The organism is Flavobacterium sp. IMCC34518 (genome assembly GCF_027111095.2).
GTDB classification, from domain to species: Bacteria; Bacteroidota; Bacteroidia; order Flavobacteriales; family Flavobacteriaceae; genus Flavobacterium; species Flavobacterium praedii.
Genome location: NZ_CP114284.2, coordinates 2,616,446 through 2,674,116, shown reverse-complemented (window position 1 = coordinate 2,674,116; position 57,671 = coordinate 2,616,446). Strand labels below are relative to the sequence as shown.

Here is a 57,671-nt window from a genome sequence, read left to right as displayed (position 1 = left end):
GAATAATATGATAGACATAGGAAACCTTATCGTTCAGCAATCTATCGACCGAAATGGTAATTGCGGTGGATTTGTAAAATTCACTTCAAAGGATATTAAATAAAAAGCTTAAAACTAAATATATAAATGTCTCTCAACCAATTATTGAGAGGCATTTTTTTTGTTTAAAATTTAGGTTCTTAAGGAAATGTCTCATTTTATAATTATAATTATATAATTATAAAAATCGCATGCCCAAACCTTAGTTCGCGTTTTTGAATTAATTTTAACGATGTTATTTTCTAAGCAAACATAAAACCTCTCGCTTGCAATAAATACTCTTAACATTGCGTGAGGGATAGAAATAAGCTACCAAAGTAGCATGGATAGCCCGACCGCAGATAGGAAAAAGGGCAATGACGACAACGAAACTAGCCCTTTTTTCTAGCTGTGGTCACGCCCAAAAGATGTCTCCAAAACATTTTATACCATTACTGCTTTATTATTGTTGTTTTTTATTACCTGTCGGTAAATAATACAACCATGAAAATCCTATTAGGAATAAGATTAATGAAGCGATAAAAGCAGGTATTAAAATTTCTCTGTTGTTTTCCAAAGCGTTGTTCAATGAGGCATACAACAACCAAATCTGGATGGTGACATTCAATATTAAAATAAATATCAAAGTCGAAAGAATGTTATTCAACTTATTGGGATTCGCTTGATTTTGACTGGTTCTAAAGGTACTCATAACTTATTTTTGTTGTGGGTTGTGAATTTGAGTGATCAGAATAAAACTTAAAGAAATGTTCCTACTATTAACTGACGAATTAAACGGTTTGATCTTTGTGTTGAGAAGCTTTGACGTAAATATCATTTTCCTTAAAAAACACTTCTAGACTTGGCAAGGCTCTTGGCGGTGGCCCAGCTAAAACATCTCCCGTTTTTGCATCAAATGATCCTTCGTGACAGGGACAATGAATGATTCCGGTACCCGGTTTGTAAAAAACGGAACAGGAGAGGTGCGTACATTTTTGCTCATACGCCTTGAAATCGCCGCTTTCGAGGTGAATTAAGATATAAGGTATTGTACTACCCTCGATCACAAAAGCACGGGTTCCACCAACGGGAACTTCATCTTTTTTACACACGAAATGCTCTCCTTCAACTTCCTCTTTTGGAAGTAAATACGCTTTGGCAGCCACAAGACCACTTCCTACCATTAATCCGCCCGAAACGAGCGTAAGGAATTTAGCAAAATCACGACGACTTACATTAGTGGCTTGCTGCTTGAGGATTGGAAAGTCTTTCTTCCAATTTTTATTTAAATTATCTTCTTTTGACATTTCTTTATGTTGTAAAAAAGTTTAAGGTTTAAGGTTTAAAGTGGTACTAAATCAATAAATAATCAACTCCGTACTGCCTTTTGGCATCATGATATTGACTTTGGTATTTACAATTTCTTTGCCAAATATAAAGGTATTGACTGGTGTGCTATTTGGACGCATTTCTTCGATTTCAGTTCTTGTTCCAAAAAACAAAGCGCCACTAGGACATACTGTAGCACACATGGGTTTCTTGCCAATACTGGTTCTATCGTAACACATGGTACATTTCATCATCAAATCATACGATTCTTCTTTTTTGGGCACACCAAATGGACAAGCCATCACGCAATTCGAACAACCAATACATCTTTCTGTATTGGCGGTATGCACAATTCCGTTTTCATCTTTGGATATCGCATCGGCGGGACATACATTAGCACAAACAGGATCGTCACAATGCATACACACCTGAACCGTTGTTTGTATTGTAGAAGCCCGATCGACATAATTCACGTGAATTAAAGTTTCCTGACCATTGGTTTCACATTCGGCACAAGCCATTTCGCAGGCTTTACAGCCAATGCAGCGTTGCATATCTACAAAAAATTCCTCGTTTTTATTGAAACTGGTATAATTCATCTTTATATTTTATAGATTAAACACTCGCATAAGCTGTTGATTCTTTGGAAGGCGCTGCAATCTCTTTGAGTGGTTCCAAGTGGCAAGCACATACTTTGAACTCGGGTATTTTTGAAATAGGATCTAACGTCCCGGGTGTTAATTGATTGGCTGATTTTTTTCCAGACCAGTGGTATGGAATAAAAACTGTATCCTCCCGAATGGTTTCAACAATATTTGCTGGAAAAATTCCTTCTCCCCGACGTGTCGACACCTTGATTAATTCTCTCTGTTGAATTCCGTATTGCTTGGCCAAAGTAGGATGAATTTCTAATAATGGCTCTGGAAACTGATCAACCAACTTCCCTATTCTACGGGTTTGCGTTCCACTCAAATATTGAGATACCACACGTCCCGTCGTTAATATCACAGGAAATTCGGCATCGGTAACCTCTCCCGGAAGTTTGTAAGGTGCTGGATTAAAATGGGCTTTCCCGTCAGGTGTTTTAAACTTTTTATCTTCCCACAATCTTGGTGTTCCTGGATGATCTTCCGTTGGACATGGCCAAAAGACTCCCATATTATCTTCAATCTTTTTATAAGTGATTCCGTTATAATCGGCTGTCCCTCCTTTTGAAGCCACTCGTAATTCATTAAAAATGGCTTCACTATTTTCATAGGTAAACTTATCTTCAACACCCAATCTTTTGGCTAATTCAAGAATGATCGAAGTATCCGTTCTCGCATCGCCCGGAGGCGTTACTGCCTGACGAATTCGGATTACTCTTCCCTCTGCCGATGTGGTTGTTCCTTCTTCTTCTTCCTGCAAAGAACCCGCCAAAACGATATCGGCGTGACGCGCTGTTTCATTCAAGAAAAAGTCAATGCAAACGTAATATTCCAGTTTCTCCAACGCTTCTCGAACATAATTGCTATTTGGCAAAGACACCAATGGATTGAAACAAATAGAAATTAATCCTTTTATTTCTCCACGATGAATTGCTTCTATAATTTCATAAGCCGATAGTCCTTTTCCAGGCATATCTTTCTCATTAATCCCCCAAACTTCCGAAATATACTTGCGGTGCTCCGGATTTTCAATATCTCTATTTCCTGGCAATTGATCGCATTTATGACCATGTTCTCTACCTCCTTGTCCGTTTCCTTGTCCTGTAATGGTTCCATAACCACAATAGGGTCTACCAATTCTTCCAGTTGCCAAAACCAAATTGATGCAACCCAAAACATTATCTACCCCTTTTGAGTGGTGTTCTATTCCACGGGCATGTAGTAAGAAACTCGTTTTGGCTTTGCCCCACAATTCCGCGGCTTCCCTTATTTTATTTTTATCAATTCCCGTAACTTCCTCTGCCCATTCTAGGGTATAGTCTTTTACGGCATCTATCGTTTCTTGAAAACCAGAAGTATAATTATCTATAAAATCATGATCCAGCATATCGTGATCCACCAAATATTTTAGCATTGCACCATATAAGGCCGAGTCAGTTCCAGGACGAACATCCAAATGAATGTCGGCAGTTCTAGCAAGTGGAATCATCCTTGGGTCAACTACTATAATTTTGGCTCCTCGGTCACGGGCTTTCCAAATCCAGTGTGTCAACGTTGGAAATGTTTCACTGATATTGGCACCAGCCACAATAATCACTTCGGCATATTCGAGATCCGAATAATTATTCGAAGCCCTGTCTAGTCCAAATGCTTTTTTGTTACCAGCTCCTGCACTCACCATACACAAACGACCGTTGTAATCTAAGTTTTTGGTTTTAAGCGCCACACGAGCAAATTTTCCAACGAGGTAACTTTTCTCATTGGTTAACGAAACTCCGGATAGCATCGACATAGCGTCATTCCCATACTTCTCTTGAATTCTTTTTATTTCCGAAACCGTTTTGCTCATCGCCTCATCCCATGATGTAGGTACAAAACCTTGCCCTTCTACTCTTTTCAAAGGAGTCATCAAACGATCTGGATGATTATTTTGCAAGTAGCGTTGCACCCCTTTCGGACACAATCTTCCTTCATTAAAGGGAAACTCCATCCAAGGCTCAAAACCTACCACTTTATTTTCTTTCACTAACAATTGGATTCCGCATTGCATTCCACAAAAACAACAATGTGTTTTTATAGCTTCATCCGGTTCATCCCTACCTACATAACCGTCTTTTGGCGCATAGTTCAGCGTGGGTCCAAAATGTTTCACGATATTTTTTTCTGATACTGGTAATTTTGCCATTTTTTTATTTTTTTTTACCGCTAAGACGCAAAGTCGCAATTATTTTTCATTGCAATAATGCTAATTTACGGCTTTTATTATTTTTAATCGATGTATACCTTTTTTCTCTGCGACATAACGTCTTTGCGGTTTATTTTTATCCGAATAAATTTCCGCCTTCAAGTCTGGCTTTTAAATGCGCTTGTGCCAGTCGAGATCTTTTACCCTCAGGGCTCAAATCCAAGTGTGATGTTCCATCATCGTGCGTAAAATTAAAACCCAATTGTTCCGTCACCGTTTTCAAATCATTTATATGCAACTTGGTAGCAAAAGCTTCTCCTGTATGAGGACAAACCGCCATTCCTTGCTTCATCCCTTCCTTTTTGTAAATATGTGCTCCAATTTGTGCCGGACGCTGAATAATATGAAAAAACTTCCCGAAAGGAATCCAAATCAAAAATAAGATTACCGTCACAGCGTGCAAAACTGCCAAGAAATCAAAAGCAAATCCTTTCATAAATTGATACGAATAGGTAAGTCCCAATCCTGTTACTGAAATGGCAATCAATAAAATAAGTGGCAACAAATCTCCTTCAAAAGACTGAGTGGCAATTAAACCGGGATTTGTCAAACGTCTTCTCAAATAATAAAGTGATCCAAAAATAACCAAATACGACGACCAGTTTAAAGCATGAAAAGTCAAAAATGCAACTATAGAATCCAATTTAAAGTCCATGACTTTATATCCAAAAAAGTAAGCTTCATAGACCGAAATGGTATTGGGTGCCATTGCAAAATGAATCCAACCAAAAGTAAGAGGGATTGTAACCAAAAAAGCCGAAGTACATCCCACTGCTATCATAAAATGCGCCACCCATCGGTACTTACCTCTAGGATAAATAAATTTCTGAAAAACAATATTCGCTATAGTTTCTTTTGTGGCAAACCAAAAATGAGAAAACACTTTTCCAGTTACCAAATACGTAATACCCCGTTTGAAATAGATCCATGTGGGTGGTCTTTGCAGCCAAACCGAATAGCGATAGACTATTCCGAAGAAAGCAAACACTGTTCCAAATAAATAGGTTACCAATGCCGCATCAAAATTCTGGAGATTTCTTGAACCAAAAAACACTAACCCAATCATAAAAATGGAAAGACCAGTTGCAATCAGTAATGCTTTCGTATTATATGTTTTGTTTTTCATATTATGTGTATTACTTTCAAATCGTTACAATTCTAATTTTTTGCTCTATTAAGTTACCAAAAGATCTAGAAGAGCTATTGGAATAACCGTTATATAAACTCCCAATTCAGATATTGATACTAACTTGGTTTCTCACATCCTTTGCGGTTGTAAAACCACCAATTAATAACTGTAGCTAAGATAGTGAAAACAATTAAACCATAAAAGAACTGATTTACAGTACCATTAGCTGTAATATTATTTCCAATAAATTTAGAAAAAATAAAAGGTCCAAAAGCGGCAATTGCAGCGGTCCAACCAATTACTCCTGCAGCCTGACGTTGATTATCAGCAAAAATGATCGGATATTGTCTGAAGGTACCTGCATTTCCGACACCCGTAAAGAAGAACATTGCTAAAATCACTCCCACAAACATCGGAAATTGATCCATGCTCGTTGGTGCAACCAAACCTTGCGTCACTAAAAGTATCGCTCCAGTTAAAATCCCTAAACCTGTAATAGTGGTCAAAATTGCACCTCCCACTTTATCCGCCACAAAACCAAAAGCAATTCTACTAGCTGAACCAATCAGTGGTCCATAAAAAGCATATACTAATGGATCTGGAGCATTTGGAAAATCACCATATAAAAATTTAATCATCAAAGGGAATGCAGCCGACATACCTGCGAAAGTTCCAAAAGTCATTACGTAAGTAATCGTACAATACCAAGTATGCTTGTTTTTAAAAATATCCATTTGCTCTTTTATGGAAGCTTGCATTGGAATACTTTTTAAATAAAACCAACTGATAACAGCCAGAATCAAAAGAAAAGGGATGTACCAAAAAGCAGCAGATTGAATGTATACCTCTTTATTTTTCACAGCGGTATTATCTGGACTAATTTTATTTAATATTTTTTCAGCCAACTTTGGGTTCGCATTTGCAATGGCTTTTGATTTTGCTTTTAAAGGCAAAGCTGCAAAAATAACTGCATTATCGGTTGATTGAGTCGCTGTCATAACCGAATCCAATACTGGTTTCTTTACATTTTCCAATATTTTGGTTTGCACATCGGCATCCAATACTCCAAATACTTCTTTTTGCTTTTCTAAACTAGCATTCTGAAAAACAGCAAGCGTTTCTTTTGGATCAATGCTTGTAAATACTGAAGCGGCTCCGTAAATACTCACACTCAAAATAAGTGGGGTAATAAACTGTGCTAGTGAAACCCCAAAATTCCCAATTCCTGCTTGAATTCCCAAAGCGGTCCCTTTGAGCCTTTTTGGAAAAAACAAACTCGTACTTGGCATGTAGGAAGAGAAATCACCCCCACCAAAACCACAGGTAAAAGCCAAAATAGCAAAAACCCAAAACGGTGTATTGGTATCCATCACGGCAAAACCTATTCCAACAACTGGAATTAATTTTATTAAAGTAGCGAAAGCCACAACATGTCGCGTGCCAAAAATGGGTAATATAAAAGTATGAATGATTCGTAAAAAACCAGCGGCTAAACCAGGTATAGCCACCAACCAAAAAAGTTGGTCTTTAGAAAACGAAAATCCAAGTCCCGGAAGTTTGACTGCAATTACGCTCATCATAAACCAGGAGGCAAAAGATAAAATTAGTGATAAAGTGGTAATTGTTAAAGTTTTCCAAGCAATCTTACTCCCTGTTTTTTCCCAGAATTCTTCATTTTCCGGTTCCCATTTGTCTAGCCATGTTTTCATATTGTGTCTGTATTTGAATTATTTTTATATTGATTTGATCAAGTTATTGCAAATTATATTGTCTTACTTATTGTCTTCAATCTCTTTTGTAAAATTTGGTGATTTCACCCGAAGTATTTTGATAATGGTACGGTGCATCCAAAGCAAACAGCCCAATGATATCAGGAAAATAAAGATCCAAGAACTGGTCCAAAGTCCGGTAGAATTCAGTAAATACCCAAAGATAATTGGCCCTACAAAGCCACCTAACCCTCCTATAAGTCCTACCATCCCTCCTACTACCCCAACTTCATTAGGGAAATACTCCGGAATGTGTTTGAAAACAGCGGCTTTACCGATTCCCCAAGAAATTCCGATTAGAATCACCAATACTGCATAAACCCACATATTGGCTTCAAACTTAATTTGGGTGATACCTTTAGCCAAAAGTTCTTTCTTTTTCACCTCTTGATTTTGTTGAACAACAACTTCTTGCCATGATTTTTTTACGGGAAGAATCGATTTCACCTCTTTTTCGGTCACCTCTTTTGTATTTATAGTTTGTGGTTCACCGTCAATTTTTATGGTTGATGCAGATATTTCAGTTACTACACCCGATTTTGCAGCCAAAACACCGGAACCGGCAGTGAGGATTTCCATTTTTGGGAACATCAATAAAAAACTAATCACTATAGAGGATCCCAACACCCAATACATCACTTTTCGAGCACCATATTTATCGGATAAATACCCTCCAAAAGCTCTAATTACTCCCGATGGTAAACTGAACATGGTTGCAAACATTCCTCCCATAACGAGTGTGGTTTGATACACATTCATAAAATTGGGCAATAACCATTGTGAATACGCCACAAAACATCCAAACACCAAAAAGTAATAGGCTCCAAATCGCCAAACTCGAACTGATTTTAATGGTTTTAATAGAGTACTAATATCTTTAGAATCGCCTTGTGGTTTTTTATTTTTGGCAAATACAATAAAAAGTATTCCCATAATTACCAAAACAATTGCATAGGTAATGGGCAGCATTTTCCATCCATTTTCGGGATCATTTTGGGAAAAATCATTTAATAAAGTAGGAGCAATAACCGTTGTTAATGCTGCTCCTGCATTTCCCATACCAAAAATCCCCAAAGCTCTACCTTGCCAATTTTGAGGATACCAAACTGAGGTATATCCAATTCCGACAGCAAAACTGGTTCCTACCAATCCGAAAAGAAAACTCAATACTGCAAAACTCCAAAATGAATTGGCAAATGGTAACAAAAACAACGGAATCGAACAAAGTAACAATAAGGAGGCAAAAATAATTTTCCCACCAAATTTATCCGTTAAAATACCTATTGGCAATCTAAAAATAGAACCTGATAAAATAGGAATCCCAAGAAGCCAACCTACTTCTACTACAGTCCAATTAAAAATGCCTTGGTCAACCAAATAAGTAACTAAAACACCATTTAATGTCCAACAGGCAAAACAGACCGAAAAAGCTAAGGTATTTAAAAATAATATTTTGTGGGATTGATATAAATTACTCATATATAAAATTATTCTGTTTTAAGATCCAATATTTATATTATTTCACATGTAATAAAATAAGGACAAAAAAGTCTTTTATTTGTTTTAGCAAAATTAACATCCTTATAAAAAATAAAATATGATAATTATCAGTAGAAAAATAAATCCAATAAAATTAAAATTTAAAAATACTAAAAAATTTTCATTATTACGAAAATTTATTCTGCAAACTACTCACAAATAACATTTTATATAAATTAAAAGAAAACAAAAATATAAATTATCAAAAAACATACTAAAGAGTTAGAATTGATAATATAGCGCACACCTAAAGCGATGACAATCCTTAAATTTTCCTCTTGTTTGCAATAAATACTCTTAGCATTGCGTGAGGACAATGTCATTATGTTAAGGGTTTCTCACTACGCTTTTTCAAAATATAACTCTCGCAAAGACGCGAAGACGCAAAAAAATGGCTCTTAACTTGGCGTCTTGGCGAGAAAAAACAAAGCTTAACTTAATGACATTGTGCGTGAGGGATAGAAATAAGCTACCGAAGTAGCATGAATAGCCCGACCGCAGATAGGAAAAAGGGCAATGACGACAACGAAACTAGCCCTTTTTTCTAGCTGCGGTCACGCCCAAATTTATATTTTGATGGCAAATGCTATTTTGGGTCAAAAAAAAATTGATTATTTATTTAAAACCAGCAAAAAAAGCATTAATCTAAAATATTTACACCCCCTTTTAATATTTATTGCTTTTTTTAGGTCAAGAAAAAGCGAATCGCTATTTTTGAATCCCTTCTAAACTTACCCAAATATGAAAAAAAATTTTTATGTTGTGTTGTTCTTACTTCTAACAACTTTTTCGGCTTTTGCTCAATTAAAAAGCCCTTCAGAATTCATTCCCAGTTATGGTAAACAAATTACGTATTACCATCAGGTGGAGGATTATTTCAACTATTTAGTTGGAGAATCAAAACTCATCAAAAAGCAAAAATACGGAGTTACAAATGAACAACGAGATTTGAATTTATTTTACATTTCTACTCCCGAAAATTTAGCCAAACTAGAACAAATAAGAAACAACAATCTTGCTGCAATTGGCATGTCTAACACTAAAACTTCGGCCGTTGAAGATAAAGTCATTGTTTGGATCAGTTTTAATGTACATGGAAATGAATTTGCTGGAACCGAAAGTGCCTTAACGGTTGTCTATGAATTACTAAATCCGACAAATGAAGCTACCAAAACATGGTTAAAAAATGCGATTGTCATTCTGGATCCATGTATCAATCCTGATGGGTATTCTAGATATGGAAATTGGTTAAGAGAAATTTCGGGAAAGAAAACACATCCTGGATTGTATGACAGAGAACATATGGAAGTTTGGCCAGGAGGACGATACAACCATTATATTTTTGATTTGAATAGAGATTGGGCTTGGCAAACACAAACCGAAACGCAACAACGAATCGCTATGTACTATCAATGGATGCCTCAAGTACATGCCGATGTACATGAAATGAGTTATGAATCTCCTTACTTTTTTCCGCCATCTGCTGAGCCCTTGCATGAGTTTATAGAGCAATATCAAAAAGATTTTCATCTACTTTTAGGTAAAAACATTTCGGCCAAATTTGACAAACAGAATTGGACGTACAATACCCGTGAGCGCTTTGATTTGTTTTACCCAAGTTATGGCGATACATACCCAACCTACAACGGTGCCGTTGGAATGACATTGGAACAAGGCGGAATTGGCGCTGGAAGAGAAATTACAATGGAAAACGGAGTCAACTTAACCATAAAAGACCGTTTGACACACCACGCCACAGCCGTACTTACAATTATAGAAAGCGCTTCAGAACAAAAAGAGGCTTTACTAAAAGGCTTTAGAGACTTTAACATCAATGCTCGAAAAAAAGTTAAAGGAACTTACAAAACCTACGTCATGAAAAACAATCCAAAATTGGATCAAATGGCCGTTTTATTAAAGAAAAATAATATCGATTTTGCTTATGCTGATGCGTCTGCAAACGAATCAGGTTTTCATTATCAAACCAAAAAGAATGAAAGTTTTAAGATAGAACCCAATGATTTAATTATAAAAGTAGATCAACCCAGAGCGGTCTTAACCCAAGTGCTTTTTGAACCCAATCAAAAACTAAATGATAGTTTATCGTATGACATTACAGCTTGGGCAATACCACTTGCGTATGGCGTCGAAGGTTATGCAGTAAAAAACAGCTTAAATATCAAAACAAAAACAACCATTGAAGTTCTCGAAAAAAAGATCCCAAATTCGGTTTATGCTTTTCATATACCTTGGAATAATAGAACTTCAGCACAAGTAGTTTCTCAATTACATCAAGCGGGTATCAAAGTGAGATCGGCCATGAAAAAAGCCATTTTTGGAGATGTTATAATTGAACCAGGCGGGTTAATTGTAAGCAAAGCTGATAACCCGAAAGTGGTTGATTTTGAAAAAACAGTAAGTGATATTATCAAAATTAAATCGGATTATAATTATATCGCAACGGGATATTCTACCAATTCAAAGGATTTGGGTGGTGAAAATTTCATCCTGCTTAAAGCCCCGAAAGTACTATTGTTATCCGGAAAAGGAGTAAGTTCAACCGAATTTGGTGCTACGTGGTTTTATATGGATGAAACTATTAGTTATCCTGTGAGTATTGTAGAAACTGCCAACTTTAGCAGAGTTAAATTATACAATTACAACACTTTGATTTTGGCTGATGGGTATTATAATTTATCGGATGAGCAAAAAACACAAATTGATGTTTGGATAAAAAATGGCGGAAAAGTAATTGCCATGAATGCAGCAAATTCTTTGTTTGAAGACAGAGAAGGATACGCTTTAAGTCCATTTGCTAGTGCAGAAGACAAAGAAAAATCGGAGAAAGATGAAAAAGAATTGGAATTGAAGAAACGTTTCCTTGATTTTGAAGGATCTGAACGAAGAGCCATTTCGGGTTCTATTCCTGGTGCTATTATGGAAAATAAAATAGACCAAACCTATCCAATGGCTTTTGGGCTTGGCAAGACCTATTACAGTCTAAAAACCAATGAAAAATGTTATCCTTTGCTGAAAAAAGCGATTAATGTGGCTTACATTCCGAAAGATTATCACAGTTATGGTTTTGTTGGGAACGACATGAAGAAAAAACTAACTGAAACCGTAAGCTTTGCCGTTGACAAAAAAGGAGATGGATCTGTAATTTATATGATTGACAATCCTTTGTTTAGAGGTTTTTGGGAAAACGGAATTCTATTGTTTAGCAATGCTTTGTTTTTAGTGAATTAAAGTCTAAAAATAGAAAAGAAAGGGAGTATGATCGTTTTATCATACTCCCTTTTTGTTATTTAAATATGCCCTTTGCGGGCGCAAGCAAGTATACATGCTTACGAACAGGTTTCAAATCTGTTACCGTTTACGAAATAAAATTAATGCCGCTTTAGATCTCAATCAATTACTTTAAATTGTTTCATCTCTTGCAATGGCTCGATAGAATTGTAATCTTTCCATATCTTGGGATCATAAGATTTAATGGTTATAAATTTAAAATCCTCTTCCTTTATTTTTTCAATTGCTGCAGCTGATGTTTCAGAACGAGACATATTTAGGAATTCGGTTTTGTTGAGAATATTGGCTTCCATTTTAAAATCAAATGCCAATATATCTTTTTCGCTACTGGTCAATTCTATAAGTTTTAAAGGTCGATTTAGATAAAAGTAATTTCCGCTTTCTATTGCAGCATACTGCATGTAATAACTATCGTCTTCGACTCTTTTTTTGTAAATTATTGTCCCTTTACTAACATTTTCGGACACTTTAATTCCTAAAAGAAGCTTCATATTAAAATTATGCACCTTTTCACCTTCGTCTAGAATATATTCGGTTTTCAAGACGGCATAATCGTTTACAGAAATATATAATTTGCCTACATACATGGCTTTGCTTTTTCGAGGTTTAAAAGTTAGAACGTAAGCAAATTCATTTTGATTCGTGTAGATTGTACCTTCAAAAGTATAGTAATACAATTCTGGCCTTTGTATAAAATCGAATCTCTTGTTACTTAACAAATCATTTTTATACATAAAATTGTTAAGATTACTTTTTGTAGCAGTTAATTGATTTTTTGGTTCTTTGTCTTTACTTCGATTTTTATTGAACTCTTTTCGAAATGATATCGTATCCCTTGATCCTATAAGACCACTCTTTATTCTGTAATACTTGGTGGTATCGAGATGCTGAAGCATCAAGTTTTTGGCTTTTTTTTCTAAATCTTCTAGAGATGTAGACTCTCCTTCCTTTTTTAAGACAGTGGCTTTTAAAACATTTAATTTTGAGGTAAACACAAACTTATCTGCTTTTTTTGTTTTAACCGAATAATAATTACATAGAATATCGGTAAATGACAATGGTGGATGCGAAATTAATTGATTAGAAAAAGTCTGCAGGTCATTGTTGACTTTTGACAATGCTTGCTTGCTAAAACCCGTTGATTTATTAATCTCTACATCGATTATTGAAGGATTAAAATAATTAGAGGATCTGTAAAAGAACATTTCTTTTGACCCTTTTTCTCCGGTAGTATAATTTTGACTTAAGTTGGCTTTAACATTTGCCATGATTTCGTAGGCATTCGGTTTTTTATTCGACACGACAACATCTTTCAGTTCGTATATTCCGGGTAACAGTTTAATTATAAAATCGAGTTTTTTCAATTCCCCAACGGTCAGTTGTCTATTTACAAAACCCAAATAGGAAACCGTAAGTAGGGTTTCATCTGTACTGTTATTTTCAGAGAGTGCAAAAAAACCTTCAGCATTAGAGACTAGGTTTTCGGAATCGTTTACCTTAATATTAGCATACGGAATACTTTCTCCCGTTGTGGAATCGATGATTTTTCCTTTTGTGTTTTGAGCCATTCCAAGCTGAAAGAAAAGTAAAATATTAAAAGCTATAAATAAATTTGTTCTCATCGATATAATATTCGTTCCTAAACAAGACTAATTTATGGCGATTTTGTTACAGATTTTAGAAAACTTCTTACCAATAGCAAAAATTTAGAAGTAAAGTAATCTATTTTAAAATCAAAACTATTACTTTAAAATAAATGATTTTGTATAGATTTACTTATAAATACTATGATTTATCTTTTTATTATAAGTAAATATTTGTTACAAATAAGTTCCAGTGGGAATTTTTGAACTTTGAAAGTTTTTTTAAAACCGTTAAATCAAATTGGATTGAGAGAATAAAATTCAGACTATATTTTTACACTATTCTTGATAGTTTTTCTTCCGTTCCATTTCGTCCTTTATTCTTTTGTTGACATCTACTTTTGCACCTCGCAATACATAAATGGAGATTTCAGGTTCTCTGGCAAATTTATTGATTCTTTTGCCTGCCAAATAAACGGTGTCAAACAAGGGGATTTCTGTTTTTCGGTCTTTGTCATCATCGTTTTCCTCTTTTACCAAAATAACATTTTTGATTTTTTTATCTAATAGAAACCAATTGATATAGTCAGCATTAAAGGAATGCGCGACCACTTTATTATTAGTCGTATAATAGTTGATTGCCCCTGCCTGTCCATAATTATCACAAAGAATTAAGGTGTGTTCCAAATCTGGTAATGTAGCTACAACAGAATCTACCTTTATAGCCAATTCTTTCCAGCCCAGCATATCGGCGAAATCTTGTGGTAATAAATGGTCTTTACCGTCTTCCCAATGAAGCAACCCGTATTTTTGATATGGTTTGGCATGATTTACAATGTATTCCGGGCTTTTGTTTGGAAAGAAAGCGTTGTACATCTGGATAAAAAACAAAATCGGTATTAAAATTAAAACGGGTTGTAAATAGCGTTTCCAACCTTCTTTTAGTTGGTTGCCCAGATAAACGGAGCCAAAGGAAATGTAAATAGGATAAAGCCCGATAGCATAATAATCTTTGGCTTTGAAATACATAAAAACAGCCAGTGTAAAAATAATGCTCCAAAAAAACAGCCTGTATTTTTGGAACGGTTTGTACAATAACAAAGCCAACCATCCCGATACAATTACAAAAAAAGAACCAATAAAAAAGAGCAATTGTGATTTTAAAAAATCCAATCTGTCTACATAAACCAATTGTGTATCCGCCAATTCTTTTAAATGATGAATTACGGGAAAGCTATTGTCATATTGCCAGAAAAGGTTGGGTGCAATTATCAACAAACCTAAAACAAGAGCGACGTACAATTTAGGCTGACCAAAAATTTTGCGTTGCTCTGTCAAGACAATTGCAGGAATCAAACCGATAATTAGAAAACCAATGTTATACTTATTTAGAAAACCTATGGAAAATAAAATCGCACCGATGAAAATCCATTTCGTGTTTTCGGTATTGATGTATTTGATTAGTATCAAATAAAAAGTAGTCCAACACAACACATCAAAAGAGTTGGGTTGGTATAAAGTATTCAGCCTTAAAAGTGCTGAAAAGAAAACACAAGTTGCTCCCAAAACCAAGGCAAACAAATTGCCTTTTAATTCTTCAATGGCTTTCCAAACGACCACAATCGTCAAGGCCCCAAACAAGGCAGGAAAAAATTTAACCCAAAATACCGAATTCCCCAAAAGATAAATAAGATAAGAAATCCAGGAAGTAAAAGGAGGAACCGATAAATAACCCCAAGCCAAATGATGAGCTTGATCAAGGTGCAAATATTCGTCTCGCTGTAAATCGTAATCGGAGCTTATTAAAGAATACTGCAAAATAAATTTCAATATGATGAAGCTGAGGAGTATTAGTGTTTTTTTTGTCATTGGGGATTTGTCAGTTATGAGGATTGATGCTGTTATTTTAAATGTAAATATAAAGCTACCCGCAGTTAAAACCGTGGGCTATAGTAAAAATATCTGAAAAACTATTGATTGATTATAAAACAACTGACTTTCCACCAAACATCTTGTGAACTGCGCGAGGGCAATGTCATTAAGTTAAGCATTTTTTTTTCTCGCCAACACGCAAAGGCGCAAAGTTAAGAGCCATTTCTTTGCGTCTTAGCTTCTTAGCGAGAGTTATATTTTGAAAAAGCGTAGAGAGAAACTCTTAACTTAATGATATTGTGCGTAAGGGATAGCGCCAAATTACCGAAGTAATGGCAATAGCCCGACCGCCGATAGGAAAAAGGGCAATGACGACAATGAGACTAGCCCTTTTTTCTAGCGGGGGTCACGCCCACACGATAATTGTTGTTATCTATTTACTGTTGTATTGAGAACCTTGAACAATTCCTCTTTTCTCGATTGTGGAGTCGATGAAATGTTGTATTTGAGTTTTTTTCATCCCCCAATTGGGTGCGATGAGCAGATCCCAATCGGAAATTCCGAAGAGGCGTTGAATGACGATATCGGGACGCAAGAGCGGGATGAGGTCGCAAAGCAAATCGGTATATTGTTCTAAAGTAAAGAGTGGAAACGGGTTTCGCTTGTAGTGCACGCCCATAATAGAACCTTCGACGATGTGCAAATGATGGAATTTGACGAATTTTATTTGGGGGAAACGGTTGATTTCGGCAATGTAGTTGAGCATCATTTCTCGGGTTTCCCAAGGGAATCCAAAAACGGTGTGCACGCACAAATCGATGGGACTATCTTTTAATAATTCTACAGCGGTGATGAACTCGGCGTGGGTACACCCTCGATTTATTTTTTCTAAAGTTTCGTCATACATCGATTCCATTCCCATTTCGAGGTCGACATCGAAACGGTCGCAATAGCTTTCGAGCAGGGCAACTTTTTCAGCATCGATACAATCGGGACGTGTTCCTACCGAAAAGCCAACGACTTCTTCTGGATTGAAAGACAAGGCGCGGTCATAGATTTCTTTTAGATAATCGACACTAGCGTATGTATTGGTGTTGGGCTGAAAATAGACTATGAATTGGTCTGCTTTGTATGATTTTTTGGCTCGCTCCATGCCTTGCAACAACTGCTCTTCGATGGTAGGCGCTTTTCTGGAAATATCGGGTGTGAAAGAATCGGTATTGCAATAGGTGCAGCCGCCGTAGCCTTTGAGTCCGTCGCGATTGGGACAACTAAAATTACCGTCTACAATTACTTTGAAAACTTTTTTACCATTGTATTTTTCACGGAGATGGGTGCCATAATTGTTGTACCCTTTTTTGTTGGATTCTGTTTCTGCCTTCATTTTACAAAGGTATTCACAATTGTATAGTGCTAACAATGACTTTTATCAGGGATTTTAGATTTTGATCTTATAATAACCTGAAACTTTTTTTGGAGCAGAAAGATTAGGCATTTTCAGCAAGCATTAGTCCCGCTTTCCGTTTCAATCTTGCGTGCCGAACACCGGCACACAAGGATTTCCACTGTAATCGGGGCTAAAAGTAAGCATTTTTGTTTTTTTGAAATTATTAAAAAAAAGACACGATGACCTAAAAGTTATGCTCTAAAATAAATCCATTTTGTCTGTGCCAATCAGTGTCCCAAATTTTCAAAAAAAACTATCCCCCAATCTTAATCATGCTTCGGTTTTGAGAAAAAAGCAATGGATTTTGGAATTTAGCATCATCATCCATTCCGCCTCGCATGGTATGTTTGGATCTTATGTTTTGAAAGATAAGCGGTTCGATGGATTCTCCTGCACGCAAAGTGTCGAGCAAAGAAGTTTCGGTATTCGAGAACAAACAGTTTTTCAGTTTTCCATCAGCGGTTAAACGAATGCGGTTGCAAGTACTACAAAACGGATTGGTCACAGAACTGATTACCGAAAAACTGCCTTGATAGCCTTCAATTTTATGATTTTTGGAAGTGTCATTCGGTTTGTCTTGTGTGCGTTCTACCTTTTGTTCGGTATAAAAAGTATTGACTTGCGAAAGAATTTCGGAATAACTCACCAGTTTTTCTTTGTTCCATTGGTTGCCGTCAAAAGGCATGAACTCTATAAACCTGATTTGAATGTTTCGGTCTTTGGTCATCTCTATAAAATCAATAATTTCGTTATCATTAAAACCTTTAATCACAACGACATTCAGTTTTACCTGAAAGCCATTCAGCTCCAATAAATCGAGATTTTCAATTACTTTTTCAAAATAATTGCGACGTGTAATTTGATTGAATTTTTCTTTTTTTAAACTGTCAATACTCACGTTCAAAGTAGTGACTCCCGCATCTTTAAAAGTGTCAATGAATTCGTGAACTAGGATTCCGTTGGTGGTCAATGTCAGTTCGACGCCCAATTTCCCTAATTCTTCTATAATGGTTTTGGCATCTTTTCGTACCAATGGCTCACCACCAGTCAATCTAATTTTGGTCACACCTAGTTTTACAAAAGTTTGGGCTATGGTAACAATTTCCGCTGCAGTCATCAGATGCGCTCTTGGTGTAAGCGCAATCCCCTCGGCTGGCATACAATACGTGCATCTCAAATTACAATGTTCCGTAATCGAAATTCGGAGGTAATTGTGCACTCTGCCGTGGTTGTCCTGCATTGGATTGTTATTATTTTCCATGGTTGAAACCATTTAATATTTTGAATAAATGCAATACGGAAGGAAATACAGCATCCATAGATTCGCTGGCTCCCGCTGTTGATCCTGGCAACGCCATAATTAAAGTATTTCCCTTAAAACCCACCACGCTTCTGGACAACATCGCATAAGGCGTTCTGTCCTGTCCGTAAGAACGAATAGCTTCCTCAATTCCTGGAATGCGTCGATCGAGCATTGGAATTATAGCTTCGGGAGTGACATCGCGATTGGACAAACCTGTTCCGCCAGTAAGGATAATCAAATCTTTATTGGCTAAACACAACTTATTTATCGTCTCCTGAATATCGAGAACCTCATCTGGAATCACCGAATAACTGGAAACGCTCAACCCAAGATTCTTGATTTTGTCCGAGATTACTTTTCCAGCTCGGTCTTCTTTTTTTCCACTGGAAACACTGTCGGAACAAACGATTACCGCTACCGATAAATCAAGATCTTCCTTGACTCCATAATCTGATTTTCCTCCTTTTTTGTGCAGTAATTTTATGGTCGAAATTTCGACTTGTTTATCAATGGGCTTTAGCATATCATACATTGTCAAGGCTACAATTGATGCACCATGCATGGCTTCGACCTCAACGCCTGTTCTGTAAATTGCCTTTACTGTTACTTTTATCAATATAGAATCTTCCAGCAGTTCATATTCAATTCCGGTGAATTCAATTGGCATCGGATGACAATCGGGAATAGAATTTGACGTATTTTTTACGGCAAACAACCCTGCTGTTCTCGAAACCTCCAACACATCGCCTTTCGGAACGGTTTTGTTTATAATGGCTTGCATCGTTGCCGGCGAACCAACTTTGACAATAGCTTGAGCTGTTGCAGTACGTTGTGTGATTATTTTGTGGGTGATATCTACCATGGAGATTTTAGATTGAGGATTAACAATTTTAGATTTGTGCGTATTGCCATGTATTTAAGACAATCTACAGAACTCCCCCTTCGGGGGTTGGGGGGCTATTCTTTTTCCAAGTATAACTTTCGTCTTCAAAAATTTCCTTGCCAAAAACCGCTGTTTTTTCTTTTATTTCTTCCACCAAAAACTCCAAAGCTTCGTACACCACTTTTCGTCTTGGTGCCGAAACAAAAACAAACAAACAAATCTCGCCTGTTTTTACCATTCCCAAACTGTGGTAAATATGTAGGCACGACAAATCATATTTTGCGAAAGCCGCTTCCCGAATTTCGTAGAACGTTTGTTCTGCCATTTCTTCATAGGCGGTGTATTCAATCGCTACAACTGTTTTTCCTTCAATTACATCGGCACGAACTTGGCCCAAAAAAATATTGTGTGCTCCAATTGTGGTTTTACTTTGGTGTTTGGCAATCGAATTCCCGATGAATTCGGATGTTATCTGTCCCTGAATAAAGGAACTCTTTTTGGGTTTATCTGTAGACATGAATAGTGTATTTTTTTAATTTTTCAAATTGATATTACTATTGAATTTGATCTTTCAGCGATGCAATGCCTTTTGCTAAATGATAAACACCAACAAACCCTGATTTTATCAAATAATTCAAAGCCATTTGACTGCGTTTCCCCGTTTGACAAAACAAAACGATTTCCTGATTTTTATCTAATGTCGCACTATATTCTTCTAAATCTCTCAAAGGAATCCGAACAACATTATTTTTTTTAAACTTAGGTGTTTCTTCCAATTCCCGAACATCAATAATAACAATTCCTGACTGTTTGCATTTCTCTAAAAACGCTTCTGGATTTAGGTTTTCTAATGTTTTTTTACTGTTCAAAAGCAAAGTTCCATTTATGAATCCTTTTTCGACAGCTTTTGGATTCTTGACAAAACTGATGATTTGGGTTTGAAAATACAAAGCGTCATAAATCAATAATTTACCTGACAATATTTCGCCAATTCCGAGTATTATTTTGAGTACTTCGGTGGCTTGAAACGTTCCCAAAGTATTAGGCAAAACTCCCAAAACTCCAGAATCAGCACAATTTGGAACGGCATTTAATCCTTCTGTCTCTGGAAATAAACAACGGTAACTCGGACCATTTTTATAATTAAATACCGAAACCTGTCCTTCAAACTTATGAATGGAAGCATATACCATTGGAATTCTTTTGACAACAGCCACATCATTAATCAAGTAGCGAACGGAAATCGTATCTGTACAATCGACTAAAATTTGATAATCGCCTACTATTTGTGTTGCATTTTCAGCAGTGAAAAATTCGGAAAAAACAGTCACTTTTATATCCGGATTGAGTTCCAAAATAGCTTTCTTGGCTGTTTCGGCTTTGCTCTTGCCACAGTCTTTTAAGCTATACAATAATTGTCTGTGCAAGTTGGTTTCATCTACCACATCTCCATCTACAATCCCAATGTTACCAACTCCTGCTGCTGCCAAATTTTGCAAAACAGGACAGCCCAAACCACCCGCACCAATTACCAAAACGCGAGCATTCTGTAATTTTTGCTGGCCTGTTTCTCCTATTTCCGGGAGAATTATTTGTCTGGAATATCTCATAGTGTTTAATATTTAAAAGTTTAAAGTTAAACGGGTTTGAACCATTAAACTTCAAACAAATTTCACCCTCCAGCAAAAGGCGGCAGAAAAGCAATTACATCATTGTCTTTTATAAAGGTTTGCAAATCGCTCATCGTTTGGTTGACCGCAATGTTATAAGTTGTATTTTGCATGTTTTGGTAACTGTCCTCTACTTTAGATTTTAATGCTGAAACCGAAATAGTCTCTTCCTCGAAAGTGATTTTTTCCTCTTTCAATTGTGTAATATCGGCAAGTAAACCAAAATATTTTAATGTTAAAGTCATTTGATTAAATTTTGATATTCTTCTGGTGTATTTATATTCTGAACTTGATTATTCCATTTTTCTGGAATTTCAAGAGTTTGGTGTTTGACATCTTCAATCACTTTTCGTAATTTTAATTGGTTTCCGGCCATGTGTTCACCGAATACAATTCGCATCGAGCGATCGTAAACCCCAATCAATGGATTTGTTTTATCGCCACTTTTGGTTTGTGTCACCATGTAGGTTTCGTCGTGATTTCTTAAAACCCATTGCAACAATTCAGTTGACACCAATGGCACATCCACACTCAAAACCAGATTGATTTTGGTCTTGGATGCCTTAAGTGCGGTATAAAGACCCCCAACTGGACCTTTGTTCTCAATAATATCTTCCACTCTGGTAAAACCGAGAGCATCATATTCTTTGTTTGCCGAAACAATTAAAATATTGGAACCAAAAATGGGCTGTAAAGCATCACAAATATGTTTAATGAATGGTTTTCCGTTTAAAATCAACCAACCTTTCTCAGTTCCCATTCGTTGGCTCTTACCTCCTGCCAAAACAATTGCTGTTATTTTATTTTCCATATTTTTTTTGTTCAAATTATGCGGTTGCATATAATTTAAAAATGGCGATCCCTATAACTATAGACAATACAATTCGTAAACCTTTTGAATTAAATTTTGTACTTCCATAATAAGCTCCCAATAATCCTCCTATAAAAACCAATCCGATTAAAAGTCCCGAAGAAACTGGTAACGTACCTCCTTGTGACACAAAACCAAAAAGTCCAGAAATAGAATTGACCAATATAAACAATGCCGAAACAGCTGCTGTTTGTTTCATAGTAGCCCAACCCATCAATAACAAAACAGGACTCAAAATAATACCGCCGCCAATACCCAACAAACCGGATAGAAATCCAATAAGTGCACCGAATGCCAATGCCATGGGAACGTTTATATTTTTTAAATTTTCTTTCTCTTTTCCAAAAAACCCTAACAAACGCATTACCGCAAAGACCAAAACGGTAGCCAAAATAATTTTATAATAAAAAGCATCGATTTTTAGATAACCCCCAATAAACGAAAACGGAATAGAAGTCAATGCGAAAGGATAAAAGAGATTCCATTTAAAGTTTTTTTCCCTGTAATAAAAATAAAAGGAAAGACCCGAAACCAAGATATTCAATACCAAAGCTGTCGGCTTCATGAATGTCATCGGGAAAGCAAACGTACTCATCAAAGCGAGATAGCCACTAGCGCCACCATGACCCACACTGGCATATAAAAAAGCAACAATAGGAAACAATACCAATAATAAAGGCATGTCTAATAAATGTTCTACGCTCATAAAGAATGTTTTTTAAGTTCTAAATCTAAAAAATCCCAACAAGCACTATTGATTTCTTCAAAAGATTCAATTAGTGATTTGCCATAAGGTGTCAAAACTGTGCCCCCGCCTTTATTGCCGCCCACTTGAGTTGCAATTAAAGGTTCTTTGGAAGCTTTGTTTGAAGCATCAATCAATTTCCATGCTTTTTGATATGAAATATTCATCTCCTTGGCCGCTTTATTGAGTGAACCTGTGGACTCGATCAACTTTAACAACTGAATACGACCTTCACTAATGAGGATTCCTTCGTCGGTTTCAATCCAAATTTTACTTTTGATCTTCAAAGTTGGTTATTTTCGTTATACTTTCGCAAATATAACGAAATGATAATTCCCTGAAAATAAAAAAACAACTTAACGGCATCTTTTTTGTTATAAAAAAACAATAATTCATATTCATACTCGCTTTTAGTATTAAACACAAAAAAATAGCAAGACAATTACTTCAAAAAAAATACTCTTTAAAAAATTAAAATAATTATATTCGTTCTTCCATTTTTAACCATAACCAACTATAAATGAATATGAAGCAAGCTACTACTATAGACGAAGTCATTCAGTTTTTGGATGAAATAATTGCAATATCAAAATTAGAACAAAGCGCTATAGGCTTGTTTACTGCTCTTTATCGTGAAGTTACTGTACAAATAAAGAATGGCATTGCCAATGGTACTTTTCAGAATGGGGAACGAATGGAGAAACTAGATGTTATTTTCGCCAATCGGTATTTGAAGGCGTATTACCAATACAAAGCCAATGAAAAACCTTCTGAATGTTGGGAATTTTCTTTTCAACAATCCGAAGACTTTTGGCCAATAGTTGTTCAGCATTTATTACTCGGCATCAATGCTCATGTGAATCTGGATTTAGGAATTGCATCGGCACAAGTTTGTACTCCAGAAAATATTGAAAGCTTAAAATCTGATTTCGACCAAATAAACACCATTCTCAGCAATCTGGTAGAAAGCGTCGAAAAATGCCTAATCAAAATTTGGCCAACATTGACCATTATTTTAAAATTATCTGGTAAAATAGACAACTTCTTTATTGATTTCAGTATGAAAACGGCTAGAGATGGAGCTTGGAAATTTGCCAATGAATTTGTTGTACTACCCGAAAATCAAAGAGAAGTCTGCATACAGGAAAGAGATGCGAAAATCACTAAAATCGCTCGATTAATTTCAAATCCAGGTTTTCTGGTTAGCAGTGTTTTTAAATTCATTCGCTTATTTGAAAAAGGAACTGTTGCTCAAAAAGTAATCGATTTGCAGATAATTGAAGAAAAAAAGGTCGAATGTGCGGTAGCTTAATCGTGTACATATTTAACCGCAAAGTTCGCTAAGCTTTGCGTTCATAGCGCTAGCTTTGCGAACCTTGCGGTTGAATCTTTTGCAAATATATTAAAATCGCTTAAGCCTGTTCTTTCACAAATCGAGCAATTACTTCCTGATAATAATTAAAAGTAGTTTTAGCAATCGATTCCCAACTAAATTGTTTCAACACTCTTACTCTTCCCGCTTTACCCATAGCTGTTGCCAGTTCCTCATTGTCCAACAATGCATTTATCTTGGCGGCAAAAGCTTTTTGAAAACCAATTGGATCTTTTGGATTAAAATCTGTTCTCGAAACACTTTCCAACGGAATCAAATAACCGGTTTCTCCTTCCACAATTATTTCTGGAATTCCGCCTACATGGCTTCCCACAACAGGAGTTTCGCAAGCCATCGCTTCTAGATTAATGATCCCGAAAGGCTCATATAACGAAGGACAGGCAAAAACTCGAGCATGACTGTACAGCACTTTGACTTTTTCACGTGGTAACATTTCTGAAATTAAAATTACTCCTTCTCTTTCTGATTTTAATTTTGCAATAAGCGATTCCGTTTCTTTAGCAATTTCTTCGGTATCGGGAGCCCCTGCACAAAGTACAATTTGGCAATTTTTAGTAAAATATTGAGCTGCTTCAATCAAACCAGAAATTCCTTTTTGACGGGTAATTCGGCCTACAAAAAGTACAAAAGGAATATTTGGATCGATTCCATATTCAGCCAACAAAGCCTCATCAAAAGTAGGTTTATAAAATTCGGGGTCGATACCGTTATGGATTACAGTTACTCTTTTGGGATCTACACCATAAGCCTCAACCACATCGGTTTTCATTTGTTCACTCACGGCAATCACACCATCGGCAGTTTTGTAAGCGTTTGCTTCAATCCATCGGGACATAAAATAACCGTTACCCAATTGTTCTACCTTCCAAGGACGATGTGTTTCTAAACTGTGAGTAGTCAATATTAACGGTACCTGCAGCAATTCTCTGCTAAAAACACCAGCCAAATGCGTGTACCAAGTATGGCAATGCACAATATCCGCTTTAGGAGTTGCTTGAGCCATTTCGACATTTCGGCTTAAATTATGAAACATCTTTATGTGTTCGTTTTCTGGATCGACCATTTTAGTCAAACAGGAATTAATTCCTTCCACATGCATGGAATCCTTGTTCTCCTTTTGATCTCCAAAACACCGAACCTCAACTTGCCCAAGTTTAGCCAATTCTTGACTCAAAAAATCAATATGAACTCCTGCTCCACCATAAATATTGGGTGGAAATTCGTTTGTATAAAGCGCTATTTTCATAAGTATGCTACGTTTGTTTGGAAATAAATAGTTTTGCTGCAAGATATCCCTTCAAAGTCTTGACTTCCATCAAAAAAATCAATTTAGTAAAAATACAAAACCACAATTTAAATTGTACCCAAACCAACCAATATTTTAAAACATTTTCGATCAAAATTCTAAATTATCTAAACTTTCAACAAAACACGTCATTAATTACTATTGACATTTACTACAATTTAACTAGATTAGCCTAATAATCCTATTTCCTTTTTTATTCATCTAAAAAAAACTGAAAAATGAATCAAAAAAATCCGTATTTCAACAACTATAATTTCGAAAAAATAGCTGATACGCTCATCCGACTTGGTGTTCTTTTTTTATTGATAAGCTGGTGTTATGCCATCTTGAAACCCTTTGTCCTCATCCTGATTTGGGCTGCTGTAATCGCAATAGCTTTCAGTCCCGTTTATGAATCGATCGTTAAATTATTTAGAGGTAAAAAAATAGTGGCCACTGTTTTTTTCACGATAGTTCTACTCAGTATCCTTATAATCCCCAGTGTATTAGTTTCCCAATCCTTATACGAAGAGGTGAATAATTTCAGCCATACGTATCAATCAGGAGAACACCTAATTCCTCCTCCGGGAGAAAGCACCAAGAATTGGCCAACTATTACTAAACCAATATTAGAAATTTGGAAAAGTGCCTCAGAAGATATTTCAAATGTCGTGTTTAAATATTCCGATCAATTAAAAGTAGTTGGAGAATGGCTTTTACTTGCTTTAGCGGGAGTTGGTAAAGGTATATTGCAATTTATCGCCTCCATAATCATAGCCATGGGATTATTATTGTATTCGAAATCACTAACATCAGTTTCCAAAAACATTTTCATCAAACTAATAGGTTCCAATGGAGAACACTATGCTTTGATCACCGTAATAACCATACGCAATGTGGTAAAAGGGTTTCTGGGAGTTGCTCTTATACAGTCCTTAATGGTTGGAGCAGGCTTTTTTATGGCAGGTGTTCCCTTTGCAGGAATTTTTACAATCATTTGTCTCATACTCGCCATAATCCAAATAGGAATAGGTCCAATTGCCATTCCTGTTGTCATTTATATGTATTCGGTAACCGATACTACTACTGCTACACTTTTAGCTATTTGGATTGGCATCACGATGATTTCGGACAACGTATTAAAACCAATCTTTCTGGGCAGAGGCAATCCACCTGCGCCGATGCTCGTGATATTTCTAGGTGCCATTGGAGGATTCATTTACAACGGATTCATTGGTTTATTCTTAGGAGCTGTAATTTTAACCTTAGGCTATAAATTCTTCCTTTCTTGGATAGAAATGATAGAAGACGAAAAGATAGAGGAATAGTTCAAATATCACCTATTTTTAAAGTTGAAAATGTATTTTTTGGGCGTGCCCCCGTTGAAAAAAGTGGCTTACTTTAGACACTGCTTACAAAGCCACTTTTCTCAACGGGGTCGGGCTATACGCGCTACTTCGGTAGCTAGCTTCTATCCCTCACGCAACTCACAAGATGTTTAGGAAAAGCGATTAAATTCATTTTTACAAGAATCCAAATTACTACCATCAAATTACTCCCGAAACCATAACGAAGTTTATAGGTATTAAACTAGAGCGCTTAATTCTATAAACAACAGCATTTGTTTACTATTTTTCGACCATATAAGTCATATAAGTTTTCTTTTTTAAAAAAGCGCATAAAATTAAGTTCATTTAAGTCAAATCTCGTAGTCGGATCAAGGGTTTTAACTTATATTCTCTTTAGGGTACTCGCTTAAAGCACAGTAAAAAATAACTTATATGGCTTATATGGTTAAAATTTAATACTGTTAATCATAGAATAAAGCCAATTAGAGTAAATACACTTCAACTTTATCTCCTTTTTTCAGTTCATAATGACCGTGAGACACATAAACCAATCCATTGGAAACGGAGAAAGAATTGAGCATAGATGAATTTTGATGCGTCAGAATTTCGGCTTCTCCATTGTTAATACTCGCTTTCAAAAATTGGGAACGGGTATTTTTTACTTCATAATCATGGGCTAATGGAAGTAAAACAGCCTGTTGATAATTGGCTTCAGCCCCAGACAAAATGGTTAATGTAGGCAAAACGTATACATAAAAACAAGTTAGACAAGCAGCAGGATTTCCGGGCAATGCAAAAACCACTTTATTATTTAACTTTCCTGCGAATAAAGGCTTCCCAGGTTTTTGGTTGACTTTGTAGAATAGCGTTTCTACTTGAAGATCTTTTAACGCACGAGCCACAAAATCATAATCCCCAACCGATATTCCTCCCGAAACTAAAACTACATCATTGGCAGTTAACGCCTCATTCAGTTTGTTTTTAGTATTCTCAAAATCATCATTGACTTCATATATAGTAACTTCATCATAAAAAGCGTCAATTAAAGCCGATTGCAGCATGATACCATTACTCTCATAGACTTTGCCGTATTCAAGAGGTGTTCCGGCTTTTGACAATTCATTACCAGTAACTACAATCCCAACCTTTGGTTTTTTATATACAGGAATTTTTGTAAAACCAAGCCCTGCCAAAAAACCGATGGCAGCAGCATTTAACAAAGTTCCTTTTTGGAGTGCCAAATCCCCTGCTGAAATCTGTTCACCAATTGGTCTAACATTCGTTTCAGGCGCTACCAATTCGTCCAGCAGCAATTGCGTTCCGTTTGCTGCTACTTTTTCAATTTGGATAACTGCTTGCGCCGAATCGGGCACAGCAGCACCGGTAAAAATCTTTACGGCTTGTCCTGGAATTAAATTTACCAAGTGAGAATCTCCCGCTTTTATTTCACCAACAATTACATAAACCAAAGCATCATGCAAACACAAAGCATAACCATCCATAGCCGATTGCCGAAAAGGCGGCATATTAATAGGCGACATCAGCGATTGTGCTAGAATATGTTTTCTTGCTTGAAATAAAGAAATCTCCACTTCCTGCAAAACAGGCAAATTATGTTCTAATATTGAAAAGGCTTCTGGAACGGAAATCATAGGTTTATATTTTACGCTATATTCTATTTTAAACAGCATTTAATTTTGAAACATATAAGTCATATAAGACAAAGAAAACTAGCTTTCCAAATAGGGGTTAAAGTAAATATAAGTGAAAAAAGTTTTACATTTACTTAAATGGACTTAGTTCGTACTTAGCATTATTTAGCCTAAAAACTTATATGACTTATATGGTTTGAAAATTTATTTTAACAAATGCTGTTTTTTAAAGAATTAAGTTGTTGTTTTTTTAGTATTCAAAAATACAATTTGAAAATGACTTTTTTACATAAAAACTTAGATTCCATTTTTTATTAGAATCCAAAATTCAAATTCAAAACAAAATTTCTTCCTTGGCTCGGAATATTGTTCCAGCTAGAAAAAGTAGAATAGTAGGTATCGAAAACATTCTCGACTCCTGCCCTAACATTCCATTTATTCTTTTCAACATAAAAAGAATAACCAACAGACGTATTTATAATTGCATAATCGGGCGTTTCGTTCTCACCATAATATGGACTAAATTGTGATTGAGTGGCGTTTCCAACAATAGCAATCGAGGCCGAAACTCTATTTTTTAAATAATTAAAAGCGCTCGAATAACTAAACGGACTGATAAAAGGTAAATTCCTATTGTTGCTATCCTTGCCATAGGCATAAACCAGCTGCGATTGCCATTGTAGACTTTCTAAAATTTGATATTCTAAATTCAAATCAATATTAAAAATCGTGGCATAATCTAAAGCTTTGTATATTTTTACTCCATTGGCACCAATTGTCATCGGAATTAATTTTGCATCAGGAACGCCCACAATGTAGTTGGAAACATGAAAAAAAGTCGCCGATACTTTAGAACTCCATTTGCTTTTAGAATAGCCAAAAGACAGACTCGACTCCAGAGATTGCTCATTGGCCAAATTGGGATTCCCTATATAATCGTATCCATCAAAGCTGTTGAACAAATAAAAACCATAGCCTTCGGAAACTGCCGGTGCACGTTCTCCAAATCCAAATCCTAACCCATATTCGAAACCATTTTTAGCATAACTATATTTGCTCGAAAAACTGCCAAGAATCCTTTTATTGACAGCATCCATTTTGGGATAAAAAATCTGCAGACTTTCCAATCCAAATTGACTGGCAACTTTATTAGTATGACCGGCAAGACTGGCCGTAAAAAGTAAGCTCGAATTGGCATTAAAAACCAGATTATCCTCTAAGAACAATCCATAATACAACGTTCTCACATCGGGCCAAGTGTACATGAACATCAAGTTCTCGTTTGGGTCATTGGGATACATCGTCATTTCGGCGACAGAACGATTGTAGAATGAACTAACATCAGCCGTGAAATGATGTGCTCCAAAAATACCTTTTGCTTTTGAATACATCCCATACGTATCACTCCAGCCTGGCATATCCATGTGAATGGGGACCTCAGGGCGCTTGGTATCATCCATAGTATGCGTTATAGTATTGTAATACAACTTGGATTCCCAAGATTGAAGAGTTACTCCTGTGGGAGCATATTCATAACTCAAAGAGGTAATCAAAGCTTTCGCTAAAGAAACATCCATTGGTAAAGCGGGATAACCTACATCGGTTGCTTTGTCATAAATAACGGATGCTTTTACCATTTTATCCGCATCCAATCTTACCCCAGAAGAGGCCGAGATATTCAACTTTTGAAACTGAGAAAATTGAATTTCTTTGTTGTTTCCAGCAAAATAATTAGCTGCTTTTCGGAACATAAAATCAGTATCGATATAAAACGATTTGTCTACAAAACTGACAGCCGATCCAATAATTTTCTGATTACTATTCGACTCATAACCCGCATTCAAATTGGTATTCCAACCTAAATTCGAAAAATTGCTTTGATTTTTTTTCAAATCAATAGCACCACCAATTGTGGCCCCGTGACAACCACCTTCTTGACCGGAAACAACGGTAGCTTCGGCCAGATTTGAAACCTCTACATAAGAAGTAATTGGATCCATTTTGTCTGTACAGGCACCAAAAATACGCATACCATCTATAGTAACCAATGTACGTTCGGTAGCCATACTATTGAGAATCGGTTCCCAAGCATAACCGCCTCTTTTAATCATTTCTACTTTGGAAGATTGTTGAAGGTATTCATCAATCGTGGCAAGTGGTTTGCTTTGTTTTTGATACAGTTTGGTTTTCTTTCCAATAACAATAACTTCATTCAGTGGTTTGGCAACAATTGAATCCTTTTGTTTTTGTTGGGCAAAAAAAGTTATAGTACTAAAAAAAGACAGCAGTAGAAGAAAAGTTGTTTTTTTCATTGAAATAAAATTTTACCATGCACAAGATTATTCAATCTGCACAGGCGTTACTATTGATAATTAATTGGGTTTAAAGTAATTTCAAACCAATAAAAAAGGTCAAAAACCAAAATCGATAATTGACCTTTCTTTATTCAACTAGAATTCTAATTCAAAGTAAATACTACTTGCCGGAACTGCATCCGTTATGGTTTCTCCTTTTAAAACTTCATTATTGGCATTCAATAATTGTAAGTTTATTTTCCAATAGCCTGTCATTGTAAGTGACATTTTTCCATTATACAATCCTCCAGTAACCGCTTGAGTTAAATCAACATTGTTCGGTGAACTATGGTTGCCCATACTTGGCATTCTTGGGTCAATTTTTAATTTAAAATTATCCACAACAGGAAAAGTCATCATGTCTTGCATTTTAAAAACCCCCACTTCAATATCATTGATGGCCACTTTTGGATGGTGCGGCTCTGCATAAGCCACTATATATCTCACGCCATCGGTTCCTGTAAAAGTAGTTACCCTTTGTTTTAAGGAAGCAGGAACATCTATTTTGGAAGTAACTGAAAAGGCGGTTCCATTGATGGTATAATCAATTTTCAGATCCCAATATTCGGTAGTGTTTTGTGCCATTTGAAAAACAATATATCCTTTATATAATGTCCCTTCAGCAGATTCTTTTTCAATTTTGGATTTTGGACAAGAATGCGTCATAGAAGTCATGTGCATCATTGGCATCCAAGTAGCTGTCGCGTTTTTTACATACTGACCAGTTACATTATCCTTGATTCTAAAGGCAACTTCGTTAAATCCTTGTTCTAAACCGCTCATGTGTTTGTATAATTCTATGTTATGAGTTGTATTGGTTATTTCTTGAAATTTGGTTAGACCATCAAGCTCATTTACTGCAGGTTCTGTAGAATCAGAAGAACAAGAGGCAAAGGCAAGAGCTACTACTATTAATATGATATTTTTTTTAAATTGAATTTTCATTTGAAATATTTTTTAATTAATTAAATTTTGGATAAAGTTGTTTGTTTTGCGTGAGGGATTGCAGTGGAGCTCTTTTTTTATCCCGTTTTTTTACGGGATAAAAAAAAGCGGGAACGTAAAGCCCGACCCGAGCCCGATAGCCATCGGGGCGACGAGGGTCAAGCCCAAATAAAATTTAGTATACTCACGAAGTCTATTAAAATACTAGTGTTGTAAATTAATTTACTCGAAAAACGAAACAATTGATTCCATATAAGAATTGCCTTTTGAAAAATCAAAAAGCCGCAGTTATAGTCATCAAAAAAAATTAAGAAATAAAAATGGGAGGTCTGAAAATGGATTCCAAATGAGAATTGGAATATAAATTAGAATAGATATAATTGCAATTTTCGTTATTCAAGAAAGAAACAGCAGCTATTGCAAATGGTTTAATTTCCTCAAAAAACAATACTTCAAGAACGGGAGAATAACCTTTTTTGTCGGAAGAGGCTGGCTTTTCGTTTTCGGCAGCTTTGGCCAATTCTTTCATCAAATGACATTTTCCGTTACAATGCATCATTGGTTTGGCTTTGTTTTCGCAGAGTACCTTTGATATGTATTCATAATTAACCACATATTCTATAACCGGAAAAATAGGTTTTAGAAAAATCGCAATGATGATTATGAATATAATGTTTTTCACAGGACAAAGATAACTTACGATTTCTAAAATGATATGACTAAAATCAGTTTTTGATAAATTAATGTTAAAGCATTAAACCTTTGCTTCTTATATCCGTCTTACTGCTATAACTTAAAAACAAGATGAAAATGAAAAATTTAATTATTGCCTTAGCATTTGGAATGGGGTTGACAGGATTTGCTCAGGAAGCTACTCCAAAACCCAACAAAGCTGATATGGAAAAAATGACTCCTGAACAACGTCAACAAAAACAATTGGCTCATCTAACCAAAGAATTGACATTGGATGCCAAACAACAAGAAGCAGTTGGTAAAATATTATCGGACAAAAAAGCTAAAATGCAAGATGCAAAAGAGCAAAAAGACACTCGAAAAGCCAATGGAGATAAATTGACTTCAGAAGAAAGAGCTGCATTCAGAAACAACATGCAAGCCGAAAAAGAAGATACTGAAGCTAAAATGAAAGCGGTTTTATCTGCCGATCAATATCAAAAATGGCAAGATCTGAGAGCCGAAAAAAAAGATAAAATGAAAGACAAGATGAAAGAAAGAAGAGGAGGAATGTAGAAAATCATTCCAATTATATTTAAATGTTAAACGAAAAATTCCACTAATAAACACAAATAGATTCGTGCTAATTAGTGGAATTTGTGTTTTTACTCCTTCAAGGTTTTATTCTAACCTTGTAGGTGTTTTTTTTTAATGTTCCTTATAAAAGTTATACCTATAAGGTTAGAAAAAAACCTTGTAGATATCGAGAAATTAAAATGTTTTAGAAACTTTATCAATCGCTTGAATAGTGAAATCCAAGTCTTCATACGTTAATGCATCGGTGATGAACCAAGTTTCATACGCAGATGGTGCGATATAGATTCCTTCGGCCACTAATCCGTGGAAGAATTTCTTGAACGTTTCATTATCTCCAGCAGCTGCAGATTTAAAATCGGTTACTGGATTTGCATCAAAGTGAACTGAAATCATAGAACCAATTCTATTGATGGTAAAAACCACATTATTGGCTTTCAAAACCCTTTCGATTCCAGCTCCTAAATAAGCTGTTTTCTCTTCTAATCTTTTAAAAATAGCGCGATCAGTATCTAATGCTTGCAACATGGCCAATCCAGCAGCCATAGCCAATGGGTTTCCGGACAACGTTCCCGCTTGATAAACAGGCCCTAATGGCGCAAGGTAATTCATGATTTCGGCACGAGCAGCAAAAGCTCCAACGGGCAAACCACCACCAATTACTTTTCCGAAACAAACAATATCGGCATTGATGTTGAACAATTCTTGAACTCCACCTCTGGCCAATCTGAAACCTGTCATTACCTCATCAAAAATCAGTAGGATTCCATTTGCTGTACACAACTCGCGCAATCCTTCTAGAAATCCTTTAGCAGGTGGAATACAACCCATATTTCCAGCAACGGGTTCTACAATTATAGCGGCAATTTCATTTTTATTGGCTTCGATTAAAGTAGCCACATTTTCCAAATCATTGTATTTGGCTAGTAAAGTGTCTTTGGCAGTTCCAGCAGTTACACCTGGACTGTTTGGTGTTCCAAAAGTAACAGCACCACTCCCCGCTTGAATTAAAAACGAATCGGAATGTCCATGATAACAACCTGCGAATTTGATTATTTTGTCTCTTTTGGTAAATCCACGAGCCAAACGCACCGCGCTCATACACGCTTCTGTGCCCGAATTTACAAAACGGATTTTATCAATATTTGGAACCATCGAAACGGCAAGTGCTGCAATTTGAGTTTCCAATTCGGTTGGCATCCCGAAAGAGGTTCCTAATTTGGCTTTTTCAATTACGGCTTCCACCACAGGCTCGTAGGCATGACCCAAAATCATTGGTCCCCAAGAATTAATATAGTCGATTAAACGGTTTCCGTCTTCATCGTACAAATAGGCTCCTTTGGCACTTTTTACAAATATTGGTGTTCCGCCCACAGCTTTAAACGCTCTTACTGGTGAATTTACTCCTCCTGGGATTACTTTTTCTGCTTCCGCAAAAAGTTCACTACTTCTTTTGTATATCATTACTATTTATGATTTTAGATTTTTGACTTTAGATTTTTATTCCCCCTTTGGGGGTTAAGGGGGCTATTTCACTATCAACTTCTGTCCTATCGAAAGTGCATTCTCAGTTAGATTATTTTTTTGCTTTAATTCGTCAACCGTTAAATTGAATTTTTTGGAAACCGAATAAAAAGTATCTCCTTTTTGAATTTCGTACAAACTGGCTTCATCAGTTCCAAAGTTATCATCAAGCAATACTTTGGCTTCTTCTTTTGCCATTTTATTTCCTAAAACTTTAGCATCATATTGACTTAAATTATAGGTTTCAATATAGCTTATTAATTTTTCTGGATATCTAGGGTCGGTGGCATAACCAGCGTCTCTCAGTCCTTTTGCCCAAGCTTTATAATCCCCTTTGGGCAAAGCAAATAAATTAGCATATCTTTTTTTACTTGTCAATACCGTCGCGTGATCTTGGTAGGATTCAGAAGCTTGATAATATTTTCGAAAACATTCCTGAAGAGAATCATCATCTTTATAAACTTTTTCTCCCGTCCAATCATTATGGCATTTGATTCCAAAATGGTTGTTGGCAGTTACAGCCAAATCACTTTTTCCTGATCCCGATTCCAAAATTCCTTGTGCCAAAATAATGCTTGCAGGAATTCCATAGGTTTTCATATTGGCCATTGCAACAGCATTATATTGTGCAATATAGGCATTTGTTACTTCATTTATAGTCATTGGTTTTGAAGTGGACTGTGTGCCAACTTTACTACTGCTGCCGTTTTGGATTGGTTTGGAATATTTCCACCCTACTGGTTTTTTGGTAGTAACGATTGTAGGTTTCGAAGAGCCACAGCTCATAAGAAATATAAATAAAAGAAATGAAAATATTTTCTTAACCATGTTTTTGCTTTACAATATTATTATTTGGCATTGATTTTTGCTATTGAAATTGAATCACTGTTTTATTCTTCTTTTTCAAAAGCGCATTCATCCCTTGAATTCCTTGCAATCCTCCGGTATGAATCAATAAAATTTTGCTGTTACTGGGGAAATAGTTTTTCTGAATTAAATCTATAACGCCAAAAACCATCTTTCCAGTATAAATGGGATCTAATGGAACTTGCGTTCGTTTATAAAAATGATTTACAAACTGAATCAGTTCTTCATTTACCTTTCCGTAGCCTCCAAAATGATAGTCGGTGATTAATTCCCAATTTGTATTGGTGGCAAATTTACGAATTTCTTCCGAAAAAGTAGTTATTTGCCTAAGGTCGTCAGGAACGCCATTTCCATTTAAATTGGAAGAAAATTTAATCAAGGGCGTTTCATCTTTTAAAAAGTCTCCTTTTAATGCTGGAAATCCCAAAATTTTTTGGTGTGGCAAAGCACTGTTTATAATTCCCGAAATGGTTCCCCCTGTTCCGACCGCACAACATATGTAATCAAATTTAGCATCTTCCTCCGTCAAAATTTCTTCGCAACCTTTTATCGCATATTCATTGGTACCTCCTTCTGGAACGAGATAAAACGATCCGAATTTCTGTCGCAGATTGGCTATAAAATCCGGTTCGGTTTTAAATCGATAGGATTCTCTGGTAACAAATTCGAATTCCATTCCGCATTCTTGGGCAAATTTTAACGTTGGATTTTCGGCAATTTTATCACCCAATTCATCTCCGCGAATCACTCCAATGGTTTTGAAACCTTGCTCTTTTCCGGCATAGGCCACCGCCGCAATATGATTGGAATACGCACCGCCAAAAGTAAGTACCGTTTCCTGATTCTCGGCTTTCGCCTGAAGCAAATTGTACTTTAGCTTCCTGAATTTATTCCCTGATATAAAAGGATGAAGCAAATCTTCTCTTTTTATTTCAAGAGAGATTCCGTTGGGTAGTTCGTATGTTATTTTTCGATTCAAAGTTTATGGGGTATTTATAATGGATTGCTTCAAAGTTTAACCGCAAGGTTCGCAAAGGAAGCGCTATGTACGCAAAGCTTAGCGTCCCGATAGCTATCGGGATTGCGTAATCCTTTGCGCGCTTTGCGGTTAACTATTTTTTACTTGCAAATACTTTAAAAAACGAAAATATGTTCTCGTTTTAAGGTAATTCAAATCGAGTTCATTCGCATAAGCTTCTCTTTCAAAACTGATATTTCTATAGGCCAGATTTGCGTTTTTATATTGGAGCAAACGTACCGCATATTCGACAAAATACCAAACAAAAAAAGGCAAAACAAGTAATTCTAATTGCTGTCTTATATGTATTTTCTCGTGATTGACCAATGTTTTATTTTCAGAATCAAAAGCATATTTTACAAACACGAACGGAAAGAGCGTTAGCCCGCGATATCCTTTCGGAATTAAATATTTGGCAACAATAACAAACATTGATTATAAAATTTATAGATTTGTACAGGCAATTTAAGTCAAATTAAAGAAAAACACAATCGCCTAATAGTGATTTTAAGCATAAAAACAGAATGGCAGAACAAAGTAATGAAAATAAATTAATAGAAGGTGAAGATTTTTATTATACACCCGAAGGTTACAAATGTTTTACCGAAAAACACCATTTGAAAAGAGGTTATTGTTGTAAAAGCGGTTGTCGTCATTGTCCCTATGGATTTGATAAGAAAACGGGGCTTTTGAAAAAGTGATCAGTGTTCAGTTTTTTAGTATTCAGCTTTCAGAAAACAGTATTACATTATTATTTATGGACATTCTTTCTTTAAAATATAAAATTAAAATTCATAAGTCCTACCACAGGTCGGATATACGGTATCCTTAGTGGCGAATTTCTCTAAATTAAGAAAAATATCTTGATTTACGGGATGCGAGAGGGATAAAAGCAAACTACCGAAGTAGTGCGGATAGCCCGACCGCATTAAGGAAAGTGGCCGAATAACCACACCGAAACGTAGGCCACTTTTCTTAATGGGGTCTCGCCCAAAAGCTGCTCATTAGAACAATTAATTTTAGATTTTAAATACCAAAAAAATGACTTTTCAAGAACAAATACAACAAGGAATTCCTTCTATATTACCACAGCCAAAACCGTTTGAGGCCAACATTAATCATGCACCAAAGCGAAAAGAAATCTTGTCTGACGATGAGAAAAAACTAGCGCTACGTAATGCTTTGCGCTATTTTGAGCCGAAACATCACGCAGAGTTAATTCCTGAATTTCGCAATGAACTAGAGACTTATGGCCGTATTTATATGTACCGTCTGCGTCCTGATTATAAAATGTATGCCCGTCCAATCTCGGAATATCCTGGAAAATGTGAGCAAGCCAAAGCCATTATGCTGATGATTCAGAACAATCTGGATTATGCGGTGGCGCAACATCCGCACGAGTTGATTACTTATGGCGGAAACGGTGCGGTTTTCTCTAACTGGGCGCAATATTTATTGACGATGAAATACTTATCGGAAATGACCGATGAGCAAACGTTGACAATGTACTCTGGACATCCGATGGGATTGTTTCCTTCCCACAAAGAGGCGCCGAGAGTGGTGGTTACGAATGGAATGGTAATTCCAAATTATTCTCAACCCGATGATTGGGAGAAAATGAATGCTTTGGGCGTTTCCCAATACGGGCAAATGACCGCAGGCAGTTACATGTATATTGGGCCGCAGGGAATTGTTCACGGAACGACAATCACGGTTTTGAACGGTTTCCGTAAAATAAAACGTTCCCCAAAAGGAGGTTTATTTGTCACCTCAGGACTTGGCGGAATGAGTGGCGCGCAACCCAAAGCGGGAAATATTGCGGGTTGTATCACGGTTTGTGCCGAGGTAAATGCAAAGATTACACACATTCGTCACAGTCAAGGATGGATCAATGAAGTGGTTGAAGACATTTACGAATTGGTCAAAAGAGTGGCGCTGGCGAAAGCCAATAACGAAACGGTTTCTATTGCCTACCTCGGAAACGTGGTGGATGTTTGGGAACGTTTTGACGAAGAAAACCTTTATATTGATTTGGGTTCCGACCAAACTTCACTCCACAATCCGTGGGCTGGTGGGTATTATCCGGTTGGAATTTCTTTTGAGGAAGCCAATGATATGATGGCAAACAATCCTGATTTATTCAAGGAAAAAGTACAAGAAACATTGCGTCGACATACTAAAGCGATTAACAAACATACCGCCAAAGGAACGTATTTCTTTGATTATGGAAATGCCTTTTTACTGGAAGCTTCGCGTGCAGGAGCCGATATTATGGCCGAAAATAAAATTGATTTCAGATATCCGAGCTACGTGCAGGATATTATGGGACCTATGTGTTTTGATTACGGATTTGGACCTTTCCGTTGGGTTTGTGCTTCTGGCAAGCCTGAGGATTTGGCCAAAACTGATGCTATTGCTTGTCAAGTTTTGGAAGAAATGGCCAAAACAGCTCCTATTGAAATTCAGCAACAAATGCAGGATAATATTCAGTGGATAAAAGGTGCACAAGAAAATAAATTGGTTGTGGGTTCTCAAGCTAGAATCTTATACGCTGATGCCGAGGGCCGTGTAAAAATTGCCGAAGCTTTTAATCAGGCGATTGCTAAAGGCGAGATAGGAACGGTTGTTTTGGGTCGGGATCATCACGATGTTTCGGGAACAGATTCACCTTACCGAGAAACGTCTAATATTTATGACGGGTCCCGTTTTACAGCCGATATGGCGATTCAAAACGTGATTGGAGACAGTTTCCGCGGCGCTACTTGGGTTTCTATACACAATGGTGGTGGCGTAGGTTGGGGTGAGGTAATCAACGGTGGTTTCGGGATGGTATTGGACGGTTCCAAAGAAGCTTCCCGTCGCTTGGCTTCCATGCTTTTTTGGGATGTCAACAACGGAATCTCAAGACGTAGTTGGGCCCGTAACGAAGGAGCTGTCTTCGCCATCAAACGTGCTATGGAAGTTGAACCTTTATTAAAAGTAACATTACCAAATTTAGTGGATGATGCCTTATTGAATTAGATTCTTATTGTTTTGTATAGAAAACTAAAACATTTAAAATGTAATTTTAAAAATATTGAACCATTAATATATTAAGAAAATTAAGGTTAGTTGAATTGCTTAATATAACTTAATACCTTAATGGTTAAAAAAAGTCACACCTTTTAAAATTGAGCTGTGAATTAATTATGTCTATCCAAATTTGCTACAAGTTTTATTTTTATGTTTTTTTTAATCTGCGCCAAAAACCTTCAGAAACCTTTATTTAAAAATTAACACTTATTTGGCTCAATTGGTACGATTTTTGTATTAATTTTAATTCAACACTAATCATATGAATATGAAAACTATTAAATTCTTGCCTCTATTGTTACTTTTCATAGTTACCTCTTGTGACACCGTGAAAGTATATTCTGATTATGATAAATCAGCCGATTTTACACAGTACAAAACATATGCTTTCATGAAATCAGGTATCGATAAAGTCGAAATTTCTGATTTGGATAAAAGAAGAATTCTGAATGCTATTGACAAACAATTACAAGCAAAAGGAATGACCAAAAGCGAAACTCCCGATTTATTGATCAATATTTTCACTAAATCTAGAGAACAAGTTAGTGTAAACCAATTCAATGCTGGATATGGCTACGGTTGGGGATGGGGATGGAATCCGTATATGTATGGCGGACAAACGTATGTAAGTTCTTCTACCGAAGGCACTTTATACATTGACCTTATTGATGCCAAAAAGAAAGAACTGATTTGGCAAGGCGAAGGAACAGGAACACTTACCAAAGATATGGATCGAAAAGACGAAATTGTCAATAATATAGTGACTCAGATTTTGGCTCAGTATCCGCCGGTACTTTCTAAAAAATAAAAATAACTTAAGACAAAAACCTACCTTTGCGTAGGTTTTTTTTATACTTAGAAATTATGACACGCAAAGACATTACCAACATAGGAGATATTCAATTAATGGTAGATACGTTCTACTCCAACATTCGAAAAGACGAACTACTGGGTACTATTTTTGAAGAAAAAATAGGGAACCGCTGGCCAGAACATTTGGAGAAAATGTACCGCTTTTGGCAAACTATACTGCTCGAAGAACATACCTACTCCGGTAGTCCTTTCCCGCCACACAAACAATTACCAGTCGAGAAACAACATTTTAACCGCTGGATGGAAATTTTCACCGAAACTGTGGATAGTTTATTTACAGGTCCACTAGCCGAAGAAGCTAAACTAAGAGGTCAAAATATGGCCGAAATGTTCAATTACAAAATTGAGTATTTTAGGCATGAGGGGAAGCATCCGCTTTTGTAAATTAAAATAATGGAATTGTATTTTTTTTGCCACAAATTACACAGATTAGCACAAATTTCTTTGAAAATTTTAAAAAATAATTTGTGCTAATCTGTGTAATTTGTGGTTTCTTTTTTTTGATTTTAAATAACTATACTTGTTGTTTTGCAAAATTCCATTAGTATCAAAACCATTGTATTACTTTTGCTACACTAACAAAAACCAAATTACAATGACCCATTCTTTAAAAACAATTACTTTTCTACTAATAGTGCTCTCGTTTTTTACCAGTTCTGCCCAAAAAGACAAAAACACCACGATATATCAATATGCTACAATCAACGCTTTGATGGAAGGCGGTTTTGATGGTGATATGACTCTGGCCGCATTGCAAAAGAAAGGAAGTTTCGGGATTGGAACTTTTAATGAATTGGACGGTGAAATGATTGGGTTTGATAATCATTTTTACCAAATCAAATCGGATGGGAAAGCATATGCGGTAGATCCTTCACAAAAAACACCTTTTGCGGTGGTGACGAATTTCTCAAAAGAGAATGTTGTTTTTGCGCACCAATCCTTTGACCTCAAGAAACTCTATGCTTTACTGGACACCATATCGCCCAATAGAAACTTATATGTGGCGTATAAAATGAAAGTAAAATGCCAAACGATAAAAACCCGATCTGTCTCTAAACAAATTAAACCGTATCCTTTGATGATTGATGCCGTAAAAAAACAATCGGTATTTGAGTTGGGAACTATTTCTGGAACGTTGATTGGCTTTCGATTTCCTGAATACATGAAAGGGCTGAATGTGCCAGGCTATCATTTTCATTTTCTTTCGGATGATAAAAAGGTGGGAGGACACGTATTGGATTTATTAGGTTCTAATTTTGAAATCGAAATTGACTATATGGATGATTTTGAAATGCATATTCCCAACAATGAAGCATTCAATAAACTTAATTTAACCAAAACCAAAGTGGAAGATTTGGAAAAGGTGGAGAAATAATTTATAAAAAAAGCCTATATCTAAAACAAACAGCCTTTAATTTCAAACATATAAGTCATAAAAGTTTAAAAAAACTAGTTTACCAAAATAGTATTAAAAAAGTGAATATAAGTCAAAAACGATTTCCGGAAAGGGAAATGACTTTGTTTAAATGAACTATTGATTTTACTTACTTTTGTTCAAATTAAAAACTTATATGACTTATATGTTTAAAAATGTATTTGACAAAATGTTGCTATTTGCAGAATTAAGCACGTAAACACTGGAAATAGTTTCTGAAAATTGTACTTTTGCACAAAAACTATATCGTTTTCGTTATGAACACAAAAATAAAAAGTAATCCGTTGTTAGACCGTTTGCCGAAACATTTAAAACAGTTTATTAAACCACAAGATTATAGCGATTACACTCCCATAAATCAAGCGGTTTGGCGTTATGTGATGCGCAAAAACGTGAATTATCTCTCGAAGGTAGCGCATAGTTCGTATCTGGAAGGTTTGAAAAAAACGGGAATTGAGGTAGATAACATCCCGAGTATGTACGGTATGAACCGCATCCTGAGCGAAATTGGCTGGGCTGCTGTAGCGGTTGATGGTTTTATTCCGCCGAATGCTTTTATGGAATTTCAGGCGTATAATGTTTTGGTCATTGCATCGGATATTCGCCAACTCGAACATATTGAATACACTCCCGCTCCTGACATTATTCACGAAGGTGCTGGTCATGCACCTATTATTGCGAATCCGGAATATGCAGAATATTTAAGACGTTTTGGAGAAATAGGTTGTAAAGCCATTTCTTCGCACAAAGATTACGAAATGTATGAAGCCATTCGCTTGCTTTCTATTTTGAAAGAAGCCGAAGGCACACCACAAGCAGAAATTGAAGCAGCCGAGAAAGCTGTGGAAGACCTGCAAAACAATATGGGCGAATTGTCTGAAATGGCTCAAATTCGGAACCTACATTGGTGGACTGTGGAATATGGTTTAATAGGAACAGTTGAAAATCCTAAAATATACGGCGCCGGATTATTGTCATCCATTGGCGAAAGTGCTTGGTGTATGACGGATAACGTGAAGAAAATCCCTTATGGTTTTTCAGCTGTTAATCAAAGTTTTGATATTACCAAATTGCAACCACAGTTGTATGTAACTCCCGATTTTGCTTATTTGAGTTTAATTTTGGAAGAGTTTGCCAACACTATGGCTTTGCGCACCGGTGGATTGTCTGGGTTAAAAAAACTAATCCATTCGAAAGCATTGGGAACTGTTGAATTGAGTACTGGTTTACAGATTTCGGGTGTATTTACAAATGTTATTGAAGACGAAGGAAAACCAATTTACTTTCAAACTACTGGAAAAACGGCTTTATCATATCGTGAAAAAGAATTGGTAGGTCATGGAACGAGTACACATCCAGAAGGTTTTGGTAGCCCGATAGGAAAGCTACAAGGTATCAATCTGGCAATCGAAGATATGAGTCCAAGAGACCTAAAAGCTTATGGTGTTTATGAAGGTCAAACGGCTACTTTGGAGTTTGAAGGTGATATCAAAGTGGTTGGAGAAATCATTACTGGAAAGAGAAATTTGCATGGCGAAATTATTTTGATTTGTTTCAAAAACTGTACGGTTACACACGGAGATACTGTTTTATTCCAACCAGAATGGGGGAATTACGATATGGCGGTGGGCAAAAAATTGGTTTCGGCTTTTTCAGGTCCTGCCGATGTGAATAGTTTTGATTTGATTTCTCACGTACCTTCGAGCAAAACCATTAAAGCCAAACAAACGGCCGAAAGAGACGATTTGGAAGTATTGTACCAAACCGTAAGAAGCATTCGCGAAACGAATGATACGACAATTTCATTAGAACCCATTTTTACAAAACTGCAAAATAATCATCCAAACGATTGGTTGCTTTCTATTGAAATCATTGAGCTTTTGAATTCGAGAAGCGAAACGAATTTGATGCAAGAGGTGCTTTTGCATTTGGAAAATCTTAAAAAACAACGTCCCGAAATCTACAACTTAATCTCAAATGGATTAGAATTGATTTTTGAAAATGAAACGGCTTAAATAGATTTTAATTTATCATTTTAATACAAACAGGTTTGTTGTTCTACACAACAAACCTGTTTTTTTTATATAAATCTTTTTAAAAACAAATATTAATCTGACAAAAACTGTAATTATATAACAATTAAATTATTTATTATAAGATAGTTAGCTGTTATTTTAAATATTTTTGAAATAATATTAAAAGTAAACGTCATGATAGAAAAAATAAAAGATTTACCCTCCAATATGGTAGGATTTCGTAGTGAAGGTGAAGTCGTAAAAGAAGATTTTGATTTGGTTACAAAAGAAGTAACTGCTTTGGTTGAAAAAACAGGTAAATTGAATTATTTGCTTTTCCTGGATAATTCTCCGGCCGATTTTACTTTTGGCGCTTGGATGGAAGATGCCTTTTTGGGAATGAAAAATATCCTAAAATGGAACCGTGCAGCTATAGTCACGGATTCTAATACAGTAATTCAATTCACAGATATTTTTAGTAAAATAATGCCAGGAACTTTTCGCGGATTTAGCAAAGAAGAATATTTACTAGCTATAGAATGGACATCAGAAAAAATAGATTTAGAAACTTTAAAATAAAATATCATGCATGAAAATTTAATTAATGCCGAGGCAATCAAGAAAATAAAATCACTTGCAGGCGATATAAAAATAGCCATTTTCTGTACACAATTAGCTCAAATCCCTATTCAATCCAGACCTATGGCTGTTCAGGATATTGATGATGAAGGAAATTTATGGTTTATCAGTTCAACGGACAGCGATAAAAATCATGAAATTCAACAAGACAATCAGGTACAGCTTTTTTTCTCTAATATCAGCAGTTCACAATACCTTTCAGTTTATGGACATGCAACTATATTTAGAGACCAACAAAAAATCGATGAATTGTGGAGTCCTATTGCAAAAGCTTGGTTTGAAGAAGGAAAAAAAGACCCAAAAGTATCGGTGATAAAAGTGACACCTGCTGATTCTTATTATTGGGATACCAAAAACAGTAAAATAATTACGTTATTAAAAATAGCGAGTGCAGCTGTTTTTGGAACCGATAGTGATGTGGGGGTCAAAGGAAACTTGAAAGTATAATTCTAATTATAAAAGCAAAAACCGCACAAAAAGGTGCGGTTTTTTTATGTTTGAAAAATAAACGGTTTTAAATTAAAAAGGATAACCAATAGCGATATTGAGCATCAGATTATCTTTTCGCCAAGATCTGTTTCCAAAATCGACTGCATCTATCACCCAATTGCTTCCGTTTACCAAATAAGGTTGTCTAATAGGAAAAGCCAAGTCGGTTCGTAGGATTAAAAAAGAAAAATCAAAACGCAACCCAGCTCCTACTCCGACCGCAATTTCTTTCATAAAATCTTTTGAAAACTGACCACCTGCTTTATTTTTATCTTCATTCAAGAGCCAAATATTTCCCGCATCTACAAACAAAGCGCCTTCAACAATGCTAAACAATTTAGTTCTATATTCTGTATTGAATTCTAATTTTATATCTCCCAATTCATCCTGTAAAAAAATAGCATTTGGATCGATGTTTTTGTAACTACCTGGCCCAATCGATTGAGATCTGAAAGCGCGAATACTATTGGCTCCACCAGTAACAAACTGCTTTGAGGATGGCATCACGGTATTATTTCCATAAGCATAACCAGCGCCTGCGATGAATCTCGAAGCCAATTTACTTTCTTTACCTAATTTTAAGTAATATCTAAAATCTGTTTTTACTTTTACAAATTGACTAAAAGGTACATCAAAAAACTTGATCGTATCGCCTTTTTTGGCATTTGAACCCAGAAGCAAACCGGTTATATTTCCCGCCAAATCCAGTTCTCCATTGAAATAGAAAGTATGTATTTTTCTGTTTTTCAGCGTATTTGTAAAAGTATACGAATAGGTTGGTCCAAAAATAAGCTGCTTTTCGATCACTTTTGACAATGAAGAATTTGTGGCTGCTTCTTCCAAATAAGAAGCCGTTACATTTTTTGGACTCACATAATTAATTTCCAATACTTTCAATTCGTGTTCTGCTTTAGCGCTTTCTTTCCACAAATAACCAAATGAAGTTTTAAAAGAATTCAAAGTATATTGCTCTGACTTACTTTGGCGTTCATAACGGATTAGTACTTTTGTTTTGGGAACAAATTCGCTTGAATTTTGCCATTTGAAAGGTGCAACTAAACGTGGCCACATTAAACTTGCTTCGCCTCCAAAAGTATAAATATCATGTCCCCCATTCTTTCCTGAAATTTGAAAATCAATTCCACCAAATAAAGAAAGTGTGAATAATTCGGCACCACCAAGAAAATTTCTGTTGCTCCAATTAATTTTCGATTCAGAACCCGAATAACCAGCCGAATTGGTACTACCCTTAACTTCAAATCGAAGGAATTTTTTTGGCAATAGGGTCAGGTAATAATAAGCGTTTAAAGCATCTGGAATTGAATCATCTACCTTGAATTCATTTTTAACAAACTTAAAAGTACCGAGACTTACAAAACGATTCAAAGAAAGATTATGATTTTTTCTGTTGTACAAATCGCCTTTTTTAAAATACAACGTGCGATCAAAAACCCTAGGGTTGAAAGTATTGGCCGAATCAATTATGGTAAAGTCTTTGTAATGTAAAATATCATCCTTTTTATAAACAATACTATCTGTTAGAATCGAATAATTTGGATACACAATAATATCATTTATAATATAGGGTTTCCTAGCTTTTGATGGTGTTTCCTCTTTTGTTTTCAGTCTAATATTCACTTCGTGATCTCCTTTGGCACTATCGACTTGAGCCAAAATATAATCAGGGTTAAAAAAATAATATCCTTTTTCTTTTAATCTGGCATCAATACGGTCGCGTTCCTGTTTTATAACTTCCAAATCATAAGGGTTTCCCGGAATTAAAAGACTTCTTTTCTGAGTTCTACTAATTGCTTTTCCCAAAGCAGTGGAATCATCCGGAAAAGAAATGTTTTTAATTTTATATTGTTTTGAAGGTTTAACAATATATTCTGCTGTGGCTCGTTTACCATTCCTCGTTGAATCTGACTGTACTTTGGTTTTAAAATACCCTCTGTTTTCCGTATAGTTTCTTAGTAGGGATGCGTTATATTCTAAATCTACTTGACTGAATAAAACGGGTGGTTCCCCAACTTTGGTACGCAACCAATATCGAAGTCCTTTTTCTTTTTTAGGTTTGCCTGCTAGGTTATAGATATACAATTTGGGCCTTAATCCCAATATTTGTTTGTTTGGTTTGGGGCGCAACAGATTTTCTAATTCTGTTTCTAACGCTTTTCTGGCTTTCCTTTTTAGAATTGAATCTTCTACTTTTACGGAACCGCCAGTATATAGCAGGTCACCTTCGGGCAAAAACTTGGTGTTACTGCATCCCAGAATAAAGAATGAGCATAGCATTAAAAGATATTTTGAATAGTTAGTTTTCATAAGATACCTTTGCATTTTGTTTCTCTTTCTCCAATTTCTTTTTTTCTTTACGAATCTGTTCCTTTTTGGTAATCTCAATTTCTTTGGCACTTCGTTTAAACAATTCTTTGAATTTATTGTATTCCATTGTGATGATAAAGATCACACCTGTTTCTACAATTTCACCTTGAATGGCCACTTGGTATTCATTTTTTCGGTACGCTCTAATCATATACCTGCCGTCTTTACTCAATTTATATTCTAAGGAAGCATCACCTGCAATATTAGAGGCATCTTCATTGGCCCGTTCTTGTCCTTCCACTCCAAAACTGCTTCCTACGGTCACTTTCAATCTGTCATTTAAAAGTTTTTTAGAAACTCCAACATTCAAATCAGTTCTGGTTTCTTTAGCCCCCGAAGTATAATCTTCGGTCGATTCCAAATCAAATTCCAATTGAACTCCTGCAATTAAATCTCCCGCCAAATCATTCATCTGTTGCGATAGAATTTTGCTAGCGCTTTGTCGGGCGAGATATTCGGCACTAGTACTTCCACTTTCGCTAGAAAAAGGGTTTTCACCAACAAATCGATTCAACAATAATAATGCAAATACTTGTTTGTTCAATTCAGACGGATCTTGTCTTAGCTGTTCTAATTTGGTTTGAGAAGCACTTACTATATCCGATGAAACATCATAATTCCCATCAGGCAAAATAATGTCAAAAGTAATTTCTGGTTTTAATAATTCTCCATTCATTTTCAATAAAGTCTGAAATGGAATTTTTTGTTTGTAGGTGTTTCTAACAGCAGGAGTTAATGTTCCAAGTTGATCACTAAGCAAATCCAACGGCGCTGTATTGACTTTATAAATCGCCGTAATATTGACAGTTGCCATTGTTGGTTCTCCATTCCAAATAATATAGCTACCTTTCTGAATGTCAAATTTTCGTCGGATCATATTGAAATTCATTTCATATGAACCTCCACTAAACTCGTATTTACCCGTCAGCGTAGTTTTTCCGGAAGGGTCAATTCCTGCGGTAAGTTCCGCTTCACCTTTCAAGTTCAGATAATCACCATTCCCTTTGTCTATTACCAAAGTGAAATCGGCTTCCTTATCAATAGTAACAGCAACTGACACATCCATTCCTATAAATTTCGATTGATTCAGTTCTTTTTGTAATGCAACCGTTTGTTTTAAATACAGATTATCTTCATCAACAAACTCCACAATTCCTTCCCTGTCCACAATTGAAGGATCCGATTGAGGCATAACAACCGTAAATTTTGTTTCACCATTAATCTCGACATTTCCTTTAACAATAGGATTATCAAGAGTTCCACCAATTTTTAGTTTGGTATCCAAAAATAAATCTCCATAAAACAAATCATTATCAATTGCTTTAGAATGAATTGCTCTAAAATCATCAGCAGTTACGATTAAATCGAAATTAAAATCCCTGAAATTTTGGGTCGTCATTTTCCCGTTTACTGCCAGTTCATTTTTATTTTCATCAAAAATCGAGAAATGATCAAAGTCAATTTCTTCATTTCTCAAAGAAACCTTCTCGTCATTTACAGTGAAATAAGAATTAAGCTTTGTGATTCGGAAACCAGCGTCTTTAAAAACTAACTCTCCGTTTACTTTTGGTTCCGAAGCATTTCCGGTAATTTTAAATTGTCCAGACAAAGAACCTTTTCCATCGGTTATATTTCCAAATGAAAACCCTTGAATACTTTTGATGTTTAATTGGTTAATATCTAAGTTCAAATCGAAATTTTCGTTGTCTATTGTATATTTTCCCAAAAGAGCCAAATCATTTCCTTCGCCAGATAGCGTCATATTTGCCGAAAGTATATTTGACGTTTTGTTATTTATTTTTAAATTGATATCTCCAACAGCCTCACCGCCAAAGACAAACTTATCAATCGTCAATTCGGTAGTGAAAATGAGATTCGTCATGACGTTTTCGACTACGGCAGATCCATTTATCAAACCTTGCATTTCCAATTCATCTTTCTTTATCACATTCAAAATGGTTTCTATTTTGAAATTCACAAAATCAACATGAAGCGGAGCATTGTTTTGATTGCCTTGCGATTGAATTTTCAGTTCATTTCCGGAATGATCCAAATAAAATTTATTGACATAAAGTCTTTTTTCTCCAAATTCAATTGAGTTTTCCCGATTTATATTCCATTTATCATAGTTTAAAACTAAGTTTTCCGCATTCAATTTAATGATGTTTTTGGAATCTTCATGAAGTAATTCACCAGCAATAAAATACAAATCTTTTTTGTCTTTGTCTTTTACCTGCAAAGCATAAGAAAGAATATTATTTTGCGCTTTTCCTGATAAATTTGTAAACGGAATTTTAAATTGTCCGCCTTCAATGGTTGCCACAGAAGCTTGATATTCTAGAGCATTTTCCTTTGTTTCAATATTTATCTTACCGTCGGATATTGTAGTATTGGCATAAATAATTTTAGGAATGGCTCCTTTTATTTCCAAAGTATCACCTACACTATTGTATTTTCCAAAAATATTTATGGGTTCCAAAGCCGATAATTTGGGAATCAATTTGTATAAAACAGGGTCGTTCTGAATCGAAAGATTAAATGTCAATTGTTGTTTTTCTGAATTGGTTTTATACTTCGCAGTTTGAACATTTACATATTTTGAAAGTGAATTTTGTATCGCATCCGAAAGTGTGGTCAATTTGTATTTTCCATCTATTTCGGCATTAACAAATTGCGAACTGATTTTAATATTGTTTTTTTGTTTATCAGCAAAAGCCGTAATTTTAACCTTATCCAAAACAATCGGTTCAGCCTCTTGCAAAATTTGGACATTAGAAGCTACAATTTCTCCGTTCAAATAATCGGGATTACTGTTGGCAATATCTGCGACAACATTTCCTCTAAGTTTCATCGGACCGGCATGCAGATTCATTTTTTCCAAATCGGCGATATCAAGATTCAGATTCAATTTTACTGCCGGATATTTATCTTTGAAACCTCCATTTGCATCCAATTTGAATTTTAGATTTGGATCTTTACTGTCGGTTTTTATATCAAAATTTCCTTTGGCAATCGTACCTTTCAAAGCCATGTTAGAGTACGTATATTTATTGAAATCCGCTTTTTTTACAATGGCTACGAGCTGAGCATTTGCCGTTTTAGGATTCAGTCCTTGCCCTTTAACTTTTGCATTTAACGTAATTTTCCCCAACGAATCATTCTTGATCAGTCGTCCAAGATTAAAATCCATAAAAGCAATCGTGGCATCATATTTTTCACTGTTTTTAATTCTATTATCAAACAATGCATCCACATTGGCTTTGCCATAACTGCTGTTTAATGCCAATTTGGTTTTAAAATTATCGATCGAACCTTTGAATTTTCCGCTACCGCTAAATTGCTCCGGAAGCTGAATCGTCTTGGGAAGTGTTCCTTGAGGTATAAAAGAAATTACATCACGAGAAGACGACGTTATATTTTTTATATCCAAATCAAAAAAAGCTTTTTCATAATTGGGAAGTCCTTTTATTTTTCCTGAGACAGAAACTTTTGTGTTTCCAATTCCCTGCATTTGAAAATAAGGAATATTCAAATCTTTTACTTGACCGTTTATACGAGAATTGATGTACAAAATGGCATTGGGATTCGATTGAAAAGGATTTGTTTTTTGTAATTGTGGAGCGAAAAGTAAAATGTCTTTAAAGCCAATTTTCGACTGACTTAAATTCGCATCAACCGACAAATCTCCTATATTTTTTGAAATACCGTCAATTGATTGATAGTTCACTTTTAATTTGTCTTTCAATTCCGTTTGAGGTGTTCTTATATACAAATCAGTCAGATAAGCTTGCTTTGGTCCATAAAAAAACTGTGTTTGGAGTTGTTGAATTTTCAGTCCGCTTTTCTCGTTTAGGGTTAAAGATTTCACACGCCCCGAAATAGTCTCATTTCTAAAATAAATACCTTCGGCTTTTGCATTCAAACCATTCCAATTAAGGTGACTGTAATCGATTCCATTTGCAATTGCAGGAGATTCCATATCATCAAATTGGAAAGCAATGTTTTGCAAATCGATTGTTTTCAGTTTCATTTTCCAACCATTTGTTGCAATGGCTGTTGTATCTAAATTGGGTGTTTTTAGTTGCTTGTCATTTTTACCAAGAAGCAGATTACCTTTTACATTTTTAACTTCAAAACTGTCAAAATCGAGTATCTGATTTTTTATATCCAAATCATTAACCAAAAGTTTTAAACTCCCCAACGTAAATCCTGAATTCATTTTAGAATCTTTATTGTCATATAAAACCTTGATTTTAGACAAAGTGATTTTTTTTAATTCCAAGTTAAAATCACTTCTCTTGGCAATCGTATCAGCGGTTTTAACAGAGACCTCAGCAATCTTTTCGACCAAATCCTGATTTAAAACTACATTCAAACCCTTTAAATCAATGTATGGAATATTGAAATCCATTTTGTCTAAATCGAACTTTTTGAATTTTGTGCTGAAATTTTCCAGCTTTAGGCGAATGTCATTTTTGGATAAATCGTCTTGAAAACTAAACTTGATGTTTTTTAAATCCACATCAACAACCGATACAACATATGGTTTGCTTTTAGGATCCGCTGGCGCGTTGGAAGCAAATGCTTTGATAATGTAATCGAAATTGAATACTGCATCCTTATTCCTTGAAATATTGGCCATTGCGTTTTCCAGTTCAACCGAGTTTATTTCTATTTTGTGATTGAAAATTTTAAACAAATCAATATCAATAGCCAACCGTTTACCACTCAATAAAGTGTCCTTATGTTGATCTTCAAAATAAAAACCTTCTAGTACTATCGTTTTTGGGAAAGTTATAGCAATATGATCTAGAGAACTTTTGGTTTTTAGCTTTTCATTGAGATAAGTGAGTACCTTATCTTTTGCAAAATTTTGGATAGCTGGAACTTGAATTAAAACAATAATTAAAAGCAAAAAACACACAATTGTAAGAGCGCTCCAAAGTATAATACGCTTTGTTTTTTTTACAAAAGAATTTAGTTTTGGGTTCATATAAAAAATCTTTGTAAATAAATGCGTTTGAATTCTTGCTATTCATACTATTTATCAGGAATTTTTGAATCTACAAATATGCAACAACTACAATTTTATAAGTTATACAATTCCACTAATATGTATTAAAATTATTGGGTGACTCTCCAAAGTATTAGCAATAATTTAGTTGTTTTCACTAAAGTTGAAAACAGTTCTATAGCTTTACTTTTGTAGCAAAGTCCTTTTCATTTTCAATCACTTTACCTTCGTATTGTAGTTTCCATCCCATTGTATTGGTCAAAATTAAAATCTTAGACAATTCACTTATCAAACGATTTTGGGCATTGGATTTCAATGTGGATTTTTCGATTTTTTTTGCCAAATTAACCTTTACTGATTTATTGATTTTATTATAATCATCACCTGTAAAAGGATTCATCTGACTTTGCTCTACATCATAAAATTTGATGTCTGGGCTTATCTTTATTTCTTCTTTTGGAATGCTTAGAATTGTGATGGTTTTATTGGCTTCGTCAATATCGTATTTCATCTGATGCAAATCATAGGAAACGGTAACATCGGCATTGACTATTATTAGTGCTTTTTTCTCAAACGAAAGTATATCCATCATATACTTTTGTTGGTTTTTATACGTCAATACCTCCGAAAAATGACCTTCGGTAACGACCAATTTACCCACATTCACGATTTGTTGCTGAATCAAATTGGTATTGTAATCCAAAGTTGAATCATCCTCTTTCTTGAACTCACAAAATTTGAATGCCAAAATTATGACCACTACTAATATTGCACCAACTATAATTTTCTTTAGCATAATTAAAATTTCATAAATGAATACTGAGCTACTAATTTAGTGATTTTTTCCTTCAATTTCAATTCGAATTTTTTATGACTTTCGGAATTTGGATTAAAAGATCGATGAGAAAGACTTTTTTGAATACTTTCTACAATTTCCATTGTATCATAAGCCGTTTCTGCAATAGTACTTTTCTTGAATTTTTCCCAAATATAATCAATCGCTACTTGACTTGGATGTATCATATCTTCAGCATAAAAACGATAATCCCGAAGTTCGTCCATCATGATTTCGTAGGAAGGGAAAAGCCCCCTAGCCCCCGAAGGGGGAACTACCGCCGATTCTTTTAAAATATCATAAACAGCGGTAATCAAATGTGCTTTACTAACCTGATTTTCAATAAAACCATCTTTGAGGTGACGTACTGGTGAAATGGTAAATATGAAATTGCAATTGGAATTTATACCTCGAATCAAACTGATTGTATGATCGATACTTTCTTGAATGGTCTTTACCGAAAGCAATTCTTTGACGAACTGCTTTTGGGGCACTTTATGGCAATTGGCCATAATAGCATTTTTATCTATATTTCGATACACCCATGAAGTGCCATACGTGATAATAACATGAGTCGCTTCCTGCAATTGTTTCTTGGTTTCCTCCAAAATTTGATTCAGATTTACCAATAATTCCTCTTGATTAGCATGACTTAAATCTGAATGTACTTCAAAACAATGCCAACGCTCGTTATGAAAAAAGATATCTTCTTCAGTAAACAATAAATCATTGATCACTCTATCCATAATTTTTTCAATAGAAACCGGATTAAAAATTATTCCGAATGGATTGGTCGTGCTTTGAAATTTAAAATACTGGAATTTGTCTCCCATATTCTCTGCGAAACAGGAACCTAATGAGACAATTTTGGAATTGTAGTCTATGGGATTAAGATTTTTTGGGATGGGAATTGGAGTGGTGAATTGCATCTTTACTATTTCGTGTAAATTTCGACATTTTTTAGCAATAAAGAAACCAGATACTTGAATATCTGGCTCATACTAAAAATGGAACTAACAATTAATAAGTATATTCAGTTGTATATTCTATTGTTTTTCCATCACTTGTATAGGATGTCATTTTTGTAGGATACCCATTATCACCGTAAATATAATTGCGGATATAAACAAATGAATTTAAAAATGAACTGTCACCACTAATCGTTTTTATAATATTATTATTTCCACAATTAACCTCATCTAACAATAAGTTAAAACCTAAGATATTTTTGAGGGGATCATTTTTATCATCATACTCATAAGACCTGATGTTGCTTTGATCAGTTGTAACAATAAACTCTTCTTTTACAAGATTTCCATCTTTGTAATTTAAAACCCCTTGATGATCTTTTACTTCTATATTTGTTTTAGAATCTACCACATAATACACATATGTAACTTGATTATCCGAATTATGCGTATAAACTGTTTTGTAAATATATTGCCCATTTGGATATTCAGTGGAAAACTCTTTTTTTAGTGTTCTTGTTTTTAGTTTTCTATTTTCATAAGTATACAAAACCTCAGTATTTTTAACCCCATTTCCTTTATCATCTAAATCAAATTTCACCTGCTTAACTATAAAATTTCCATCATAAGTAAAAACAGTTTTTGAATCCTCATCTACCGAAGTTAAAATCTTATTTCCATCATAAGTTATTATCTCTCTGCTATTATCAGATGGAAAATCAGGAAAAGTCATAGTTATTGTTTTAGGTAACACAAAATTATTGTCTGAATCCGAAGATGAATCATCACTTGAACAAGATGAAATTAGCATTAAAGTCAAAGCACTAAAAAGACATAAAAATTTTTTCATTTTTTAATAAATTACGTATTAATCTATCCGCAAATATATAAGAAATCATGACTATCAAGCCAAAATATTTTGAATATATTTTAACAAAAAAAATCCCAAGCGAGTTAATGACCAACTCACCTGGGATATAATTAACAACCTATTTACTAAAAACAAATAGATTACTTATAATGAATAAACTACTTCACAAACTCGACCGCCTTAGCCAAAGCATCAGCAATTCCATCTGCATTTTTCCCTCCAGCGGTGGCGAAGAAAGGTTGTCCTCCTCCTCCACCTTGTATAAATTTCCCTAACTCACGAACGACTTGGCCTGCATTTAGTTTTTTGTCAGCCACTAATTCTTTAGAGATGTAACAAGACAACGTTGGTTTTCCTGCTTCGGCTGTAGCCAAAACCAAGAATAAATTCGTTCCTAAAGTACCCAATTCATAAGCCAAGTCTTTGGCTCCTTCTGGACTCAGATCAACTTTTTTGGCAAGGAATTGAATTCCATTGATTTCTTGTAATTCCTGAGCCAATTCGCCTTTCATATTTTTGGCTTTATCTTTCAATAAAACCTCCAATTGTTTTTTAAGCAAAGAATTTTCATCTTGCAATGTTTGAATCGCTTTTACTGGATCAATTGCATTTTTCAACACATCTTTAATCTCATAAAAAGATTGTAATTGTGATTCGAAAAAGTCTTTGGCAGCATCACTGGTAATCGCTTCAATACGGCGAATTCCAGCTGCAACAGCACCTTCTGAAACAATTTTGAAATGCCAAATATCACTTGTATTCGGAACATGTGTTCCTCCACATAATTCTACTGAATCTCCAAACTTAATCATTCGAACCAAATCACCATACTTCTCTCCAAACAACGCTATAGCTCCTTCTTCAATCGCTTGGTCTTTTGGAATCGCTCTTTTTTCTATCAAAGGCAAGCTTTCGCGAATTCTAGCATTCACAAAATTCTCCACTTCTTTTAATTCTTCATCCGATACTTTAGAGAAATGTGAAAAGTCGAAACGCAAAGAAGCAGAACGCACCATTGATCCTTTTTGTTCAATATGTGTACCCAATACTTTTCGCAATCCTTGGTGCAACAAATGCGTTGCCGTATGATTTGACGAAGTTCTAGCCCTTTGATTTACATCCACAATAGCCGTAAAACTATCGGTTAAATTATTAGGCAACGATCTAGTCAAATGTACAGTTTGATTATTTTCTTTTTTGGTATCTATTACATAAATAATATCACCGTTTTGTGCTTCTAGATATCCTTTATCACCTGTTTGTCCTCCGCTTTCACCATAAAATGGAGTAGAATTGAAAACCAACTGATAAATTTCGCCATCTTTTACACTATCTACTCTACGGTATTTGGTGATTCTTACTGGGTGCTTCAATCGGTCGTACCCTACAAATTCCTGAACATCATCTTCAACCAAAACATTCCAGTCTCCCGCCGTAACTTTTGAAGCCGCACGAGAACGTTCCTTTTGCAATTGCAATTGCTCTTGAAAACCTTTTTCATCCAATTCCAATCCTTTTTCAGACAAAATCAAAGCCGTTAAATCGATAGGAAAACCATAGGTATCATACAATTCAAATGCTTTTTTACCATCGATTACAGTTCCTGAATTCGTGTTAATCACAGCATCCAACAACACCAATCCTTGATCCAATGTTCTCAAGAAAGAACTTTCTTCTTCCCGAATCACATTCGAACACAATGCTTTTTGAGTACGAATTTCAGGAAATGAACCACTCATTTGAGTGCTCAAAGTTTCTACCAATTTGTAAATAAAAGGCTCTTTGGTATCCAAGAAAGTAAAACCATAACGAATAGCACGACGTAAAATTCTACGAATTACATAACCAGCGCCTGTGTTCGATGGCAACTGACCATCGGCAATAGCAAAAGCCACCGCTCGCACGTGATCTGCAATCACACGAATCGCAATATTTATTTTTTCTTCTTCTTCGTCTTTTGCCTTGATTGTATATTTTGCCCCAGTAATCGTTTCGATTTCTCTAATTAACGGTGTAAAAACATCCGTATCATAATTCGACTGAACTCCTTGCAAAACCATACAAAGACGCTCAAATCCCATTCCGGTGTCCACGTGCTGAGCAGGTAATTTCTCAAGAGATCCATCGGCTTTACGATTGAATTCCATAAATACATTGTTCCAAATCTCCACCACGTGCGGATGATCGTTATTCACTAAAGATTTTCCAGAAACCAAAGCTTTTTCTTCAGCAGAACGAATATCAACGTGAATTTCAGAGCAGGGTCCACAAGGTCCTTGATCTCCCATTTCCCAAAAATTATCTTTCTTGTTTCCAAGAATAATTCGGTCTTCATCGATTAATGTTTTCCAAATATCCCAAGCTTCTTGATCAAAAGGCACATTCTCATCTGCATTTCCTTCAAAAACCGAAACATAAAGTATGTCTTTCGGAATTTTATACACTTCTGTCAACAATTCCCAAGCCCAGTGAATCGCTTCTTTCTTAAAATAATCACCAAAAGACCAGTTCCCCAACATCTCAAACATCGTGTGATGGTAGGTATCAATCCCCACTTCCTCCAAGTCATTATGCTTTCCGGAAACACGAAGACATTTTTGCGTATCGGCAATTCTCTTGCTTTTTGGAGTTCCAAGGCCTAAAAAATATTCTTTAAACTGCGCCATTCCTGAGTTATTAAACATCAAGGTGGGATCATCCTTAAGAACAATCGGAGCCGATGGAACAATTAAATGCCCTTTACTTTCAAAAAAATCTAAAAATTGTTTACGTACGTCTTGTGATTTCATTTTTGCTGTATATTCAGTAATTCGTTGAATTAATATTTATTATTTTATCTAAAACCTAATTTATTTATCATCCTTTGGGCGTGACCCCATTAGAAAAAGGAGCCAAACTCAGCAACCGCTCATTCGGCTCCTTTCCCTAATGCTGTCGGGCTATTGCCATTACTTCGGTAATTTGGCGCTATCCCTCACGCGAAGTCGTTATATCAAGAACTTATTTTAAATTAAGGACTAATCTCCAAATAGAAAAAAGAATCAAAAATCTTCAGTCTTTCTA

46 protein-coding genes (1 of these 46 cut by a window edge) are annotated in these 57,671 nt (G+C 35.5%); 13 read left to right on the top strand and 33 right to left on the bottom strand.

The window, feature by feature from the left end:
* On the top strand, nucleotides 1-103 hold the end of the coding sequence (nadB, locus tag OZP06_RS11310) for an L-aspartate oxidase (protein ID WP_269221937.1). Its footprint begins 1,436 nt before the window's first position; 103 of the gene's 1,539 nt are visible here — the last part of the coding sequence; its start codon lies beyond the left edge, outside the window; the stop codon is at nucleotides 101-103.
* Between the two features lie 378 nt (nucleotides 104-481).
* On the opposite strand, the gene OZP06_RS11305 is transcribed toward nadB, so the two are convergent.
* The 7 genes from OZP06_RS11305 to OZP06_RS11275 form a co-directional block, all read right to left on the bottom strand.
* Entirely contained in the window at nucleotides 482-730 is a 249-nt protein-coding gene (locus OZP06_RS11305; protein ID WP_269221936.1) for a DUF6755 family protein, read from the bottom strand.
* A 79-nt stretch (nucleotides 731-809) separates the two neighbouring features.
* A complete protein-coding gene (locus OZP06_RS11300; protein ID WP_281323734.1) occupies nucleotides 810-1,325 on the bottom strand; it encodes a Rieske (2Fe-2S) protein in 516 nt (171 codons plus the stop codon).
* A 51-nt stretch (nucleotides 1,326-1,376) separates the two neighbouring features.
* Nucleotides 1,377-1,946: a 4Fe-4S dicluster domain-containing protein gene (locus OZP06_RS11295; RefSeq protein ID WP_116763495.1), complete on the bottom strand. Its 570-nt coding sequence runs from the start codon at nucleotides 1,944-1,946 to the stop codon at nucleotides 1,377-1,379.
* A 16-nt stretch (nucleotides 1,947-1,962) separates the two neighbouring features.
* Nucleotides 1,963-4,179 (bottom strand): molybdopterin oxidoreductase family protein, encoded by a 2,217-nt coding sequence (locus tag OZP06_RS11290; RefSeq protein WP_281323733.1) that lies wholly within the window; start codon nucleotides 4,177-4,179, stop codon nucleotides 1,963-1,965.
* 136 nt (nucleotides 4,180-4,315) lie between these two features.
* Nucleotides 4,316-5,365 carry an MFS transporter gene (locus tag OZP06_RS11285; RefSeq protein WP_281237765.1) on the bottom strand — a complete coding sequence of 350 codons (1,050 nt, stop codon included), beginning with the start codon at nucleotides 5,363-5,365 and terminating at the stop codon, nucleotides 4,316-4,318.
* A 119-nt stretch (nucleotides 5,366-5,484) separates the two neighbouring features.
* Nucleotides 5,485-7,077, bottom strand: coding sequence for an MFS transporter (locus OZP06_RS11280; RefSeq protein ID WP_269221933.1), 1,593 nt, complete (start codon nucleotides 7,075-7,077; stop codon nucleotides 5,485-5,487).
* Between the two features lie 63 nt (nucleotides 7,078-7,140).
* Nucleotides 7,141-8,616, bottom strand: coding sequence for an MFS transporter (locus tag OZP06_RS11275; RefSeq protein ID WP_281323732.1), 1,476 nt, complete (start codon nucleotides 8,614-8,616; stop codon nucleotides 7,141-7,143).
* A gap of 801 nt (nucleotides 8,617-9,417) precedes the next feature.
* Between OZP06_RS11275 and OZP06_RS11270 the strand changes: the two genes are divergently transcribed.
* Nucleotides 9,418-11,925 (top strand): M14 family zinc carboxypeptidase, encoded by a 2,508-nt coding sequence (locus tag OZP06_RS11270; RefSeq protein ID WP_281323731.1) that lies wholly within the window; start codon nucleotides 9,418-9,420, stop codon nucleotides 11,923-11,925.
* A gap of 158 nt (nucleotides 11,926-12,083) precedes the next feature.
* On the opposite strand, the gene OZP06_RS11265 is transcribed toward OZP06_RS11270, so the two are convergent.
* The 11 genes from OZP06_RS11265 to OZP06_RS11215 form a co-directional block, all read right to left on the bottom strand.
* Complete coding sequence (locus OZP06_RS11265; RefSeq protein WP_281323730.1) at nucleotides 12,084-13,607, bottom strand: carboxypeptidase-like regulatory domain-containing protein; 1,524 nt, start codon at nucleotides 13,605-13,607, stop codon at nucleotides 12,084-12,086.
* 300 nt (nucleotides 13,608-13,907) lie between these two features.
* Nucleotides 13,908-15,437 (bottom strand): glycosyltransferase family 39 protein, encoded by a 1,530-nt coding sequence (locus tag OZP06_RS11260; protein WP_281323729.1) that lies wholly within the window; start codon nucleotides 15,435-15,437, stop codon nucleotides 13,908-13,910.
* 436 nt (nucleotides 15,438-15,873) lie between these two features.
* Nucleotides 15,874-16,860 (bottom strand): TIGR01212 family radical SAM protein, encoded by a 987-nt coding sequence (locus tag OZP06_RS11255; RefSeq protein ID WP_281323728.1) that lies wholly within the window; start codon nucleotides 16,858-16,860, stop codon nucleotides 15,874-15,876.
* Between the two features lie 280 nt (nucleotides 16,861-17,140).
* A complete protein-coding gene (gene moaA / locus OZP06_RS11250) occupies nucleotides 17,141-18,148 on the bottom strand; it encodes a GTP 3',8-cyclase MoaA (RefSeq protein ID WP_269221928.1) in 1,008 nt (335 codons plus the stop codon).
* Nucleotides 18,138-19,052 carry a bifunctional molybdenum cofactor biosynthesis protein MoaC/MoaB gene (gene moaCB / locus OZP06_RS11245; RefSeq protein WP_281323727.1) on the bottom strand — a complete coding sequence of 305 codons (915 nt, stop codon included), beginning with the start codon at nucleotides 19,050-19,052 and terminating at the stop codon, nucleotides 18,138-18,140. Before moaCB ends, moaA begins: the two co-directional genes overlap by 11 nt.
* A gap of 64 nt (nucleotides 19,053-19,116) precedes the next feature.
* Complete coding sequence (locus OZP06_RS11240; RefSeq protein ID WP_269221927.1) at nucleotides 19,117-19,590, bottom strand: molybdenum cofactor biosynthesis protein MoaE; 474 nt, start codon at nucleotides 19,588-19,590, stop codon at nucleotides 19,117-19,119.
* A gap of 37 nt (nucleotides 19,591-19,627) precedes the next feature.
* The gene (locus OZP06_RS11235; RefSeq protein WP_269221926.1) at nucleotides 19,628-20,683 is read right to left on the bottom strand and encodes a ThiF family adenylyltransferase; all 1,056 of its coding nucleotides are present in this window, start codon (nucleotides 20,681-20,683) and stop codon (nucleotides 19,628-19,630) included.
* Between the two features lie 62 nt (nucleotides 20,684-20,745).
* Nucleotides 20,746-20,988: a MoaD/ThiS family protein gene (locus tag OZP06_RS11230; RefSeq protein WP_269221925.1), complete on the bottom strand. Its 243-nt coding sequence runs from the start codon at nucleotides 20,986-20,988 to the stop codon at nucleotides 20,746-20,748.
* Complete coding sequence (locus OZP06_RS11225; protein WP_269221924.1) at nucleotides 20,985-21,554, bottom strand: molybdenum cofactor guanylyltransferase; 570 nt, start codon at nucleotides 21,552-21,554, stop codon at nucleotides 20,985-20,987. The genes OZP06_RS11230 and OZP06_RS11225 overlap by 4 nt, the downstream gene beginning before the upstream one ends.
* Before the next feature lie 16 nt (nucleotides 21,555-21,570).
* Entirely contained in the window at nucleotides 21,571-22,320 is a 750-nt protein-coding gene (locus OZP06_RS11220) for a sulfite exporter TauE/SafE family protein (protein ID WP_269221923.1), read from the bottom strand.
* A complete protein-coding gene (locus OZP06_RS11215; RefSeq protein ID WP_269221922.1) occupies nucleotides 22,317-22,646 on the bottom strand; it encodes a winged helix-turn-helix domain-containing protein in 330 nt (109 codons plus the stop codon). Before OZP06_RS11215 ends, OZP06_RS11220 begins: the two co-directional genes overlap by 4 nt.
* Nucleotides 22,647-22,879: 233 nt before the next feature.
* Here OZP06_RS11215 and OZP06_RS11210 point away from each other — a divergent pair, with 233 nt between their 5' ends.
* The gene (locus tag OZP06_RS11210) at nucleotides 22,880-23,671 is read left to right on the top strand and encodes a DUF5995 family protein (RefSeq protein ID WP_281323726.1); all 792 of its coding nucleotides are present in this window, start codon (nucleotides 22,880-22,882) and stop codon (nucleotides 23,669-23,671) included.
* A 100-nt stretch (nucleotides 23,672-23,771) separates the two neighbouring features.
* Here OZP06_RS11210 and glgA read toward each other — a convergent pair whose 3' ends face one another.
* Complete coding sequence (glgA, locus tag OZP06_RS11205) at nucleotides 23,772-24,998, bottom strand: glycogen synthase (protein WP_269221920.1); 1,227 nt, start codon at nucleotides 24,996-24,998, stop codon at nucleotides 23,772-23,774.
* A 278-nt stretch (nucleotides 24,999-25,276) separates the two neighbouring features.
* Between glgA and OZP06_RS11200 the strand changes: the two genes are divergently transcribed.
* Nucleotides 25,277-26,365: an AI-2E family transporter gene (locus OZP06_RS11200; RefSeq protein ID WP_281323725.1), complete on the top strand. Its 1,089-nt coding sequence runs from the start codon at nucleotides 25,277-25,279 to the stop codon at nucleotides 26,363-26,365.
* 503 nt (nucleotides 26,366-26,868) lie between these two features.
* Here OZP06_RS11200 and glp read toward each other — a convergent pair.
* From glp to OZP06_RS11180, 4 genes are all read right to left on the bottom strand, one after another.
* On the bottom strand, nucleotides 26,869-28,038 hold the full coding sequence (gene glp / locus OZP06_RS11195) for a gephyrin-like molybdotransferase Glp (protein ID WP_269221917.1): 1,170 nt from the start codon (nucleotides 28,036-28,038) through the stop codon (nucleotides 26,869-26,871).
* A 314-nt stretch (nucleotides 28,039-28,352) separates the two neighbouring features.
* Nucleotides 28,353-30,350 (bottom strand): TonB-dependent receptor, encoded by a 1,998-nt coding sequence (locus OZP06_RS11190; RefSeq protein ID WP_281323724.1) that lies wholly within the window; start codon nucleotides 30,348-30,350, stop codon nucleotides 28,353-28,355.
* 138 nt (nucleotides 30,351-30,488) lie between these two features.
* The gene (locus OZP06_RS11185; RefSeq protein WP_269221914.1) at nucleotides 30,489-31,337 is read right to left on the bottom strand and encodes a hypothetical protein; all 849 of its coding nucleotides are present in this window, start codon (nucleotides 31,335-31,337) and stop codon (nucleotides 30,489-30,491) included.
* Nucleotides 31,338-31,644: 307 nt separating this feature from the next.
* Entirely contained in the window at nucleotides 31,645-32,019 is a 375-nt protein-coding gene (locus OZP06_RS11180) for a hypothetical protein (protein WP_269221913.1), read from the bottom strand.
* A 128-nt stretch (nucleotides 32,020-32,147) separates the two neighbouring features.
* Here OZP06_RS11180 and OZP06_RS11175 point away from each other — a divergent pair, with 128 nt between their 5' ends.
* Nucleotides 32,148-32,585, top strand: a complete 438-nt coding sequence (locus OZP06_RS11175) for a hypothetical protein (protein WP_281323723.1) — start codon at nucleotides 32,148-32,150, stop codon at nucleotides 32,583-32,585.
* A 195-nt stretch (nucleotides 32,586-32,780) separates the two neighbouring features.
* On the opposite strand, the gene hemL is transcribed toward OZP06_RS11175, so the two are convergent.
* From hemL to OZP06_RS11155, 4 genes are all read right to left on the bottom strand, one after another.
* Entirely contained in the window at nucleotides 32,781-34,067 is a 1,287-nt protein-coding gene (gene hemL / locus OZP06_RS11170; RefSeq protein WP_269221911.1) for a glutamate-1-semialdehyde 2,1-aminomutase, read from the bottom strand.
* Between the two features lie 63 nt (nucleotides 34,068-34,130).
* Nucleotides 34,131-34,955, bottom strand: coding sequence for a glucosaminidase domain-containing protein (locus OZP06_RS11165; RefSeq protein WP_269221910.1), 825 nt, complete (start codon nucleotides 34,953-34,955; stop codon nucleotides 34,131-34,133).
* A 40-nt stretch (nucleotides 34,956-34,995) separates the two neighbouring features.
* Nucleotides 34,996-35,973 carry a pyridoxal-phosphate dependent enzyme gene (locus tag OZP06_RS11160; protein ID WP_281323722.1) on the bottom strand — a complete coding sequence of 326 codons (978 nt, stop codon included), beginning with the start codon at nucleotides 35,971-35,973 and terminating at the stop codon, nucleotides 34,996-34,998.
* 129 nt (nucleotides 35,974-36,102) lie between these two features.
* Nucleotides 36,103-36,444 (bottom strand): hypothetical protein, encoded by a 342-nt coding sequence (locus OZP06_RS11155; RefSeq protein ID WP_269221908.1) that lies wholly within the window; start codon nucleotides 36,442-36,444, stop codon nucleotides 36,103-36,105.
* Between the two features lie 92 nt (nucleotides 36,445-36,536).
* On the opposite strand from OZP06_RS11155, the gene OZP06_RS11150 reads away from it, so the two are divergent.
* The 8 genes from OZP06_RS11150 (at nucleotide 36,537) to OZP06_RS11115 (ending at nucleotide 44,493) form a co-directional block, all read left to right on the top strand.
* Nucleotides 36,537-36,713: a DUF5522 domain-containing protein gene (locus OZP06_RS11150; RefSeq protein ID WP_165830459.1), complete on the top strand. Its 177-nt coding sequence runs from the start codon at nucleotides 36,537-36,539 to the stop codon at nucleotides 36,711-36,713.
* Between the two features lie 340 nt (nucleotides 36,714-37,053).
* The gene (locus OZP06_RS11145; RefSeq protein ID WP_281323721.1) at nucleotides 37,054-39,033 is read left to right on the top strand and encodes a urocanate hydratase; all 1,980 of its coding nucleotides are present in this window, start codon (nucleotides 37,054-37,056) and stop codon (nucleotides 39,031-39,033) included.
* A 319-nt stretch (nucleotides 39,034-39,352) separates the two neighbouring features.
* Nucleotides 39,353-39,892, top strand: a complete 540-nt coding sequence (locus OZP06_RS11140; RefSeq protein WP_269221907.1) for a DUF4136 domain-containing protein — start codon at nucleotides 39,353-39,355, stop codon at nucleotides 39,890-39,892.
* Nucleotides 39,893-39,948: 56 nt separating this feature from the next.
* Nucleotides 39,949-40,341 carry a group III truncated hemoglobin gene (locus OZP06_RS11135; protein ID WP_269221906.1) on the top strand — a complete coding sequence of 131 codons (393 nt, stop codon included), beginning with the start codon at nucleotides 39,949-39,951 and terminating at the stop codon, nucleotides 40,339-40,341.
* A gap of 211 nt (nucleotides 40,342-40,552) precedes the next feature.
* Nucleotides 40,553-41,332 (top strand): acetolactate decarboxylase, encoded by a 780-nt coding sequence (gene budA / locus OZP06_RS11130; protein ID WP_269221905.1) that lies wholly within the window; start codon nucleotides 40,553-40,555, stop codon nucleotides 41,330-41,332.
* Between the two features lie 317 nt (nucleotides 41,333-41,649).
* Nucleotides 41,650-43,407, top strand: coding sequence for an aromatic amino acid hydroxylase (locus OZP06_RS11125; RefSeq protein WP_269221904.1), 1,758 nt, complete (start codon nucleotides 41,650-41,652; stop codon nucleotides 43,405-43,407).
* Nucleotides 43,408-43,602: 195 nt separating this feature from the next.
* Nucleotides 43,603-43,986: an STAS/SEC14 domain-containing protein gene (locus tag OZP06_RS11120; RefSeq protein ID WP_269221903.1), complete on the top strand. Its 384-nt coding sequence runs from the start codon at nucleotides 43,603-43,605 to the stop codon at nucleotides 43,984-43,986.
* Nucleotides 43,987-43,992: 6 nt separating this feature from the next.
* Entirely contained in the window at nucleotides 43,993-44,493 is a 501-nt protein-coding gene (locus OZP06_RS11115; RefSeq protein ID WP_281237795.1) for a pyridoxamine 5'-phosphate oxidase family protein, read from the top strand.
* Between the two features lie 72 nt (nucleotides 44,494-44,565).
* Here OZP06_RS11115 and OZP06_RS11110 read toward each other — a convergent pair whose 3' ends face one another.
* The 6 genes from OZP06_RS11110 to alaS all read right to left on the bottom strand — a co-directional run bounded on the left by OZP06_RS11110 (nucleotide 44,566) and on the right by alaS (nucleotide 57,397).
* Entirely contained in the window at nucleotides 44,566-46,860 is a 2,295-nt protein-coding gene (locus tag OZP06_RS11110; protein ID WP_281323720.1) for a BamA/TamA family outer membrane protein, read from the bottom strand.
* Entirely contained in the window at nucleotides 46,850-51,913 is a 5,064-nt protein-coding gene (locus tag OZP06_RS11105; protein WP_281323719.1) for a translocation/assembly module TamB domain-containing protein, read from the bottom strand. The genes OZP06_RS11110 and OZP06_RS11105 overlap by 11 nt, the downstream gene beginning before the upstream one ends.
* A 196-nt stretch (nucleotides 51,914-52,109) precedes the next feature.
* Nucleotides 52,110-52,730, bottom strand: coding sequence for a DUF4230 domain-containing protein (locus tag OZP06_RS11100; RefSeq protein ID WP_281323718.1), 621 nt, complete (start codon nucleotides 52,728-52,730; stop codon nucleotides 52,110-52,112).
* 2 nt (nucleotides 52,731-52,732) lie between these two features.
* Complete coding sequence (locus OZP06_RS11095; protein ID WP_281323717.1) at nucleotides 52,733-53,698, bottom strand: GSCFA domain-containing protein; 966 nt, start codon at nucleotides 53,696-53,698, stop codon at nucleotides 52,733-52,735.
* Nucleotides 53,699-53,789: 91 nt separating this feature from the next.
* Nucleotides 53,790-54,587, bottom strand: a complete 798-nt coding sequence (locus OZP06_RS11090; protein WP_269221900.1) for a hypothetical protein — start codon at nucleotides 54,585-54,587, stop codon at nucleotides 53,790-53,792.
* Nucleotides 54,588-54,766: 179 nt separating this feature from the next.
* Nucleotides 54,767-57,397, bottom strand: coding sequence for an alanine--tRNA ligase (alaS, locus tag OZP06_RS11085; RefSeq protein ID WP_269221899.1), 2,631 nt, complete (start codon nucleotides 57,395-57,397; stop codon nucleotides 54,767-54,769).
* Nucleotides 57,398-57,671: the final 274 nt, after the last annotated feature.

Bases quoted from the DNA above. Each gene is read 5' to 3' on its own strand.
- OZP06_RS11295 (WP_116763495.1), bottom strand. From the start codon at position 1,946: ATGAATTATACCAGTTTCAATAAAAACGAGGAATTTTTTGTAGATATG.
- OZP06_RS11305 (WP_269221936.1), bottom strand. From the start codon at position 730: ATGAGTACCTTTAGAACCAGTCAAAATCAAGCGAATCCCAATAAGTTG.
- OZP06_RS11290 (WP_281323733.1), bottom strand. From the start codon at position 4,179: ATGGCAAAATTACCAGTATCAGAAAAAAATATCGTGAAACATTTTGGA.
- hemL (WP_269221911.1), bottom strand. From the start codon at position 34,067: ATGATATACAAAAGAAGTAGTGAACTTTTTGCGGAAGCAGAAAAAGTA.
- OZP06_RS11090 (WP_269221900.1), bottom strand. From the start codon at position 54,587: ATGAAAAAATTTTTATGTCTTTTTAGTGCTTTGACTTTAATGCTAATT.
- OZP06_RS11190 (WP_281323724.1), bottom strand. From the start codon at position 30,350: ATGAAAAAAACAACTTTTCTTCTACTGCTGTCTTTTTTTAGTACTATA.
- OZP06_RS11210 (WP_281323726.1), top strand. From the start codon at position 22,880: ATGAATATGAAGCAAGCTACTACTATAGACGAAGTCATTCAGTTTTTG.
- OZP06_RS11200 (WP_281323725.1), top strand. From the start codon at position 25,277: ATGAATCAAAAAAATCCGTATTTCAACAACTATAATTTCGAAAAAATA.
- OZP06_RS11225 (WP_269221924.1), bottom strand. From the start codon at position 21,554: ATGGAAAATAAAATAACAGCAATTGTTTTGGCAGGAGGTAAGAGCCAA.
- OZP06_RS11135 (WP_269221906.1), top strand. From the start codon at position 39,949: ATGACACGCAAAGACATTACCAACATAGGAGATATTCAATTAATGGTA.
- OZP06_RS11175 (WP_281323723.1), top strand. From the start codon at position 32,148: ATGAAAAATTTAATTATTGCCTTAGCATTTGGAATGGGGTTGACAGGA.
- OZP06_RS11265 (WP_281323730.1), bottom strand. From the start codon at position 13,607: ATGAGAACAAATTTATTTATAGCTTTTAATATTTTACTTTTCTTTCAG.
- OZP06_RS11100 (WP_281323718.1), bottom strand. From the start codon at position 52,730: ATGCTAAAGAAAATTATAGTTGGTGCAATATTAGTAGTGGTCATAATT.
- OZP06_RS11115 (WP_281237795.1), top strand. From the start codon at position 43,993: ATGCATGAAAATTTAATTAATGCCGAGGCAATCAAGAAAATAAAATCA.
- alaS (WP_269221899.1), bottom strand. From the start codon at position 57,397: ATGAAATCACAAGACGTACGTAAACAATTTTTAGATTTTTTTGAAAGT.
- OZP06_RS11140 (WP_269221907.1), top strand. From the start codon at position 39,353: ATGAAAACTATTAAATTCTTGCCTCTATTGTTACTTTTCATAGTTACC.
- OZP06_RS11260 (WP_281323729.1), bottom strand. From the start codon at position 15,437: ATGACAAAAAAAACACTAATACTCCTCAGCTTCATCATATTGAAATTT.
- OZP06_RS11270 (WP_281323731.1), top strand. From the start codon at position 9,418: ATGAAAAAAAATTTTTATGTTGTGTTGTTCTTACTTCTAACAACTTTT.
- OZP06_RS11230 (WP_269221925.1), bottom strand. From the start codon at position 20,988: ATGACTTTAACATTAAAATATTTTGGTTTACTTGCCGATATTACACAA.
- OZP06_RS11145 (WP_281323721.1), top strand. From the start codon at position 37,054: ATGACTTTTCAAGAACAAATACAACAAGGAATTCCTTCTATATTACCA.
- glp (WP_269221917.1), bottom strand. From the start codon at position 28,038: ATGATTTCCGTTCCAGAAGCCTTTTCAATATTAGAACATAATTTGCCT.
- OZP06_RS11285 (WP_281237765.1), bottom strand. From the start codon at position 5,365: ATGAAAAACAAAACATATAATACGAAAGCATTACTGATTGCAACTGGT.
- moaA (WP_269221928.1), bottom strand. From the start codon at position 18,148: ATGGAAAATAATAACAATCCAATGCAGGACAACCACGGCAGAGTGCAC.
- OZP06_RS11095 (WP_281323717.1), bottom strand. From the start codon at position 53,698: ATGCAATTCACCACTCCAATTCCCATCCCAAAAAATCTTAATCCCATA.
- OZP06_RS11220 (WP_269221923.1), bottom strand. From the start codon at position 22,320: ATGAGCGTAGAACATTTATTAGACATGCCTTTATTATTGGTATTGTTT.
- OZP06_RS11110 (WP_281323720.1), bottom strand. From the start codon at position 46,860: ATGAAAACTAACTATTCAAAATATCTTTTAATGCTATGCTCATTCTTT.
- OZP06_RS11105 (WP_281323719.1), bottom strand. From the start codon at position 51,913: ATGAACCCAAAACTAAATTCTTTTGTAAAAAAAACAAAGCGTATTATA.
- OZP06_RS11240 (WP_269221927.1), bottom strand. From the start codon at position 19,590: ATGTCTACAGATAAACCCAAAAAGAGTTCCTTTATTCAGGGACAGATA.
- OZP06_RS11185 (WP_269221914.1), bottom strand. From the start codon at position 31,337: ATGAAAATTCAATTTAAAAAAAATATCATATTAATAGTAGTAGCTCTT.
- OZP06_RS11275 (WP_281323732.1), bottom strand. From the start codon at position 8,616: ATGAGTAATTTATATCAATCCCACAAAATATTATTTTTAAATACCTTA.
- OZP06_RS11155 (WP_269221908.1), bottom strand. From the start codon at position 36,444: ATGTTTGTTATTGTTGCCAAATATTTAATTCCGAAAGGATATCGCGGG.
- OZP06_RS11165 (WP_269221910.1), bottom strand. From the start codon at position 34,955: ATGGTTAAGAAAATATTTTCATTTCTTTTATTTATATTTCTTATGAGC.
- budA (WP_269221905.1), top strand. From the start codon at position 40,553: ATGACCCATTCTTTAAAAACAATTACTTTTCTACTAATAGTGCTCTCG.
- OZP06_RS11125 (WP_269221904.1), top strand. From the start codon at position 41,650: ATGAACACAAAAATAAAAAGTAATCCGTTGTTAGACCGTTTGCCGAAA.
- OZP06_RS11300 (WP_281323734.1), bottom strand. From the start codon at position 1,325: ATGTCAAAAGAAGATAATTTAAATAAAAATTGGAAGAAAGACTTTCCA.
- moaCB (WP_281323727.1), bottom strand. From the start codon at position 19,052: ATGGTAGATATCACCCACAAAATAATCACACAACGTACTGCAACAGCT.
- OZP06_RS11120 (WP_269221903.1), top strand. From the start codon at position 43,603: ATGATAGAAAAAATAAAAGATTTACCCTCCAATATGGTAGGATTTCGT.
- OZP06_RS11280 (WP_269221933.1), bottom strand. From the start codon at position 7,077: ATGAAAACATGGCTAGACAAATGGGAACCGGAAAATGAAGAATTCTGG.
- OZP06_RS11150 (WP_165830459.1), top strand. From the start codon at position 36,537: ATGGCAGAACAAAGTAATGAAAATAAATTAATAGAAGGTGAAGATTTT.
- glgA (WP_269221920.1), bottom strand. From the start codon at position 24,998: ATGAAAATAGCGCTTTATACAAACGAATTTCCACCCAATATTTATGGT.
- OZP06_RS11235 (WP_269221926.1), bottom strand. From the start codon at position 20,683: ATGAGATATTCCAGACAAATAATTCTCCCGGAAATAGGAGAAACAGGC.